The sequence below is a fragment of the Leisingera caerulea DSM 24564 genome (assembly GCF_000473325.1).
Lineage (GTDB): Bacteria > Pseudomonadota > Alphaproteobacteria > Rhodobacterales > Rhodobacteraceae > Leisingera > Leisingera caerulea.
The window spans coordinates 3387530-3444773 of the sequence record NZ_KI421513.1; the positions used below are offsets into that span (position 1 = coordinate 3387530).

At 64.4% G+C, this 57244-nt stretch carries 51 protein-coding genes (2 of these 51 cut by a window edge); 27 read left to right on the top strand and 24 right to left on the bottom strand.

The window, feature by feature from the left end:
- From murI to CAER_RS0123730, 3 genes are all read right to left on the bottom strand, one after another.
- Positions 1-79, bottom strand: partial view of a glutamate racemase gene (gene murI / locus CAER_RS0123720; protein WP_027237708.1) — the 5' portion only. 731 nt of this gene lie to the left of the window's left edge; 79 of the gene's 810 nt are visible here — the first part of the coding sequence; the start codon lies at positions 77-79; the stop codon falls past the left edge of the window.
- Positions 80-88: 9 nt separating this feature from the next.
- Positions 89-967, bottom strand: a complete 879-nt coding sequence (locus tag CAER_RS0123725) for a lysophospholipid acyltransferase family protein (RefSeq protein WP_027237709.1) — start codon at positions 965-967, stop codon at positions 89-91.
- A 283-nt stretch (positions 968-1250) separates the two neighbouring features.
- The gene (locus CAER_RS0123730) at positions 1251-4670 is read right to left on the bottom strand and encodes an indolepyruvate ferredoxin oxidoreductase family protein (protein WP_027237710.1); all 3420 of its coding nucleotides are present in this window, start codon (positions 4668-4670) and stop codon (positions 1251-1253) included.
- A gap of 169 nt (positions 4671-4839) precedes the next feature.
- Between CAER_RS0123730 and CAER_RS0123735 the strand changes: the two genes are divergently transcribed.
- The 6 genes from CAER_RS0123735 to grxD all read left to right on the top strand — a co-directional run bounded on the left by CAER_RS0123735 (position 4840) and on the right by grxD (position 10173).
- On the top strand, positions 4840-5745 hold the full coding sequence (locus CAER_RS0123735; RefSeq protein WP_027237711.1) for a LysR family transcriptional regulator: 906 nt from the start codon (positions 4840-4842) through the stop codon (positions 5743-5745).
- Positions 5746-6386: 641 nt separating this feature from the next.
- Complete coding sequence (gene purL / locus CAER_RS0123745) at positions 6387-8552, top strand: phosphoribosylformylglycinamidine synthase subunit PurL (protein ID WP_027237712.1); 2166 nt, start codon at positions 6387-6389, stop codon at positions 8550-8552.
- Positions 8553-8643: 91 nt separating this feature from the next.
- Positions 8644-9162, top strand: coding sequence for a hypothetical protein (locus CAER_RS28405; RefSeq protein WP_036797562.1), 519 nt, complete (start codon positions 8644-8646; stop codon positions 9160-9162).
- Positions 9163-9227: 65 nt separating this feature from the next.
- Positions 9228-9464, top strand: coding sequence for a BolA family protein (locus tag CAER_RS0123755; protein WP_027237713.1), 237 nt, complete (start codon positions 9228-9230; stop codon positions 9462-9464).
- Positions 9465-9469: 5 nt separating this feature from the next.
- The gene (locus CAER_RS0123760) at positions 9470-9703 is read left to right on the top strand and encodes a hypothetical protein (protein ID WP_027237714.1); all 234 of its coding nucleotides are present in this window, start codon (positions 9470-9472) and stop codon (positions 9701-9703) included.
- 107 nt (positions 9704-9810) lie between these two features.
- Positions 9811-10173 (top strand): Grx4 family monothiol glutaredoxin, encoded by a 363-nt coding sequence (gene grxD, locus CAER_RS0123765; RefSeq protein WP_027237715.1) that lies wholly within the window; start codon positions 9811-9813, stop codon positions 10171-10173.
- A gap of 81 nt (positions 10174-10254) precedes the next feature.
- Here grxD and CAER_RS0123770 read toward each other — a convergent pair whose 3' ends face one another.
- Together CAER_RS0123770 and CAER_RS0123775 are read right to left on the bottom strand one after the other, a co-directional pair.
- A complete protein-coding gene (locus CAER_RS0123770; protein ID WP_027237716.1) occupies positions 10255-10650 on the bottom strand; it encodes a cell division protein ZapA in 396 nt (131 codons plus the stop codon).
- On the bottom strand, positions 10650-11486 hold the full coding sequence (locus CAER_RS0123775) for a coiled-coil domain-containing protein (RefSeq protein ID WP_027237717.1): 837 nt from the start codon (positions 11484-11486) through the stop codon (positions 10650-10652). Before CAER_RS0123775 ends, CAER_RS0123770 begins: the two co-directional genes overlap by 1 nt.
- Before the next feature lie 244 nt (positions 11487-11730).
- On the opposite strand from CAER_RS0123775, the gene tkt reads away from it, so the two are divergent.
- Positions 11731-13752, top strand: a complete 2022-nt coding sequence (gene tkt, locus CAER_RS0123780; RefSeq protein ID WP_027237718.1) for a transketolase — start codon at positions 11731-11733, stop codon at positions 13750-13752.
- A gap of 85 nt (positions 13753-13837) precedes the next feature.
- Here tkt and CAER_RS29395 read toward each other — a convergent pair whose 3' ends face one another.
- Both CAER_RS29395 and CAER_RS0123795 read right to left on the bottom strand, forming a co-directional pair.
- Positions 13838-14470, bottom strand: a complete 633-nt coding sequence (locus CAER_RS29395) for a DUF3885 domain-containing protein (protein ID WP_161631103.1) — start codon at positions 14468-14470, stop codon at positions 13838-13840.
- Between the two features lie 13 nt (positions 14471-14483).
- A complete protein-coding gene (locus CAER_RS0123795) occupies positions 14484-15458 on the bottom strand; it encodes a DUF808 domain-containing protein (protein ID WP_027237721.1) in 975 nt (324 codons plus the stop codon).
- Between the two features lie 246 nt (positions 15459-15704).
- Between CAER_RS0123795 and gap the strand changes: the two genes are divergently transcribed.
- On the top strand, positions 15705-16706 hold the full coding sequence (gene gap, locus CAER_RS0123800) for a type I glyceraldehyde-3-phosphate dehydrogenase (RefSeq protein WP_027237722.1): 1002 nt from the start codon (positions 15705-15707) through the stop codon (positions 16704-16706).
- Between the two features lie 75 nt (positions 16707-16781).
- Positions 16782-16925, top strand: coding sequence for a hypothetical protein (locus tag CAER_RS30240; RefSeq protein ID WP_027237723.1), 144 nt, complete (start codon positions 16782-16784; stop codon positions 16923-16925).
- Positions 16926-17067: 142 nt separating this feature from the next.
- On the opposite strand, the gene coaD is transcribed toward CAER_RS30240, so the two are convergent.
- The 3 genes from coaD to CAER_RS0123820 all read right to left on the bottom strand — a co-directional run bounded on the left by coaD (position 17068) and on the right by CAER_RS0123820 (position 19075).
- A complete protein-coding gene (coaD, locus tag CAER_RS0123810) occupies positions 17068-17568 on the bottom strand; it encodes a pantetheine-phosphate adenylyltransferase (RefSeq protein WP_027237724.1) in 501 nt (166 codons plus the stop codon).
- Positions 17569-17688: 120 nt separating this feature from the next.
- A complete protein-coding gene (locus tag CAER_RS0123815) occupies positions 17689-18123 on the bottom strand; it encodes a CBS domain-containing protein (RefSeq protein ID WP_027237725.1) in 435 nt (144 codons plus the stop codon).
- 55 nt (positions 18124-18178) lie between these two features.
- Positions 18179-19075 (bottom strand): LysR family transcriptional regulator, encoded by an 897-nt coding sequence (locus CAER_RS0123820; protein WP_027237726.1) that lies wholly within the window; start codon positions 19073-19075, stop codon positions 18179-18181.
- Between the two features lie 137 nt (positions 19076-19212).
- Here CAER_RS0123820 and CAER_RS0123825 point away from each other — a divergent pair, with 137 nt between their 5' ends.
- The gene (locus tag CAER_RS0123825) at positions 19213-20712 is read left to right on the top strand and encodes a CoA-acylating methylmalonate-semialdehyde dehydrogenase (RefSeq protein WP_027237727.1); all 1500 of its coding nucleotides are present in this window, start codon (positions 19213-19215) and stop codon (positions 20710-20712) included.
- 64 nt (positions 20713-20776) lie between these two features.
- Here CAER_RS0123825 and CAER_RS0123830 read toward each other — a convergent pair whose 3' ends face one another.
- On the bottom strand, positions 20777-22414 hold the full coding sequence (locus CAER_RS0123830) for a winged helix-turn-helix domain-containing protein (RefSeq protein WP_027237728.1): 1638 nt from the start codon (positions 22412-22414) through the stop codon (positions 20777-20779).
- Positions 22415-22563: 149 nt separating this feature from the next.
- Here CAER_RS0123830 and CAER_RS0123835 point away from each other — a divergent pair, with 149 nt between their 5' ends.
- The 3 genes from CAER_RS0123835 to CAER_RS0123845 all read left to right on the top strand — a co-directional run bounded on the left by CAER_RS0123835 (position 22564) and on the right by CAER_RS0123845 (position 24935).
- The gene (locus CAER_RS0123835; RefSeq protein ID WP_154667827.1) at positions 22564-22980 is read left to right on the top strand and encodes a hypothetical protein; all 417 of its coding nucleotides are present in this window, start codon (positions 22564-22566) and stop codon (positions 22978-22980) included.
- Between the two features lie 169 nt (positions 22981-23149).
- Entirely contained in the window at positions 23150-24184 is a 1035-nt protein-coding gene (locus CAER_RS0123840; RefSeq protein ID WP_027237730.1) for a fatty acid desaturase, read from the top strand.
- Positions 24185-24332: 148 nt separating this feature from the next.
- Positions 24333-24935, top strand: a complete 603-nt coding sequence (locus CAER_RS0123845) for a L,D-transpeptidase (RefSeq protein ID WP_027237731.1) — start codon at positions 24333-24335, stop codon at positions 24933-24935.
- 87 nt (positions 24936-25022) lie between these two features.
- Here CAER_RS0123845 and CAER_RS0123850 read toward each other — a convergent pair whose 3' ends face one another.
- On the bottom strand, positions 25023-26852 hold the full coding sequence (locus tag CAER_RS0123850) for an O-linked N-acetylglucosamine transferase, SPINDLY family protein (RefSeq protein ID WP_027237732.1): 1830 nt from the start codon (positions 26850-26852) through the stop codon (positions 25023-25025).
- A gap of 232 nt (positions 26853-27084) precedes the next feature.
- Between CAER_RS0123850 and CAER_RS0123855 the strand changes: the two genes are divergently transcribed.
- From CAER_RS0123855 to CAER_RS28410, 5 genes are all read left to right on the top strand, one after another.
- Positions 27085-28224, top strand: a complete 1140-nt coding sequence (locus CAER_RS0123855; RefSeq protein WP_027237733.1) for an acyl-CoA dehydrogenase family protein — start codon at positions 27085-27087, stop codon at positions 28222-28224.
- A gap of 51 nt (positions 28225-28275) precedes the next feature.
- Positions 28276-29322, top strand: coding sequence for an enoyl-CoA hydratase/isomerase family protein (locus tag CAER_RS0123860; RefSeq protein ID WP_027237734.1), 1047 nt, complete (start codon positions 28276-28278; stop codon positions 29320-29322).
- Positions 29319-30194, top strand: coding sequence for a 3-hydroxyisobutyrate dehydrogenase (mmsB, locus tag CAER_RS0123865; RefSeq protein ID WP_027237735.1), 876 nt, complete (start codon positions 29319-29321; stop codon positions 30192-30194). Before CAER_RS0123860 ends, mmsB begins: the two co-directional genes overlap by 4 nt.
- Before the next feature lie 228 nt (positions 30195-30422).
- On the top strand, positions 30423-31997 hold the full coding sequence (locus tag CAER_RS0123870) for a choice-of-anchor L domain-containing protein (protein ID WP_027237736.1): 1575 nt from the start codon (positions 30423-30425) through the stop codon (positions 31995-31997).
- Positions 31998-32095: 98 nt separating this feature from the next.
- Positions 32096-32443 carry an excinuclease ABC subunit A gene (locus CAER_RS28410; RefSeq protein WP_245597401.1) on the top strand — a complete coding sequence of 116 codons (348 nt, stop codon included), beginning with the start codon at positions 32096-32098 and terminating at the stop codon, positions 32441-32443.
- Here CAER_RS28410 and CAER_RS0123880 read toward each other — a convergent pair.
- A complete protein-coding gene (locus tag CAER_RS0123880) occupies positions 32440-33234 on the bottom strand; it encodes a helix-turn-helix domain-containing protein (protein ID WP_027237737.1) in 795 nt (264 codons plus the stop codon). The two genes, CAER_RS28410 and CAER_RS0123880, sit on opposite strands and share 4 nt — an antisense overlap.
- 122 nt (positions 33235-33356) lie before the next feature.
- Between CAER_RS0123880 and CAER_RS0123885 the strand changes: the two genes are divergently transcribed.
- A complete protein-coding gene (locus CAER_RS0123885) occupies positions 33357-33791 on the top strand; it encodes a hypothetical protein (RefSeq protein ID WP_027237738.1) in 435 nt (144 codons plus the stop codon).
- A gap of 90 nt (positions 33792-33881) precedes the next feature.
- Here CAER_RS0123885 and uvrA read toward each other — a convergent pair whose 3' ends face one another.
- From uvrA to lpdA, 3 genes are all read right to left on the bottom strand, one after another.
- The gene (uvrA, locus tag CAER_RS0123890) at positions 33882-36740 is read right to left on the bottom strand and encodes an excinuclease ABC subunit UvrA (protein WP_027237739.1); all 2859 of its coding nucleotides are present in this window, start codon (positions 36738-36740) and stop codon (positions 33882-33884) included.
- A 238-nt stretch (positions 36741-36978) separates the two neighbouring features.
- Positions 36979-38148 carry an MFS transporter gene (locus tag CAER_RS0123895; protein ID WP_036797566.1) on the bottom strand — a complete coding sequence of 390 codons (1170 nt, stop codon included), beginning with the start codon at positions 38146-38148 and terminating at the stop codon, positions 36979-36981.
- 105 nt (positions 38149-38253) lie between these two features.
- Positions 38254-39648, bottom strand: coding sequence for a dihydrolipoyl dehydrogenase (lpdA, locus tag CAER_RS0123900; RefSeq protein WP_027237741.1), 1395 nt, complete (start codon positions 39646-39648; stop codon positions 38254-38256).
- Positions 39649-39842: 194 nt separating this feature from the next.
- Between lpdA and CAER_RS0123905 the strand changes: the two genes are divergently transcribed.
- A complete protein-coding gene (locus CAER_RS0123905) occupies positions 39843-40256 on the top strand; it encodes a hypothetical protein (RefSeq protein WP_027237742.1) in 414 nt (137 codons plus the stop codon).
- Between the two features lie 40 nt (positions 40257-40296).
- Here CAER_RS0123905 and CAER_RS0123910 read toward each other — a convergent pair whose 3' ends face one another.
- The 4 genes from CAER_RS0123910 to CAER_RS0123925 all read right to left on the bottom strand — a co-directional run bounded on the left by CAER_RS0123910 (position 40297) and on the right by CAER_RS0123925 (position 47069).
- Positions 40297-40875, bottom strand: coding sequence for a DUF924 family protein (locus CAER_RS0123910; RefSeq protein ID WP_027237743.1), 579 nt, complete (start codon positions 40873-40875; stop codon positions 40297-40299).
- Positions 40876-41013: 138 nt separating this feature from the next.
- A complete protein-coding gene (locus CAER_RS0123915; protein ID WP_027237744.1) occupies positions 41014-42288 on the bottom strand; it encodes an MFS transporter in 1275 nt (424 codons plus the stop codon).
- A 188-nt stretch (positions 42289-42476) separates the two neighbouring features.
- Complete coding sequence (gene queA / locus CAER_RS0123920; RefSeq protein ID WP_027237745.1) at positions 42477-43541, bottom strand: tRNA preQ1(34) S-adenosylmethionine ribosyltransferase-isomerase QueA; 1065 nt, start codon at positions 43539-43541, stop codon at positions 42477-42479.
- A 60-nt stretch (positions 43542-43601) separates the two neighbouring features.
- Positions 43602-47069, bottom strand: coding sequence for a YhdP family protein (locus CAER_RS0123925; protein WP_027237746.1), 3468 nt, complete (start codon positions 47067-47069; stop codon positions 43602-43604).
- 50 nt (positions 47070-47119) lie between these two features.
- On the opposite strand from CAER_RS0123925, the gene CAER_RS0123930 reads away from it, so the two are divergent.
- The 6 genes from CAER_RS0123930 (at position 47120) to CAER_RS0123955 (ending at position 52879) form a co-directional block, all read left to right on the top strand.
- The gene (locus tag CAER_RS0123930) at positions 47120-47581 is read left to right on the top strand and encodes a peroxiredoxin (protein WP_027237747.1); all 462 of its coding nucleotides are present in this window, start codon (positions 47120-47122) and stop codon (positions 47579-47581) included.
- Between the two features lie 260 nt (positions 47582-47841).
- Positions 47842-48684, top strand: a complete 843-nt coding sequence (locus CAER_RS0123935) for a ferritin-like domain-containing protein (RefSeq protein ID WP_027237748.1) — start codon at positions 47842-47844, stop codon at positions 48682-48684.
- Positions 48685-48762: 78 nt separating this feature from the next.
- On the top strand, positions 48763-49299 hold the full coding sequence (locus tag CAER_RS0123940; RefSeq protein ID WP_027237749.1) for a ribosome modulation factor: 537 nt from the start codon (positions 48763-48765) through the stop codon (positions 49297-49299).
- Positions 49300-49578: 279 nt separating this feature from the next.
- Positions 49579-50910, top strand: a complete 1332-nt coding sequence (locus tag CAER_RS0123945; protein WP_027237750.1) for a M23 family metallopeptidase — start codon at positions 49579-49581, stop codon at positions 50908-50910.
- Positions 50900-51448, top strand: a complete 549-nt coding sequence (locus tag CAER_RS0123950; protein WP_027237751.1) for a bactofilin family protein — start codon at positions 50900-50902, stop codon at positions 51446-51448. The genes CAER_RS0123945 and CAER_RS0123950 overlap by 11 nt, the downstream gene beginning before the upstream one ends.
- Positions 51449-51649: 201 nt before the next feature.
- Positions 51650-52879, top strand: a complete 1230-nt coding sequence (locus CAER_RS0123955; protein WP_036797568.1) for a calcium-binding protein — start codon at positions 51650-51652, stop codon at positions 52877-52879.
- A 52-nt stretch (positions 52880-52931) separates the two neighbouring features.
- On the opposite strand, the gene CAER_RS0123960 is transcribed toward CAER_RS0123955, so the two are convergent.
- From CAER_RS0123960 to CAER_RS0123970, 3 genes are all read right to left on the bottom strand, one after another.
- Positions 52932-53894 (bottom strand): DUF3179 domain-containing protein, encoded by a 963-nt coding sequence (locus CAER_RS0123960; RefSeq protein WP_027237753.1) that lies wholly within the window; start codon positions 53892-53894, stop codon positions 52932-52934.
- Positions 53895-54047: 153 nt separating this feature from the next.
- On the bottom strand, positions 54048-54596 hold the full coding sequence (locus CAER_RS0123965; RefSeq protein WP_027237754.1) for a peptidylprolyl isomerase: 549 nt from the start codon (positions 54594-54596) through the stop codon (positions 54048-54050).
- Entirely contained in the window at positions 54589-55095 is a 507-nt protein-coding gene (locus tag CAER_RS0123970) for a peptidylprolyl isomerase (RefSeq protein WP_027237755.1), read from the bottom strand. Before CAER_RS0123970 ends, CAER_RS0123965 begins: the two co-directional genes overlap by 8 nt.
- A gap of 141 nt (positions 55096-55236) precedes the next feature.
- Here CAER_RS0123970 and CAER_RS0123975 point away from each other — a divergent pair, with 141 nt between their 5' ends.
- The gene (locus CAER_RS0123975; RefSeq protein WP_027237756.1) at positions 55237-56427 is read left to right on the top strand and encodes a phosphoglycerate kinase; all 1191 of its coding nucleotides are present in this window, start codon (positions 55237-55239) and stop codon (positions 56425-56427) included.
- 66 nt (positions 56428-56493) lie between these two features.
- On the opposite strand, the gene CAER_RS0123980 is transcribed toward CAER_RS0123975, so the two are convergent.
- A protein-coding gene (locus CAER_RS0123980; protein ID WP_027237757.1) for an acyl-CoA dehydrogenase family protein crosses the window boundary here: on the bottom strand, positions 56494-57244 show its final stretch. It continues 884 nt past the right edge of the window; the window shows 751 of its 1635 coding nt (coding positions 885-1635); its start codon lies off the right edge, out of view; it ends in the stop codon at positions 56494-56496.

The window sequence follows — 57244 nt, forward strand, 5'->3', positions numbered from 1 at the left end:
TCACGTCCGGCAGCCGTTGCTGCGCAGCGTTCAGGACAGTCAGCCCGCCCAGGCCCGAATCAAAGATGCCTACAGCCATTCCGTTTTCTCACGCGCGGTGTTTCTCCTCGAACTCAAACCCATGCGCATAGGATTTGAGCGGTACCGGAGACAGGTCATACGTCGCTTTGCGCAGGAAATCCATCATTGCTTTTGCGTCTTTGGCCAGCGGCGCCAACGTGCCGCGGCCGATGGGCTCGCCGATCACCACCCGGACCGGGGTATCGACCCGCTTGCGGAACTCCTGGATCAAGAGCCCCATGCGCAGGGTGGCGTGCAGGTGGCTGGCAATCTGGAACAGGCGCGAGGTGCGGCCGTCGAAAAATACCGGCACGACCACGGCGTCGGATTTGGCAATCATCCGGGCGGTAAAGCCGCGCCAGCCGGGGTCCATAGGGTGCCCCAGAGGGTGTGCCGCAGTGGAGACCGTTCCGCCGGGAAAGATGCCGATGGCGCCGCCCTGCCCCAGATAGTCCAGCGCCGCCTTGCGAGTCGCCAGATTGGTGCGCAGGGCGTCTTTGGTCCCGGCAAAATCCACCGGCAATATCACCTTGTTCAGGTCCTCGGCCTTGCGGAACACGTGGTTGGCCAGAATGCGGAAATCGCCGCGGGTTTCCGCCAGAATATGCCCCATCATCAGCCCGTCGAGGATGCCGTAAGGGTGGTTCGCGATCAGGATGACCGGCTTGTCCTTGGGGATGTCCGCCAGCGATCCGCCCGCCACGTCCAGCGACAGCCCATAGCGTTCAGCCATCACCGACCAGAAGCTTCGGCCCGCCGCCACCTCCTGTTCGTACCCCGCGGCCCGGCGGATCAATGCCAGCCGTCCGGTCGAATTCTCCAGCAGCCGGATCACCGCCCGGCCCGGGCGGGTGGCAGCGGAATGGGCATAGGAAATATCGCGGGCGGTATGGCGGCGCGCGTGCATCGTTTTTGGCTCTCCGTCAGGCATCACCGGTCAGATATGGCCGGGAGCGCAGTATGCAAAGGGAGCGTAACAGCGCTGTGACGGTTCGCAGCAGCCCGCATCAGGGGCGCTGCCGCGGAAAGCAAGGGATTTCCAACCAGGATCAGGCTGCCTGGCGCCCGGGATCAGGGCCTGCGCAACAGCGCCGCGCGTCAGCGCGGCGCCGGGCCCAACCGGGAGGGGCCATCCCGAGGATGGTCCGGAGCGGGCGGGAGCGCCCCGCCCTGCCCCGTGGCGTCCGGCGTTACTCAGCCGCCTGTTTGACGGTCGTGCCTCCCTGGCGCAGAGCGGCCAGCAGTTCCTCGCGGCGTTTGGCAGCCTTTTGCTCGTTCGCCAGTTTCACCGGGCCGAAGCCGCGGATCTGCAGCGGAAGCTCGGCCAGCGCGATCAGCGGCTCCTGGATCTCAGGCGCGGCTTTTGGCAGCCACTCCCGCATGTCGGCCTCATACTGCTTGATCAGCGCCCGCTCCATCTTGCGCTCTTCGGTATAGCCGAAGATGTCGAGCGGTGTGCCGCGCAAGGGTTTGAGCTTCGCCAGAATGCGGAACCCGCGCTCCATGCCTGCGCCGAACTTGCGCTTTTGCGGGCGGCCGTTCGGGTCGGTGCCGCCCAGCATCGGCGGCGCCAGGTGGTAGGACAGCTTAAGGTCGCCCTCGAACTCCGCCTCCGCCTTGGCGCGGCTGTCCAGCAGCAGGCGGGCCACTTCGTATTCGTCCTTGTAGGACAACAGCTTGTGATAGCCCTTTGCCACCGCCTCCTTCAGCGCGGGGTCACTGATGCCGTCCAAGAGCTTGGCATAGCGCTTGGCCAGGCCCTTGCCTTGATAGGCCACCAGGTGATCGGCACGGAAGGCGATTTTCTCGTCCAGCGTCTTGGGCTTTTTCACCACCTTGGGCTGGATCAGCCTTGCGGCGTCTTCCGGGTGCAGCACCGCCCAGCGGCCGATGTCGAAGGCGCGCTTGTTGCGCTCCACCGCGGCGCCGTTCATCTCGATCGCCTGTTCGATTGCCTCATGGCTGACGGGCACCAGCCCCTTCTGCCAGGCGCCGCCGAACACCATCATGTTGGAGAAGATCGAGTCGCCCATGGTTACGCGCGCCAGTTCGGAGGCATCGAACAGGTCCAGCCGCTCGCGCAGGCGCGCCTGCAGCGCCACCTCCAGCCGGTCGGTTGGGATGGCGAACTCGGTGTTACGGGTGAAATCGCCGGTGATGATCTCGTGGCTGTTCACCACCGCGCCGGTCTGACCGGAGGTGGTCAGGCCCAGGGTCTTGGCGCCGGCACTCACCACCAGGTCGCCGCCGATCAACGCATGGGCTTCGCCGGTGGCGACGCGGATGGCAGAGATGTCCTCGGGGTTGTTGGCAATCCGGCAATGGATGTGTACCGCGCCGCCCTTCTGGGCGAGACCGGCCATTTCCATCAGCCCGGCGCCCTTGCCGTCGATCTGGGCCGCCTGCGCCAGCACCGCGCCGATGGTCACCACGCCGGTGCCGCCGACGCCGGTGATCACCACGTTATGGGTGCCGTCGATTGCCGGCAGTTCAGGCTTGGGCAGATGCGGCAGGTCGATGTCGGCGGTGGCCTCCTTGCGGATCTTGGCGCCTTCGACGGTTACGAAGGACGGGCAGAAGCCGTTGACGCAGGAGAAATCCTTGTTGCAGGAGGACTGGTCGATGGCGCGTTTGCGGCCCAGTTCGGTGTCCTTGGGCACGATGGAGACGCAGTTGGACTGCACGCCGCAATCGCCGCAGCCTTCGCAGACGTCGGAGTTGATGAACACCCGCTGGTCCGGATCCGGGAACTGGCCCCGCTTGCGGCGGCGGCGCTTCTCGGCGGCGCAGGTCTGGATGTAGATGATGGCGGACACGCCCTCGATCTGCTCGAACTCGCGCTGGATTTTCATCATCTCGGCGCGTTCGTGCATCCGCATGCCGGCCGGGAACAGGGAGGCGTCGACGTCCTCCTTCTCGTCATAGACCACCGCAATGGTCTTGACGCCCATCGCCTTCAGCTCATGCGCGATCTGCTGCGCGGTGAGCCCACCCTCGGCCTGCTGGCCGCCGGTCATCGCCACCGCGTCGTTGTAGAGGATCTTGTAGGTGATGTTGGTGCCCTCGGCGAGCGCGGCACGGATCGCCTGCACGCCGGAGTGGTTATAGGTGCCGTCGCCCAGGTTCTGGAACACATGCTTGCGCTTGGAGAACGGTGCCTCGCCCACCCAGTTGACGCCCTCGCCGCCCATATGGGTGAAGCCGGTGGTCTCGCGGTCCATCCACTGGACCATGAAGTGGCAGCCGATGCCCGCATAAGCGCGGGAGCCGTCGGGCAGCTTGGTGGAGCTGTTGTGCGGGCAGCCGGAGCAGAAATAGGGCAGCCGGGTTGCGATTTCCTCGGCGTTGTCGGCACGGCGGGCCTCGGCGAGGCTGTCCAGCCCGGCACGGAGCGCCTCGGTGTCGCGGCCCTCCTCGATCAGGATGTTGCCCAGCTTTTCGGCGATCATGATCGGGTCCAGCGCATAGCGGGTCGGGAACAGCTCATCCCGGTGCATGGTGCCGGCGCCGCCCTTGTACCAGCCATAGACGCGGCGGCCCTGGCGGTTGTCAAAGATCGCTTCCTTGATCTGGATCTCGATCAGCTTGCGCTTTTCCTCGACCACGACAATCAGGTCCAGCCCTTCGGCCCAGTCGTTGAAGCCCTTCATATCCATCGGCCAGGTCTGGCCCACCTTATAGGTGGTGATGCCCAGGCGTTCGGCCATGTTCTCGTCGATGTTCAACAGCTTCAGCGCATGCACCAGGTCGAGCCAGTTCTTGCCCGCGGCGACAAAACCGATCTTGGCGCCCGGCTTGCCCCAGACGCGCTTGTCCATCTTGTTGGCATGGCTGAACGCCTCTGCCGCAAAGCGTTTGTAGTCGATGATGCGGTTTTCCTGCCGGAACCGGTCGTCGTCCAGGCGGATGTTCAGCCCGTCGGCGGGCATGTCGAACTTCGGCGTCACCAGCTGCATCCGGTCGGGGCGGGCGTCGACGACCGAGGTCACCTCGATGGTGTCCTTCATGGTCTTGAGACCGACCCACAGGCCCGAGAAGCGGCTGAGCGCATAACCGTAAATGCCGTAGTCCAGGATCTCCTGCACACCCGCGGGGCTGACGATCGGCAGGTAGCAGTCCAAGAGCGACCATTCCGACTGGTGCAGCACGGTGGAGCTTTCGCCGGTGTGGTCATCGCCCATGGCCAGCAACACGCCGCCGTGTTCGGAGGTGCCGGCCATATTGGCATGGCGCAGCGCGTCGCCGGAGCGGTCAACGCCCGGGCCCTTGCCGTACCACAGGCCGAAGACGCCGTCGTACTTGCCTTCGCCGCGCACCTCGGCCTGCTGCGCGCCCCACAGGGCGGTCACCGCCAGGTCCTCGTTCAGGCCGTATTGAAAGGTGACATCCGCCGCCTTCAGGTGCTTTTCCGCGCGGCTCATCTGAAGGTCCACCGCGCCCAGCGGCGAGCCGCGGTAGCCGGTGACCAGACCGGCCGTGTTCAGGCCGGCCGCCGTGTCGCGCTGCTTCTGCATCAGCATCAGCCGCACCAGCGCCTGAGTGCCGTTCAGCAGAACCGGCGATTTGGTCAGATCGTATTTATCATTGAGTGAGATCTTTTGCGTGCTCATCGTGGCCTCCTCAACCGGGATTAGCTTGCACATTCTGACGCGCAGAATAGGTCATAATTGCTGACCTGAATAGCCGCTTTTTTTTACATTTCGCTCGCTTGCGTCATGGAAACTGATACATAACTAAGATTTCATACAGTCGGCCCCATACGCACAGAAAGTAACAGATATGGATTGGGACAAGCTCAGAATATTTCACGCGGTGGCGGATGCGGGCAGCCTGACCCATGCCGGCGACAAGCTGAACCTGTCGCAATCGGCGGTCAGCCGCCAGATCCGCGCGCTGGAAGAGAGCCTGAACGCCACTCTGTTTCACCGGCATGCGCGCGGGCTGATTCTCACCGAACAGGGTGAGCTGCTGTTTGACGCCACCCAATCCATGTCGGCGCGGCTTGAGGCTGCCTCTGCCCGCATCCGCGACAGCGAGGAGGAGGTGTTCGGCGAATTGCGCGTCACCACCACCGTGGGGTTCGGGACCCTGTGGCTGGCGCCGCGTCTGACCAAGCTGTATGAGCAGTACCCCAACCTCAAGGTCGACCTGATGCTGGAGGAACGGGTGCTGGACCTGCCCATGCGCGAGGCCGATGTGGCAATCCGCATGAAGGAGCCCAGCCAGGCTGATCTGGTGCGCAAACGGCTGATGACCGTGCGCATGGGGCTGTATGCGACGCCGGAGTATCTGGATAAGCACGGCAACCTGGAAACATCCGCCGACATTTCCCAGCACCGGCTGATCTGCCAGAACCAGCGCTCGGCCCAGGTGGGCTCAGCCGCTGTTCTGGGCAAGAAGCTGATGGCGCTGGATCCGGCATCCCTGCTGACCGTCAACAACTATTTCGGCGTGTTGCAGGGGGTGCTGCACAATCTGGGCATCGGCATTCTGCCCGACTATGTGACAGAAGAATTCCCGCGGCTGGTCGAGGTGCTGCCGGACGAGGACCAGAACGAGGTTCCGGTCTACCTCGCCTACCCCGAAGAACTGCGCCATTCGCAGCGGGTTGGCGCCTTCCGCGACTTTGTGCAGTCCGAGATCATGGAACACCGCAAACACATGAAAGCGCTGGGCAAGCTGTAATCCTGGCCGCCACCGGAGCAGGGCGTTCTGGCTGCTTGACGGCCGGCTGACCGGTTTCCGGATTGACGGTCCAAGCACCGCCGCCTCAGCCATGCAAAAACCGCATAGCAGCATTGACACCCAATTGTTGTTAATCCCCTTGAAGGGGCAGGCCCGGAGCCCTAAATGATCCTCATGAAGGCGGCGGCAACGCCCTCCTTCATACCTCCCTGTTGGACTTCGGCCGAGCTTAGTGCTCGGCCTTTTTTTTGCGTGCAAGCCACTGACATTCAAGCACTCTTCAGCCGCTGCAAACGCCACCCCTTCGGCTTTTGACTGCAGCTGCGCCTGTCCGGCACGGGCCGCGGCCTGCCTCTGCTGCTTAGCACCGGAGCGGGAAAAGACGCCTGTGTAAAATATTCTTTTGTACCGCCTGCTTTCGCAATGCTTGTATTTTCAGCAGTTTGCCTGCCCTCAGCCGCAATTTCCGCCGCTTGCAAAAGCCCGCACCGCCGCCAGCGGCGGCCAGGTGCGGCAGCGGGCCCGCTGCGGCGCAAAGACGCCTCCTGCGGCATCTGGCGGGGATTCGCTTAATTCCACTTCCCCCGCGCCCCTCCTTGCCCTAAAAGGCGCGCAATCGCAGCCATTGGGGACGTTTACGGATGCAGGAACCCGCCATCACGCCTGAATTGATTGCCAATCACGGGCTGAAGCCCGAGGAATACGATCTGATCCTCGAAATCATCGGGCGGGAGCCGACCTTCACCGAGCTGGGCATTTTCTCGGCGATGTGGAACGAGCACTGCTCCTATAAATCCTCCAAGAAATGGCTGCGCACCCTGCCGACCGACGGCCCGCAGGTGATCTGCGGCCCCGGCGAAAACGCGGGCATCGTGGACATCGGCGACGGCGATGCCGTTGTTTTCAAAATGGAAAGCCACAACCACCCCTCCTACATCGAGCCCTACCAGGGCGCGGCAACCGGGGTTGGCGGCATTTTGCGTGACGTCTTCACCATGGGCGCCCGCCCCATTGCCTCGATGAACTCGCTGTCGTTTGGCGAGCCGTCCCACCACAAGACCCGCCAGCTGGTCAACGGCGTGGTTGAGGGCATCGGCGGCTACGGCAACTGCTTTGGCGTGCCTTGCGTTGGCGGCGAGGTCCGGTTTCACCCCGCCTATAACGGCAACTGCCTGGTGAATGCCTTTGCCGCAGGCCTGGCGCGCACCGACTCGATCTTCTATTCCGCCGCCTCGGGCGTTGGCATGCCGGTTGTGTACTTGGGCGCCAAAACCGGCCGCGACGGCGTTGGCGGCGCTACCATGGCGTCGGCAGAGTTTGACGACACCATCGAGGAAAAGCGCCCCACCGTTCAGGTCGGCGACCCCTTCACCGAAAAACGCCTGATGGAAGCCACGCTGGAGCTGATGCAGACCGGCGCAGTGATTTCGATTCAGGACATGGGTGCCGCGGGCCTCACCTGCTCTGCCGTGGAAATGGGCGACAAGGGCAAGCTGGGCGTGCGCCTGGACCTGGAAAAGGTCCCGCAGCGCGAAGAGAACATGACCGCCTACGAGATGATGCTGTCGGAATCCCAGGAGCGGATGCTGATGGTGCTGAAGCCGGAGCTGGAAGCCGAGGCGCGCGCGGTGTTCGAGAAATGGGATCTGGACTTTGCCATCGTCGGCGAGACCATTGCCGAAGACCGCTTCCTGATCATGCACAACGGAGAAGTGAAAGCCGATCTGGTGCTGTCCAAGCTGTCCTCCACCGCGCCGGAATACGACCGCCCGTGGCAGGAAACCCCGGCAGCCGAACCGCTGACCGACGCGGATGTGCCGACCATCGACCCGATCGACGGCCTCAAGGCGCTGCTGTCCTCGCCGAACTATGCGGGCAAGCAGTGGGTCTATGAGCAGTACGACACCACCGTGATGGGCGACACCCAGCGCCGTCCGGGCGCTGGCTCCGGCATCGTCCGGGTGCATGGCACGGACAAGAAACTGGCCTTCACCTCCGACGTGACCCCGCGCTACGTCAAGGCAAACCCGTTCGAGGGCGGCAAGCAGGCAGTGGCCGAGGCCTACCGCAATCTGACCGCTGTGGGCGCCAAGCCGCTGGCAACCACCGACAACCTGAACTTCGGCAACCCCGAAAAGCCGGAGATCATGGGCCAGTTCGTCGGCGCCATCAAGGGCATCGGCGAAGCGGTTGCAGCGCTCGACATGCCGATCGTGTCCGGCAACGTGTCGCTGTATAACGAAACCGACGGCAAGGGCATCCTGCCGACCCCGACCATTGGCGCCGTGGGCCTGATTGCGGCCGGCGAAGAGCCGATCACCGGCGAGGCCCGCGACGGCCATGTTGCCCTGCTGGTGGGTGAAACCGTGGGCCATCTGGGCCAGTCGGCGCTGCTGGCCGAAGTCTTCAACCGCGAGGACGGCGATGCCCCGGCGGTGGATCTGGAGGCGGAGAAGCGCAACGGTGAGTTCATCCGCGCCAACCGCGAGCTGATCAAGGCCTGCACCGACCTCGGCGACGGCGGCCTGGCACTGGCGGCGTTCGAGATGGCCCAAGAGGCCGGAGTCGGCGTGCAGATCGACGCAGGCGACACCCAGACCGTGTTCGGCGAGGACCAGGCGCGCTATCTGATCGCCTGCAACTTCGACCAGGCCGAGGCGCTGATGCTGGCGGCGGGCCAGGCCGGTGTCACCGTCACCACCGTTGGCAAGTTCGGCGGCGACTTGGTGCGGATCGGCGGTTCCGAGGCGCCGCTGGCCGAGCTGACGGAGGTCTTCCGCTCCAGCTTTGCCGCTGCTGTCGCCTGATCGCTCGCCCCGCCGGGCGGCGCGCGCTAAAATACAAAAGGCGGGATGGCACAGCCGTCCCGCCTTTTCCTTTGACCCCGGGACCCGTTCCATGACCCTTCCTGAGCTGACAGAGGATTGCAGCCGCTGCGCGGGCCTGTGCTGCGTGGCCTATCCGTTTGAGGCGCATGAGGATTTTGGCCTTCTGAAGGACGCGGACACGCCCTGTCCCAACCTCGCCCCCGATTTCCGCTGCAAAATTCACGCCGATCTGGAAAAATGCGGATTTGGCGGCTGCGTCGCCTATTCCTGCGCCGGCGCGGGCCAGCGGGTGACACAAGGCCTGTTTGATGGCGAAACCTGGCGGGATGACCCCGACCTGCTGCCGCATATGACCCGCGCCCTACGGGTGCTGCGCCCGATCCATGAGGCGCTTCTGGTGCTGCAGGAGGCCGCCGCGCTGCCGCTGCCGGAGGACCTCAGCGCCCGCTGCGCCGCTTTGACCCAGGCGCTGTGCCCGGAAAACCCCGCGTCGGTCTGGGACTTCGAGGAGGACAGCGTTCAGGAGGCGCTGGCCAGCCTGCCGGACTTTGTCGAAAGCGTCGCCCCCTTTGCCCGGGACGGCTGCTAATCCTGCTTGCACAGCCCCCGGCGCGCCCCTACATTTTTACCAAACAAGACAAAGGACTTCTCCGGATGCCCATGCAAGCCCACGAAATCGAAGAACTGCTGCGCGAAGCTTTCCCGGATGCCGAAATCCAGGTTGGCGGCACCGATGGCGTTCACATGTCGGCGATGGTCGTCGACGAAAGCTTCCGCGGCAAGAACCGCGTGCAGCAGCAGCGCGCCGTTTATGCCGCGCTGAAAGGCAAGATGGACGGCCCCGACGGCGAGCTGCACGCCCTGGCGCTGACCACCAAGGCACCGGAGTAAGCTCCATGTCGCTGTTCGCCTCCATCCTGGTGCTCGGCATTGTGGTGATGACCGCCGTTGTTGCGGTCGTCTCCCAGCGCCGCCGCCCGCTGGAGGAGGACGATACAGACCCGGACTATCACACCCTGCGATCCGATTATCAGTCGGGCATGGGCGGCGGGTCCGTTCGCACTTGGAAGGTCCCGAAAGACCCGCAGGAATACGCCCGCTTTTTCGTTCCCAAGAACAAGTTGAAATAGCGTTGACCCGCTCGGGGCGCGCTTCACCGGGCGGATTGGCAAAACCCGCGAAACTGCCTATATGACGGCCAACGCAAACGGCGCAGCAGCCGAAAGGAAATCACTAAATGACCGACGTAAAAACCCGCATCGACGAAACCGTCAAAGCCAGCGACGTTGTACTGTTCATGAAAGGCACCAAGGAAATGCCGCAGTGCGGCTTCTCCTCGCGCGTGGCGGCGGTGCTGAACTACATCGGCGTGGACTACACCGACGTGAACGTGCTGGCGGATGAGGACATCCGCTCGGGCATCAAGGAATATTCCGACTGGCCGACCATCCCGCAGCTGTACGTGAAGGGTGAGTTCGTCGGCGGCTGCGACATCATCACCGAGATGGCCCTGTCGTCGGAGCTGGACACCCTGTTTGAGGACAACGGCATTTCCTTCAACAAGGAAGCCGCCGACAAGATCCGCGAAGCCAACGCCTGATTACAGGCACAATCCGCGGCATTAAAAAAGGCGCCCACGCGGCGCCTTTTCCTTATCCTGCAACGGGTTGAAGCAAAGCCCTCAGCCTGCCGCCTGTTCTTCGATCTGCTGGGCCAGCGCCTCGGTGCGGGCGGCCAGTTCGGCCAGGCTTTCGTTCACCTGCGGCGGCACCACCGGGATCTCGACCCGCTCGGGCTCCGGCGCGGGGGCGTTTTTCAGCGCTTCCAGCTCTTGCGTGCGCTCAGCCAGCTCCGCCTCAACCTCCTTGATCCGGTCCTCGACCGCGGCGGTTTTGTCGGCCAGCATCAGACCGGCCATCAACAGCATCCGCGCCTCGGGCATCCGGCCGATCTGGTCGGACAGCACCTGAGCCTCGTCGTCCAGCATCTTGGCGGCAGAGTGCAGATAGCTTTCCTCGCCCTCCTGGCAGGAGACCTCAAAGCCGCGGCCGCCGATATGAATGGTCACTTCAGGCATCAGACTTCCTCTCCTTCGGGCAGGTTGCGGGCCGTGGCCAGCAGCGGTTCCAGCTTGGCCAGCACCGCGTTGACCTGGGCCTGGTCGCTGGCCTGGGCCGCGCGCAGGCCTTCGATTTCAGCCTCCATCGAGGCGTTGATCAGCCCGGCATCGCCCAGGCCCTGGGCGTTGGCCTCGCGCAGCGCCGCGTTCGACGCGCGCAGCTCCTCATTCGCCCGCCGCAGCTGCTGCAGCTCGGCATCCAGCCGCAGCAGGGCCTCGTTCTGGCGGTCGATTTCCGCGCTCATGTCCGGCGCCGCGGACGGCTCCGCCGCTGCCTGCCCGGCAGAGGCGCCAGTCTCTTCCAGGCGGGCCTTCAGGCTGTCGTTGGCGGCCTGGGCTTCGGCCAGCTGGTCCTCCAGCGTTTCCTTCTCGCTGGCGGCCGTGTTGGCCGCAGCCTCCAACTGGCTTTTGAGGCGCGCAACCTCTGCCCGCAGCGCTTCTTTCTCGGCCGGGTCGCCCGCCTCGTTGCGCAGCAGCTGCAGTTCCGCCTGCATGGCCGCCATATCACCGCCGTCTGAAGGCGCCTTGCTTTCAGCCTCCTGCAAACGGGCGTGCAGCACCTTCACCCGCTCTTCCAGCTGGGCGTTGGCGGTTTTCTCTTCGTCAAGAGCCTGCTCCAGCGCCGCATTTGCGGCACTCGCGGCGGCCTCTTCGGCTGCCTGGGCAGCTGCGGCCGCGGCTTCCGCTGCCTTCACCTGATCCGCCGCCCGGGCCTCCTGCAGCGCTGCGGTGCCTGCACTGATGCGCTCCAGCGCGGCCTGGATGCGGCCTTGCAATTCTTCAATCTGGTTCATGCCTGTCCCTCACCCGTCCACATCAGTCCAATCTTTTTTCCGGCGCATGCGCGAATCGCGCAGGTGCCGCTGACATGGGGCCAGTTATTCCCTATCAGGGATAAAACACCCCCCCTTGTCTTTCAACCACTTGCCGCGCCAACTTCGCGCAGGCCAGCAGACATGCGCGCAACCGTGCTTGATCTTTGCGGCATCGCTGTTATTGAGCGCAGCAATTGCCTGTAACGCCAAAGGAACAATCCCAGTGGACCTGACAGCCCTGCGCACCGCCAATCCCGAGCATTGGAACAAGGCCGCCGCGATCCGCGCGCTGGCTCTGGACGCCGTCGCCGCCGCCAACTCCGGCCACACCGGTATGCCTATCGGCATGGCCGATGTGGCGACCGTGCTGTTCGAAAAGCACCTCAAATTTGATGCATCCAACCCGTCCTGGCCGGACCGCGACCGGTTCATCCTGTCGGCGGGCCACGGCTCGATGCTGATCTATGCGCTGCTATATCTGGCCGGCGACAAGCAGGTCACCTTGGATCAGATCAAGAACTTCCGCCAGATGGGCGCGATCACCGCGGGCCACCCGGAGAACTTTCTGGTTGATGCCGTCGAAGTGACCACCGGCCCGCTGGGCCAGGGCATCTCCAACGCTGTCGGCTTTGCCATGGCAGAGGAAATGCAGCGCGCCCACTACGGCAAGAAGGTCGTGGATCACCACACCTATGTGATCGCCGGCGACGGCTGCCTGATGGAAGGCATCAGCCAGGAGGCCATCGGCCTGGCCGGCCGCCATTCCCTGGGCAAGCTGATCGTGTTCTGGGACAACAACAACATCACCATCGACGGCACCGTCGAACTGTCCGACCGCACCAACCAGGTGCAGCGCTTCAAGGCGTCGGGCTGGCAGGTGCTGGAAATCGACGGCCACGACCCCAAGGCCATCGACGAAGCGATCGAGGCGGCCAAGAAGTCCAAGAAACCGTCGATGATCGCCTGCAAGACCCACATCGCCCTGGGCCACGCCGCGCAGGACACCTCCAAAGGCCACGGCGCACTGACCGATCCCGAGCAGCTGCAAGCGGCCAAGGACGCCTATGGCTGGACCGGCGGCCCGTTCGAGGTTCCCGCTGACATCAAGTCCCAGTGGGAGGAAATCGGCGCCCGCGGCAAGACTGAGCGCGAAGCCTGGGAAGCCCGCTTTGCCGAGCTGTCGCAGCAGAAGCAGGACCGGTTCAACCGCGCCTATGCGCTGGACGCGCCCAAGAAGCTGTCCGCCGCCATCAAGGCGCTGAAAAAGCAGGTGAGCGAAGAGCAGCCCAAGGTTGCCACCCGCAAATCCTCGGAAATGGCGTTGGCCGTGATCAACCCCTTGATGCCGGAAACCGTGGGCGGCTCCGCTGACCTCACCGGCTCCAACAACACCAAGACCGGCGACCTGGGTGTGTTCGACACCGACAACCGCAAGGGCCGCTACGTCTACTGGGGCATCCGCGAGCACGGCATGGCCGCGGCGATGAACGGCATGGCCCTGCACGGCGGCATGCGCCCCTACGGCGGCACCTTCTTCTGTTTCACCGACTATGCCCGCCCGGCGATGCGCCTGGCCGCGCTGTCGAAGATCCCGACCGTGTTCGTAATGACCCACGACTCGATCGGCGTCGGCGAGGACGGCCCGACCCACCAGCCGGTGGAACACCTGGCAATCTGCCGCGCGACGCCGAACACCTATGTGTTCCGCCCGGCCGACACTGTTGAGACCGCTGAAGCCTGGGAAATCGCCATCACTGCCAAGGAAACTCCTTCGGTGCTGGCCCTGACCCGTCAGAACCTGCCCACCGTGCGGACTGAGCACAAGCTGACCAACATGGTGGAAAAAGGCGCCTACGTTTTGGCTGAGGCCGAGAACAAGCGCCAGGTGATCCTGATCGCCACCGGCTCCGAGGTTGCCGTCGCGATGGAAGCAAAGGCCAAGCTGGAAGCCGAGGGCATCGGCACCCGCGTCGTCTCCATGCCCTGCATGGAGCTGTTTGCCGAGCAGGACGAAGCCTACCGCCGCAAGGTCCTGCCTGCAGGCCCGGTCCGCGTCGGCATCGAGGCCGCTGTCCGCGCCGGCGGCTGGGACCGCTGGCTGCTGGGCGAGCGCGGCCAAGAGAAGAAAGCCGGTTTCGTCGGCATGGACCGCTTCGGTGCCTCCGCACCGGCAGGCGAGCTGTTCGAGCGCTTCGGCATCACCGCTGAGGGCACGGTGGCGAAAGTGAAAGAGCTGCTGGGCTGAGCACAGCTGGCAGAAGAACAACAAAGGGGCACCCAAGCGGGTGCCCCTTTTTTACGGGGCACAAAGCCGCCGACCGTTCAGAATATCAGACCTCGAATAGGGCCTGCATCCTTTCCATATTGTATTCAAGCAACCAGTCCCTGCGAGCGTAATACAAGGAAGACAGATCTTCTTTACACACTGCAGCCACATCCATACCGCGATCGTCATATGGATGAAGGACAAGCCCCCTCGAAAAATCGACGAAGTAAATGTTTGAGGAGCTTGCAGGTTGAATTCCCAGTTCCGCCCCAAGAGAAAGCCACAGTAATTCGTTCAACTGCGCTTGATCTGCAAGTTCCACCGCATCCCAATGCCTGAAAACTTCCCCATCCTCATCATCAACATGCGGGTTTTCCCTTTGCGAAATCGCGCCGAGATACTGGAAATCTTTGCGTTTCAGACCGCAACACTTGTACGGTTTCAACCGTTTCCTGCGTGGTTCCGCGCCGCAATAATCCGACGTAAGCATCCATACGGCTTGGCTTCCATCGAACAGCTCCGCAGCGACAGATTTCCCACGGTCAAAAGCCTGAATAAACCGTTTGACCGGACGCGCCGTGGAAACGCCTTCACCGCCAAGTTCAAATCTCAGCGCATACTCGAACTGATAGAATACATCATGCGGGAATTCAGGACAGTTAAACGAATGTTCGACGGGATCTAAAACGTCAGTCAAGAGACGCATCTCCTTATTGATGTCCCGATTGTTTCTTCTTCAAAATCCCCAAAAGCGGCCCGATCACCTTGGTCGCCAGCGGGATCAGCACGAGCCCCCACGCCAGGCCGAACACCCCGTCCATCGCCGCCTTGGCAGCCCATTCCACAGCGCCGGTCCAGCCCTCCGGCACCGCATGGCCCACGGCATAGGCCCAGTCGTGGATCAGATGGCCCAGCCAGCCAAAGCCCAGCACTTCCAGCCCGTGGATGATGATGGAGCCGCCCACCCACAGCATCGCCGCGGTGCCGACCACCGACAGGATCTTCATCAGCACCGGCATGAATTTCACCAGCCCGCGCCCCAGGCCCCGGCCCGGTGTGGTCAGCGCGTTCTGCGCCAGGAACAGCCCCACGTCATCCATCTTCACGATCAGCGCGACAGAGCCGTAGACCGCCAGCGTCACGCCGATTGCCACCACTGCCAGCGTCGCCGCCTGCATCCAGACCGTCGGCGCCTCGATCGCGGCCAGCGCGATGGTCATGATCTCCGCCGATAGGATGAAATCTGTCTTGATCGCGCCCTTGATCTTCTGCTCTTCCAGGTGGCCGGGATCCTTGATGCTCATGTCCTCGTCGATGGCATGGCTGGCATGGGGGAACAGCACGTGAAAGATCTTCTCTGCCCCCTCGAAACACAAATAGGAGCCCCCGAGCATCAGCAGGGGCGTGATTGCCCAGGGTGCGAAATTCGCCAGCAGCATCGCCACCGGCAGCAGCAGGATCAGCTTGTTGAACAAAGAGCCGCGTGTGATGCGCCAGATGATCGGCAGCTCGCGCGCAGGCGCAAACCCCTGCAGGTACTTGGGCGTCACCGCCGCGTCGTCGATGATCACCCCCGCGGTCTTGGCGCCGGCCTTGCCAGCCGCCGCCGCCACATCATCGACCGAGGCCGCCGCCACCTTGGCGATCCCCGCCACGTCATCCAAAAGTGCCAGCAAACCGCTCATGCCAAATCCCTCAAATCCTATCCGTCTTTGACAGGCAATCTGCCTGCTTCCGCCGCGCGGCACAAGCGTTAGCGCCACCGCCATCGCGCAGCAATTTTCCGTTAACGCCACCGGCTCAAACCGTTACCGCCACCATCATGATTTTGCGCTAACAGTTTCATTTAATGACGCTTTTACCCCTTTAGACCACATCCGCCCCGGTCTATATGGCGGCCAAAGGTTTTTGCTCGCTTGGAGACGTAACTCATGACCATCAAAGTCGGGATCAACGGTTTTGGCCGCATCGGCCGCTGCACCCTGTCGCACATCGCCGCTTCGGGCCGCGACGACATCGAAGTGATCAAGGTGAACGCCACCGGCCCGCTGGAAACCGCAGCGCATCTGATCAAATACGACTCCGTGCATGGACGTTTCCCGGGTGAAGTGACCATCGGCGACGGCACCATGAACCTGGGCCGCGGCGACATGCAGATGTTCTCCACCTACGACATGGGTGAGCTGGACTGGGACGGCTGCGACGTCGTTCTGGAGTGCACCGGCAAGTTCAACGACGGCGAAAAGGCCAAGGCGCACCTGGAGCGCGGGGCAAAGAAAGTGCTGCTGTCCGCCCCCGGCAAGAACGTCGACAAAACCATCGTGTTCGGCGTCAACGACGACCAGCTGGAAGCCGGCGACAAAATGATCTCCAACGGCTCCTGCACCACCAACTGCCTGGCGCCGCTGGCCAAGGTCCTGGACGAGGCGTTCGGCATCGAGCATGGCATCATGACCACCATCCACGCCTACACCGGCGACCAGCCGACCCTGGACCGCCGCCACAAGGACCTGTACCGCGCCCGCGCTGCCGCCATGTCGATGATCCCGACCTCGACCGGCGCCGCAAAAGCGCTGGGTGAAGTGCTGCCGAACCTGAAAGGCCGTCTGGACGGCTCCGCCATCCGCGTGCCGACCCCGAATGTCTCCGCCGTGGACCTGACCTTCCGCGCCGGCCGCGACGTGACCGCAGAGCAGATCAACGCCGCAGTCAAGGAAGCGGCTGAGGGCCCGATGAAGGGCGTTCTGGGCTTTGAGCCGGCGCCGCTGGTCTCCACCGACTTCAACCACACCCCGGAAAGCTCGATCTTCGCGCCGGACCAGACCCGCGTGGTCGAGGACCGCATGGTGCGCGTCCTGGCCTGGTATGACAACGAGTGGGGCTTCTCGGTGCGCATGGCCGACGTCGCCGTCGCGATGGGCAAACTGGGCTAAACGTCCCTGGACCCTTGAGAATTCACGCCCGCTCAGGTTATCTGGGCGGGCGTTTTCCTTTGCGGCGGAGCTTTCATGACCAACCGGATTGCCATTTCCCTGGGGCTGATCCTGATCGCCGCCGCCGTTATTGATATCGCCCTGTTCGGGGATCAGCACATGATCTTCCTGGGCAAGAAACTGTTTGCCCTGATCGACTGGGTCGCCTTCTGGCGCTGAGCCGCCTTACCGCCGCCGCAGCTTCAGACCCCTTGTTTTCACTTGGCGGCGGCGCCAGCCGCTGCCCGCGCGCAGCGCGCCGCCGAACGCACAAAGCCGGGCGTCAGCCCGGCTTTGCCTGTATCTTATACTGGGACCGGGGTCAGGCGGTCTTGCCCAGACGCTCCAGCAGCTTGTCGTTGACCAGCGGGCTGACGAACTTGGACACGTCGCCGTCCAGCCGGGCGATTTCCTTGACCAGCTTGGAGGCAATCGCCTGATGCCGTGCCTCGGCCATCAAGAACACCGTCTCGATCGAGCTGTCGAGCGCCCGGTTCATGCCGACCATCTGGAATTCATACTCGAAATCGGCCACCGCCCGCAGGCCGCGCACGATGATCTGGGCGCCGACGTCGCGGGCGCAGTCGATCAGGAGGTTCTCAAACGGATGCGCGACGATCTCGGTGCCGGTCTCTTCGCTGAGCTTGGCGCATTCCGCTTCGATCATGCCAACCCGCTCCTCCAGACCGAATAGCGGGCCCTTGTCGCGGTTGATCGCCACGCCGATGACCAGCTTGTCCACCAGGGCGCTGGCGCGTCGGATGATGTCGATGTGCCCGATGGTGATCGGGTCGAAGGTGCCGGGATACAGACCTACACGCATGGGCGGCCTCCTGCCTTGTCAGAATTTCTGCGCACGCAAACACATTTGCGGCTGGCAATGCAAGGGGGCAGAAATACGGACACCCCGCCCGCGGCAAGGCCCCCAATGCCCGCCTGCGGCTCAGTGCCCCATGATCATGTCCTGCAGCGCGTCCTTCTCCATCGCCACCTGCGCCAGCTGCGCCTTCACCGCATCGCCAAGAGTCACGATTCCCACAAGTTTTCCGTCCTCGACCACCGGCATGTGGCGGAACCGCCCCTCTGTCATCTGCTGCAGCAGCTCGCCCACATTGGACTGGGTGGTGCAGGTCACCAGCTCGCGCGTCATATAGCCGCTGACCGGCTGATCCAGGCAGCTGGCGCCTTCTTTCGACAGCTCCCGCACAATGTCGCGCTCTGACAGGATGCCCTCCGGCGTTTCGCCATCCGCGGAAACCACCACGGTGCCGAACCGGTTGTCCGACATCACTTTTGCCGCCTCGGCCACGCTTGCGTCCGGCTTCACTGTCACGACGCCGGTGCTGGCTTTGGATTTCAAAATGACCTGAACAAGCATACGGCAAACCTCCGAAATATTATTGCGTTACAGCAAGGTTTGCCGCAACGCAGCTTCAAGTCAAGGATTCCAGCCGGGCCACCTCGTCGCGGATGCCCTTGGACAAGGCCTGGGCAAACCGGTTCAGCCGCTCGCTGCGCTGGTCGCCCTGGTGGCGCACCAAATGGAAGCTGCGGGTCAGGCTCACCTTGTCGGTCAGGATTTTGCGCAGCATCCGGTGGGCTGGCAGGCTGAAGTCATGCGCCACGCAGACCGCCGTTCCCTGCGCCGCCATCTTGATCTGCACGGAAACCGAATTGGAGGCCAGCGCCACCCGCTCCACCCCGATGTCGTTCAGGTAATCCAGTTCCTTGTCGAAGATCATGTCCGGAATATAGCCGATCATCTTGTGGCCCTTCAGGTCCTCCAGCTTTTCGATCGGCGTATGCTCCTTCAGGTAATGGCGCGAGGCCACCAGATGCAGCCGGTAGTCGCAGATCTTCTGCACCAGCAGCTTGCCCGCGGTCGGGGCGCTGACAGTCACCGCCATATCCGCCTCGCGGCGGCTGAGGTTGATGACCCGCGGCAGGGCCACGATCTGAATGTCCAGGTCCGGATTTTCCTCTGATATCTGCGCGCAGACCTGCGGCAGAAGGTAATTGGCGGCGCCATCAGGCGCGCCGATGCGGATCTGGCCGGACATTGTGTCGCTCGGCCCGCTCAGCGCCTCGGTGCCGGCCCGCATCGCCTGCTCGGCCGCTTCCGCATGGACCAGCAGCCGGTCGCCGGCGGCGCTGAGCGCATAGCCCTGCGGCGATTTCACGAACAGCGGGGTCTCCAAGGCGGCCTCGAACCGGGCGATGCGTCGGCCGACGGTGGCAGGGTCCATCTTGAGGATACGGCCGGCGCCCGACAGGCTTGCCTCCCGTGCCACTGCCAAAAACACTTTCATATCATCCCACTGCGGATCCATTGGCCCCGGGTCCTCCGTTCTCCTGTTAACGCTGCGTTAACCTTTTGCGTTCCTGCAAAGCCTCTTTGAAATGTTTCCCCTTTTCCGATGTTTTTTGCAAGCCTACGATGAGGGCAACATGAACAGAGGAGGATCCGATGCAAGAACTCGGCCACTTTATCAACGGCAAGATCGTCTCCGGCACCTCGGGCCGCTTTGACGATGTCTTCAACCCGGCAACCGGTGAAGTGCAGTACAAATGCCCGATGGCAAGCGCTGACGAAACCACCGATGCCATCGAAAAAGCCGCGGCGGCGCAGCCCGCCTGGGGCGCCACCAACCCGCAGAAGCGCGCCCGCGTGATGATGGCGATGGTTGGCCTGATGAACCGCGACATGGACAAGCTGGCCGAGGCGCTGAGCCGCGAGCACGGCAAGACCATTCCGGACGCCAAGGGCGACCTGCAGCGCGGCCTGGAAGTGATCGAATACTGCGTCGGCGCGCCGCAGATGCTGAAGGGTGAATTCACCGACAGCGCAGGCCCCGGCATCGACATGTACTCCATGCGCCAGCCGCTGGGCGTTGTCGGCTCGATCATGCCGTTCAACTTCCCGGCCATGATGCCGCTGTGGCACGTCGGCCCGGCGCTGGCCTGCGGCAACGCCGTGGTGCTGAAACCCTCCGAACGCGACCCCTCCGTGCCGCTGATGCTGGCGGAACTGTTCGTCGAGGCCGGTCTGCCCGAAGGCGTGTTCCAGGTGGTGAACGGCGACCGCGAGGCGGTTGACACCATTCTGGACAGCGAAATCATCCAGGGCGTGTCCTTTGTGGGGTCCACCCCGATTGCGCAGTACATCTATTCCCGCGCCACCGCCAACGGCAAGCGCGCCCAGTGCTTCGGCGGCGCCAAGAACCACATGATCGTGATGCCCGACGCCGATCTGGACCAGGCCGCTGACGCGCTGGTCGGCGCAGGCTTCGGCGCGGCAGGCGAACGCTGCATGGCAATCTCGGTTGCGGTTCCGGTCGGCGAGGAAACCGCCGACAAGCTGATCGAGAAGCTGATCCCGCGCATCGAAAAGCTGAAAGTCGGCCCCTACACTGCAGGCGACGATGTTGACCTGGGCCCGGTCGTGACCGCGGCTGCCAAGGACCGCATCCTGGGCCTGATCCAGTCCGGTGTCGATCAGGGCGCCAAGCTGGTGGTCGACAACCGCGACTTCAAACTGCAGGGCTACGAAGACGGCTTCTTTGTCGGCGCCCACCTGTTCGACCACGTCACCCCCGACATGGACATCTACAAGCAGGAAATCTTCGGCCCGGTGCTTTCCACTGTGCGTGCGAGCACTTACGAGGAAGCGTTGAAGCTGGCGATGGATCACGAGTACGGCAACGGCACTGCGATCTTCACCCGCGACGGTGACACCGCGCGCGACTTTGCCTCTCGTGTGAACATCGGCATGGTGGGCATCAACGTGCCGATCCCGGTGCCGCTGGCCTACCACACCTTCGGCGGCTGGAAGAAGTCGATGTTCGGCGACCTGAACCAGCACGGCCCGGACAGCTTCAAGTTCTACACCCGCACCAAAACCGTGACCTCCCGCTGGCCCTCGGGCATCAAGGAAGGCGGCGAGTTCAACTTCAAGGCAATGGACTAACCTCCTGCCCCTGAACAGTAAAGGCCCCGGAAATCCCGGGGCCTTTTTCGTCTTCCGCCACCGTTCACTCCACCGGCAGTCCCGCCGTCTGCAAGCTTTCCAGCCAGATCCGGCGGTTCTCCGGATGGTTCTTGCTGCCCTCGAATTGCTTGCGCATCGCTGCGACCGACAGCTTCGGATTGATCGCCAGTGCCGCCTCGACCGCCGCCTGCGCCTCTTGGCTGCGCTCCAAACGCGCGAGATTGGCCGCCCGCAGCAGCTGGGCATAGACCTGCCACACCGGGCCTTTTGCCACCGCCCGCATCTGCCGCGCGGCCTCCAGCGCTTCTTCGTAGCGCCCGAGGTGGAACAGGATATGGCCCTTATAGAAATACATCGCATGCAGCAGCGGATCGCGCGGGCTGAGCCGGATTGCCATTTCGATCTCAGGCAGCGCGCGCTCTTGCAGGCGGAACCAGTCCAGCGTGTGAGCCAGCTCCAGCCGGATACGGGCGTCATTGGGGTTAAGCTCCGCCGCGCGCTCCAGATTGGCGATTGCGGGCTCAGCCTCGCCTGTGAACCGGTAGATATAGCCAAGCGCTGCATGGGCCTGCGGGTCGCTGCCGTCCAGGCGGATCGCGGCCTGCGCGGCAGCAATCGCCTGATCCAGCACCGCGCGCCCCTCCGCCGCCCAGCCGTGGAAGAACAGCGTTCCCAGCGCCCGCGCTTCGAGGCTGCGGGCAGCGGCAAAGCCCGGATCCTCGGCTGCAGCCAGCCGCGCCAGCCGCACCGCCTCCGTTTGCGCCTCGGCAGTCAGGATGCCCTGCTGAAACCGGCCCCGCAGGAACAGATCCCAGGCCCCCGGATCATCCGTCGGCCGGGCGGTCAGCGCCGCTGCCTGCGACAGCACGATCTCCGGCAACAGCCGGCCTGCGATGGCGCGGGTGATCTCATCCTGGATGGCAAATACCCCGGCCGGCTCCCGCTCGAATTGTTCGGACCAGACAGTGCGCCCCTCCGGCAGGCTGGCCAGCTCTGCCGTGATCCGTATCCGTCCCTCGTCCCGGCGGACACTGCCGCGCAGCGCATGAGAAACCCCCAGATCGCGCGCGGCCCGCAGCTGGGCCGCCGGATCATCCGGGTAAGACCGCATTGTCGCCGCTGAAATCACGAACAATTCCCTGAACCGGGCAAGATGGGTTGTCAGATCCTCGGTCAGACCGTCGGCGAAATACGGCTCCACGCCCTGCCCGTCCAGGATTTCAAACCGAAGAACCGCGAGCGAAGGCCTTGAATCGATAGCGGAATTCTGCGCTGGCCACAGCCAGAACAAGGCCGCAACCAGCAGAACAGCCATGGCCGCAAACGCAGCCGCCAGCCCCGGGCGCTTACGGCCCCTGGCGGCGGCAGGCGGCATACAACTCTTCACATCGGCAACAAAGCGGTAGCCGCGTTTGGGAAATGTTTTGACATAGCGCTGCCGGGCGCCGTCATCCCCCAATGCGCGCCGCACCGAGCGGATCCGGGTGTTGAGCGCGGCATCGGTGATCGCCCGCCCCTGCCAGACGTCTGCGATCAGTTCATCCTTGCTGACAACCCGCGCCCGGTTGCGGATCAAGACCTCCAGCAGCTGCAGCGCCTGCGGCTCCAGCGCAATCGGCCTTCCCCGCTTGCGCAGTCCGGCACCGGCTGGGTCGAACTCGAACTCATTAAACCTGTACATCGCGGTCCAAAGCCCCTCCAGACCGCGATTGTCATCTAAAAATCAGAAAAAGTCATCCGGTTATCAAGCTTATACAGCAGCGCCCCTCCAGGCTGGAACGGCAGACACGCACCGTCTCAGACACCAGATCCCAACGGGGGGAGGACACTATGACAGCCCGAACTTTGATGATTGCAGCCGCCGCAGCCGCAGCCCTGGCCGGCGCCGCCACGGCCGAAACCGAGCTTCAGGCAGCACTGAACAGCGGCGGCAGCGCGCTAAGCAGTGACGAGATCGCAGAGCTGTTGGTCGGCAAGGCTGTCACCGCAAGGGCCGGCAGCAAGACCTTCCGCTTCTACTATGACGCCGGCAACCAGCTCTTCGGGGAGCTGCAGGGCGGCGGCTGGTCCGGGGCCGGCGCCTATGCCATCACCGATGGCAACCAGATCTGCGTCTCGATGCCCAAGGACGGCGGGCGCTACCGCTGCCTGACCTTGGTCCGCACCGGCGGCACGGTCCGTAAATACAGCGCCGAGGGCAAGGCCTCCTTCGAAATCCTGGCGGCAGAGGACGCGCGGGGGCTGTGAACCGGCAGGCCTGATCGCGCGGGAGACTGTTGCGCGGCGCCTCAAAATGACGGCAATCCGGCCCTGACGCCACAAAATGCCGTGAAAATAGGGGTTCCGGCCCGTTTTTGCTTGTTCCGCGACGTAAGTCGTCTATCCGGTCAGCAACGGACAAACAGACGGCAGGCGCATGAGCAAGACACCCGACCCCATCCAGCCGCAGGCGGCTGCAAGAACCGCCCGCGACTGGGTTAAGATCCTGGCCCAATACCGCGAACCGGACCACCTGCGCAGCGCCTTCGAACTGGCGGTGACGGTTGTGCCGTTCCTGCTGCTCTGGGCCCTGGCCTGGTGGTCGCTGTCGGTCAGCTACTGGCTGACGCTTGTTCTGTCCGTCTGTATCGCCGCCTTCCTGCTGCGCCTGTTCACTATCCAGCACGACTGCGGCCACGGCTCCTTTTTCACCAACCGCCATCTGAGCGACTGGGTGGGCCGTGTCATCGGGGTGCTGACCCTGACGCCCTATGACGTCTGGCGCCGCACCCATTCGATCCACCACAGCACCCACGGCAACCTGGGCAAACGCGGTATGGGCGACATTCACACGATGACCGTGGCGGAATACCGTGCCGCAAGCCGCTGGGAGCGGCTGGTCTACCGGCTCTACCGCCACCCGGTGACCCTGTTCGGCATCGGCCCCGGATACCTGTTCTTCCTGCAGAACCGCATCCCCTACGGCCTGACCGGCCAGGCCCGCTACTGGATCAGCGCCATGGGCACCAATGCAGCGATCCTCGCGGCGCTGGGGCTGATCTGGTATTTCGGCGGGCTGATGCCGCTCTTGCTGATCTTCCTGCCCGCCACTCTGATTGCGGCAACAGCCGGCCTGTGGCTGTTCTATGTGCAGCATCAGTTCGAAACCACGCAATGGACCCACGACGAGGACTGGCAGCTGCATGATGCCGCCCTGCACGGCAGCTCGCATTATGTGCTGCCGCCGGTGCTGCAATGGCTCAGCGCCAATATCGGCATCCACCACGTGCACCATCTCTACAGCCGGATCCCGTTCTACCGCCTGACCGAGGTTCTGCGCGACCACGCTGAACTCGCCGAGGGCAACCGGATGACCATCCGCGAAAGCCTGGCCAACGCCCGGCTGCACCTGTGGGACGAAGACAGCTGCCGGCTGCTGTCCTTTGCCCAGGCCCGCCGGCTTTACGCCTGACGCCCTGACCCGCTGCGGGCGGCAGAAAATTGCCGCCCGGGGCTACACAAACCCGTGAGGCGCTGCCGCAGCGCTTTGACACCTCTGGAAATTCCCGTGCCGGTGATTATCTTCGCCGGAGTTTTTGAGCAGCACGGTAGAGGAAACAATGACAAAACCCCGTATCACCCGCCGCGCCACCCTGATGGGCCTGGGCGTCACCCTGGCCACCCCCGCCATCCTGCGCGCGCAATCGACCGACGCCTTCCCGCAGAACGAGCCGGCCATCCGTGAAGAGGTTCCGGTGCAGCGCAATGTCTCCGCCTTCTCGCAGCAGAACTGGCAGGATCATTTCGACACGCTGGGCAAGGGCTGCCTGCTGGCCGACATCAGCTCCCGGGCGCTGCATTACTGGGGCCCGGACGGCGAAACCTACCGCCTGTTCCCCTCCTCTGTGCCGATGACCGAAGAGCTGACCAAGCGCGGTTACTCCAAGATTGTGCGCAAGGCGGAAAACCCCAGCTGGACCCCGACCCAGTCGATGCGCGAGCGTGACCCCACGCTGCCGGCGCGCGTCGAAGGCGGCGCCCCGGGCAACCCGCTGGGCACCCGTGCGATGTATCTGGACTGGCCTGCCTACCTGGTGCACGGCACCCACGACACCCGCAAGATCGGCCGCCAAAGCTCCTCCGGCTGCATCGGTCTCTATAACCAGCACGTTGAGGAACTGTACGAGCTGGTGCAGGTCGGCACGCAGGTCCGGCTGCTGTAATCCAGGCCGCAACCCGACAAAGCCGAAAAAGAAAGAGGGAGCGCCGTCCTTACGGCGCTCCCTTTGCATTTCCCGGCAGCAGCGGCTTCAGGCGAGACTAAGGTGGTCGGGTTTCAGGCCCGCGTTGTAACGCTGCACCGCTTTCTCCATCAGCGCCTCGAAGTTGCGGGTGAATTTTTCCGTGTCATACAGCGGGCCTTGGGCGATCCCCTCTTTAATGCGCGCCTTGATGGCGGCCAGATACTCCGGATCGCGCGCCAGTTTAAGCGCCAGCGCCTGGTATTGCTGCGGTGTAGCGGCCGCAAGTTCAGGCACCCCGGCGCAATGCACCAGGCTGGTCGCCACCCGCGCGGCGAATTGCTTGCCGGTCTTGGTGACAACCGGCACTCCCGCCCAAAGCGCGTCACTGGCGGTGGTGTGCGCATTCACCGCAAAGGTATCAAGGAATACATCCGCCAGCTGCAGGCGGGCAAGATGCTCTTTCTGACCCGCAAATCCCGCAAAAACGATGCGCTCCGGCCCGATGCCGCGTTTCTTAGCTTCCTTCAGGATGTACTCGCAGGTCTTGTCCCGGGGTGCATAGAACCACAGCACGCTGTCCGGAACGCGGTCCAGCAATTTCATCCAGACGTCGAATTCGTCCGGGGACACCTTGTAAGGGCTGTTGAAGGAACAGAAAACAAAGGCGTCCTCGGGCAGCCCCACTTCAGCCCGCGACGGAACAGTGTCCGCGGCAGCGCGCTGATCATCGTTGGGCTGATAGCAGTCCGGCATGTAAAGAATTTTTTCCGTGTAGTACTTGCGCAGCTTTCCGGGGATAGTGACGGGATCGGCGATCATGTAGTCCATTTGGTCCACCCCGGTCGTCCCCGGATACCCCAGATATGTCACATGCACCGGCGCCAGACGGTCGTTGAAGATGTTCACCCGGTTGCCCTTGGTATAGCCCTTGAGGTCAATGGCAATATCCAGGCCATCCTCACGCGCGACGGCAGCGATTTCGTCGTTTTCCAGACTTGCCACTTGCTTATAGACATCCGCGGCATTTTCCGCCCGCAGGCGGCCTTCATGGTTATTCACCTCGCCGTAGTCGTAGATATAGATTTCAAACCGGTCGCGGTCATGCAGTTCCAGCTGCCGCCCGATCAGGTACATGGTGGCGTGGTCGAAGAAGTCGTTTGAGAAATACCCCAGCCGGATCTTGCGGCCTTCCGCCCGCGGACGTTCGAATTCGATCCCGGAAGTATCTACTTTGGCAAGTTCCGCAGCCTTGACCGAGAACTTCATTTGCAGTCCTGGATCATCAACCATCGACAAGAAGGCAAACGGGTCAATGCCGACATCCGTCTTGCGGAACACCTGAACCCGCTTCTCCCGGTTCCCCAGATCTGTCCAATCGCAGATCCGGCGGCGCAGGTAGACAAGCCTGGCCAGCGCCGTCGCATTGTTCGGATCGAATTTCACCGCAGCATCGAAATAGTTGATCGCCTCTTCATCCTGGTTCAGCCGCATCAGGTAAGTTCCGATGTAAGACAGGCATTTGGAGTTAGAGGGATCCAGCCGCAGCGCATCAATATGGGCCAGGATCGCCTTTTCAGGGCGGTTCATCATTTCCAGCACTTCGCCGAGCGAGGCATAAATCATCCGGTTCTTGTCATCCAGCTTCAGCGCTTGGCGCAAAAGGTATTCGGCATCGCTGAATTGACGTTTCAACGCCAGCTTGCGGGCCTTTGCGTGCAACGCCACGGCCTGCTCCTGCGGCGTGCCGTTAGATTGCTTGATCATCCCGTGCCGCATCGCCATCGCAAAATCGGCGCGGCCGTTGCTGCTGACCGCGCCGGCAAATTCCTGTTTCGAGCGGTCCGGATTTTCGGGTCCCGAGGATGCCAGAAAATGCTGCGCCTGAGAGTTCGCCACTGCGTTTGCTCCTTTTGGAATGCCTCTGCAGGATTCACCTGCGAGTGATCTGTTTGGGACAGAGTTTCCGCGAAGTTTGTTAATTTTTTCCTCACCGGGCAGGCTCCGTGCCCGCGCCGCCCTGCGGCATTGCTGCACGGCGGCTTTGCATTTGCGCAGCTTGCCTCAGCGTCCGCCGCCCGTTATTAAATAAACAACTGTTCAATTCATTGCGCCACGGGAGGAGCCGAACATGGATTTCGCACTCACAGAGGAACAGCAAGCCATCTTCGACATGGCCCAAGCCTTTGGCCAGGAAAACATCGCGCCGCACGCCCGCCAGTGGGAAAAAGACGGCACCATCCCCAAATCGCTGTGGCCGCAGCTGGCGGAATTGGGCTTTGGCGGGCTCTATGTCTCCGAGGAATACGGCGGCTCCGGCCTCAGCCGGCTTGACGCCACCCTGGTGTTCGAAGCGCTGGCGATGGCCGACCCTGCCGTCGGCTCCTTCCTGTCGATCCACAACATGTGCGGTGGCATGATCGACAAGTTCGGCTCGGAAGAGACCAAGCAGAAATGGCTGCCCAGCCTGTGCTCGATGGAGAAGATCTTCTCCTACTGCCTGACCGAACCGGGCTCCGGCTCCGATGCGGCGGCGCTGAAAACCCGCGCCGAGCGCACCAATGAAGGCTACACGCTGAACGGGACCAAGGCGTTCATCTCCGGCGGCTCCTACTCCGACGCCTATGTCGTGATGTGCCGCACCGGCGAGGACGGCCCCAAGGGCATTTCCACCGTGGTGGTCGAGGACGGCAACCCGGGCCTGTCTTTCGGCGCGCTGGAGGACAAGATGGGCTGGAAGGCGCAGCCCACCTCGCAGGTGCAGTTCGACGATTGCGCGATCCCCGCGGACAACCTGATCGGCGAGGAAGGCAAAGGCTTCTCCTATGCCATGGCCGGCCTCGACGGCGGCCGTCTGAACATTTCAGCCGGCGCTCTGGGCGGTGCCCAGGCGGCGCTGGATCAAACCGTGCAGTACATGTCCGAGCGCAAGGCCTTTGGCAAATCCATCAACCAGTTCCAGGCGCTGCAGTTCCGGCTGGCGGAATATGAAACCCGCCTGCAGGCCGCCCGCACCTTCCTGCGCCAGGCGGCGTGGAAACTGGACAACGGCGCCCATGACGCCACCAAGTTCTGCGCCATGGCCAAGCTGATGGTCACCGACACTGCGTTTGACGTCGCCAACGGCTGCCTGCAGTTGCACGGCGGTTACGGCTATCTTGCCGACTACGGGGTGGAGAAGATCGTGCGCGACCTGCGTGTCCACCAGATTCTGGAAGGCACCAACGAAATCATGCGCCTGATCGTCGCGCGCCAGCTGATTGCAGAGTAACCTGCAATCAGCACATTGCCCGCGGCAAGACATACTGACGGAGCACGCCCGATGAGTGATATCCATATCCGCAAGTCCGGCCACGCCGGCCGCATCACCTTCACCCGCCCCAAGGCGCTGAATGCGATGAGCTATGACATGTGCATGGCAATCGACGCCGCCATGCGCGACTGGGCCAATGATGACAGCGTCAAACTGGTGGTGATCGACGCCGAGGGCGACAAGGCCTTCTGCGCCGGCGGCGATATTGCCGAGCTCTATGACACCGGCACCAAGGGCGACTACAGCTATGGCCGCACCTTCTGGCGGGATGAGTACCGCCTGAACGCGCGGATCTTTGAATACAAGAAGCCGGTGATCAGCTTCATGCAGGGCTTCACCATGGGCGGCGGCGTTGGCATCGGCTGCCACGGCACCCACCGGGTGGTCGGCGAAAGCAGCCAGATCGCCATGCCAGAGGTCGGCATCGGTCTGGTGCCGGACGTGGGCGGCTCGCTGATGCTGACGCTGGCACCGGATCACCTGGGTGAATACCTCGGCATGACGGCGGCGCGGATGGGCGCGGATGACGCCATCCTCGCAGGTTTTGCCGACTGTTTCATTCCGCAGGACCAATGGCCCGCGCTGATTGCCGCGCTGGAAGAAACCGGCAGTGCCAAGCTGGTCGAGGATGCCGCCCAGCCCGCCCCCGAAGGCAAGCTGCGCGCGGTCCGCGAGGACACTGCCAGACACTTCGGCAAGGACAGCCTTGAGGCCATCCTGCAAAGCCTGCAGGCGGAGGAAAGCGATTTTTCCGTCGCTGCGCTGAAGTCGCTGAACCGCAACTCGCCGCTGTCAATGGCCTGCACGCTGGAGATGCTGCGCCGCTTGCGCGCCGATGGCCCCGCGATCCGCCGCGCGCTGGACCTGGAATACCGCTTTACCTACCGCGCGATGGAAAAAGGCGATTTCCTCGAGGGCATCCGGGCCCAGATCATTGACAAGGACCGCAATCCGCAGTGGCAATTTGCCGGCCAGGCGGTCCCCGCGTCTGCGGTCGAGGACATGCTGGCGCCGCTCGGCGCGGATGCGCTGACATTTGAGGAGGAACTCGTATGAAGATCGGATTTATCGGACTTGGCAACATGGGCGGCCCGATGGCCGCCAACCTGGCCAAGGCGGGCCATGAGGTCACCGGATTTGACATGGCCGATGTCAGCATCGAGGGCGTGACCATGGCGGCCTCCGGCCCCGAGGCCGCGGCAGGCGCCGATGCCGTCATTACCATGCTGCCCAACGGCGCCATCCTGCGCCTGGTCGCGGCTGAGGTGATCCCGGCCATGACCAAGGGTGCGGCTTTCATCGACTGCTCCACCGTCGATGTGGACTCCGCCCGCGCCGTGGCGGAACAGGCTGCGGATGCGGGCCTGATGTTCGTCGACGCGCCGGTCTCCGGCGGCATCGGCGGCGCCGCAGGCGGCACGCTGACCTTCATGGCCGGCGGCTCGGCTGAGGCGTTTGCGGCGGCGGAACCTCTCTTTGACATCATGGGCCAGAAGGCCGTGCATTGCGGCGAGGCCGGCGCGGGCCAGGCCGCCAAGATCTGCAACAACATGATCCTGGGCGTCACCATGATCGCCACCTGCGAGGCCTTTGCCCTGGCTGACAAGCTGGGTCTCGACCGGCAGAAGATGTTCGATGTGGTCTCCACCTCCTCCGGCTACAGCTGGACCATGAACGCCTATTGCCCGGCCCCCGGCGTTGGCCCGCAGTCGCCCGCCGACAACAACTACCAGCCGGGCTTTGCAGCGGAACTGATGCTCAAGGATCTGGGCCTCAGCCAGCAGGCCGCCGAAAGCGCTGATGCCGACACGCCGATGGGCGAACTGGCGATGGCGCTCTACAAGAAGTTCGTCGAGGAGGAAGATGGAAAAGGCATGGATTTCTCCGCCATGCTGCCCCGTTTTGAAAAGCGCGGCCGCGAGGGCTGACACGCCCGGCCGGTTCTTTTCGGATCCGGCAGCGTCAGCACCGCCAAAGGCCGGCCCCGCACAGGGCCGGCCTTTGCTATTCATCCGACTGCCCCCGCCAGCAATCACACGTAAAGTTTTATTAAACATCCGGTTTTAGACGCCGCGCTGCCACAGTTCTGTCCAACTTCTCCACCATTCCGGTAAGCAACCGTAAAACCTTGCACACCCGGAGGCAGGCTGCACGACATGGCCACCGCAACGGAACTGAACGTCGACACAAACGCCACCGCTCAGCAGATGGCAGAGGAAATCTTTGGCGACGGCGTCACAGTGACCACCGCCACTTACAGCGGCGATGCGCTGTCCTCGGGCATCTATTCCGGCGCCGATACCACAACCCCGGGCGTGGCCCCTGCGGATTCCGGTGTGATCCTGTCAACCGGCTACGCCCGCGACTTCACAAACAGCGACGGCACCACCAACACCAACCAGCGGGCCGATACCACCACCAACACCAGCGGTGTGGACGGGGATGCGGACTTCAACACGCTGGCAGGCACTCAGACCTATGACGCCTCCATACTCGAGTTCGAATTCGTTCCCGACGGCGACACGCTGACCATCGACTTTGTGCTGTCCTCCGAGGAATACCCGGAGTTCGTGAACTCCCAGTACAACGACGTGGTCGGCGTCTGGGTGAACGGGGTCGAGGCACAGGTCTCCATCGGAGACGGCACCGCCTCGATCGGCAATATCAACGATGGCACCGAAAACATCTACGTCGACAACACCGGCGACAATTTCAACACCGAGATGGACGGCTTCACCATCACGCTGACGTTTGTCGCACCGGTGAATGCGGGTGAAGTCAACACCTTGAAAATCGGCGTCGCGGACACCTCCGACGTTGCCTATGACACCAACCTGCTGATTGCAGGCGGTTCGGTGCAGACAGCCGTTGTTGCCCAAGATGATCAGGAAGACATCGCCATCGGCAAAACCAGGGTGATTGATGTCCTGGAAAACGACAGCACCGCCGCCGGCGGCACGCTGAGCATCACCCATATCAACGACCAGCAGGTCGCTGCCGGCGACACCGTCACGCTGACCACCGGGCAGCAGATCACCCTGAACGCCGATGGCACCCTTACCGTGGTCACCGACGGCGACCTGGAAACCGTCTATTTCAACTACACCGCCGATAACGGCGAGGGCAATTCCGACACCGGCCTGGTGGAGATCAATCAGACCGTGCCATGCTTCCTGCGCGGCACCATGATCCGGGTGCCGGGCGGCGAAATCGCGGTTGAGGACCTGCGCCCCGGCATGGAGGTCCTGACCTGCGACAACGGCCCCCAGGTGCTGCTATGGACCGGCAGCCGCCGCACCGCCTGCACACCGGACACGGCCCCGATCCGCTTTGCCCCGGACAGCTGCGGCAATGACCGCGACCTCTATGTCTCGCCGCAGCACCGGATGGTGGTGTCCGGCGCGATGGCAGAACTGCTGTTCGGGGAAACCGAAGTGCTGGTCAAGGCCAAGGACCTGGTCAACGACAGGACCGTCCGCCCGGCGCTTGAGCTGGAAGAGGCGGAGTACTACCACCTGCTGTTCGGCAGCCACCAGATTCTCTGGGCCAACGGTGCTCTCAGCGAAAGCTATCAGCCCGGCCCGGAAACCGCGGCCGGCTTCGACGCCGGAACGCAAGCGGAAATCCGCGACTTGTTCCCGGACCTTTGCGCAGAAACCGGCCGCGGCTGCGGAAATGCCGCCCGGCTGTCCCTGCGCAGCTACGAAGCGCGGGTTATTGCCGCTGCGTAACCGGCAACTGGCGGCCTGCCGCCGCCCCTTTCTCCGCTCCCTTGGATTTGCCGGACAGGCGGTTATGTGAGGGGCAGCGAAGAAAGGACCCGCTGTAAATGGTACGCCGTCACATTGTTCCCTTCACCGTTCTTGCCGCGGCCTGCGCGCTGGCGATACCGCTGGCGGCCGGCAGTGGATACGACGAACCGGACCAGGCCGGATTCCAATGCCCGCCCGGGCTGGACAGGAAAGCCGCGCATTGCGTTCCTCCGTCCCAGGCCAAGAAGTTCTACCGCCGCGGCGATCATATTCTGGAAGACTATATCTGGATCGGCCAGCCCGGCGGCTGGGCGCCGGATCCCTATGGCAGCTATGTTCAGGCGGGCGGCTATGTGTATCAGGTCAACCGGGAAACCCACAAGGTGCTGCGCCTGATCGGCGCTGAGGCTGTGCTGGACAACTAGCCGCCGGCGCTGTCTGCAGCACCCTGCCCGGCCATCGCCTCCAGCACCTCCCGGGTGGCCCCGTCGGCGGGGAACAGCATTTCAATGCGCAGTTCAGACATCGCCAGATCCCCGGTGCCGCCGAATTGCGTGATGGTGGAAAAGAACGACAGCACCTGCCCGCCCATCCGGTAACGCGCCGGAATCACCGCGGGCAGCAGCCCCTGCCGCAAAGCCTCCGAAGCTGCAACATTGGCCTGCAGCCGCGCCACCGCCTGTTCCAGCACCGGATCAGCGCCGAAATGCGCCAGTTCGGTCCGCAGCCGCGCCAGGCTGTGCCGCTCAACCTCTTCCAGATTGTCCAGCGCCGCCCGCAGCGCCGCATTGCCCAGCAGCGCGTCGAGCAGGCTGCTGCCTTTGCTGATCCCGGCACTGCCCAGCATCGCCGCGGCTGCCCGGTTCAGATCCAGCAGCCGCCAGTGCCGGTCGATCATCATCGCCGGATAGGGCGCGTGCGCCGCCAGCATCTGCTCCGCCGCCTGCCACAGCGGCGCCAGTTCCGCATCGTTCAGGTCCCGGCTCACATGGGCCGGCGCCAGCCCGGCTGCCGTCAGCAGCTGGTTGCGCGCCCCGCCCGGCATCTGCAACTCATCGCTGAGGCGCAGCACCATGCCGCGGCTGGGACGTGAACGGCCGCTTTCCAGAAATGACAAATGCCGCGCCGAGACGCCGGCCTGCAGCGCCAGCTCCATCTGACTCATCCGCCGCAGCCCGCGCCACTTCTTCAGAACCGCGCCAAAGCCTTCCGCCATCGTCTGCCTCCGTTTTTGCGCAGCATAGACGCCTCCGCGCCGGATAACACTTACCTCCCAGGTAATTGTTTTGCGTCCGGTTCGCGCGGCATCCTGCAGCGGACACAATACAGGAGCATCCCATGACACACGCCGCCGCAATCCGCATGCTCAAGACCGTTTCGGTGCTCTCTGCCGCCTTCGGCCTCGCCATGGTGCTGGCGCTGGCCACACCGCTTTCACAAGCCCTCGGATTCTTTCTGGATCTGGCCTTCCTGCCGCTGGACGGCGGACAGCGGCTGCAACCCGGCCCGGCCTCCCTGATGACCGCCATCAGCGGCGGCCTGCTGTGCGGTTTCTGCGTCCTGATCTATCTGGTGACAAAGCATGTCTACAGCACCGATCCCGTTCTGGGCCGCGGCCTGCTGATCCCTGCGCTGCTGGCCTGGTACGTGCCTGACAGTCTCGGCTCCCTTGCCGCAGGCGCCTGGTTCAACGTTGTGATGAACTCAGCCTTCCTGGCCCTGTTTCTGGTGCCGCTGCTGCTGACCCGCCCCGCCGCCGCCCGAACGGCATAAGAAAAGGGGGCGCCAACGCCCCCTGTTCACCTTTGCAGAAATACTCCGGGGTGAATTGGCCAAAGGCCAAGAGGGGCAGCGCCCCTCACCCTACTCCGCCGCCACTTTCCGCGCCGCCAGTATGTCTTTCAGATAGCGCCCGGTGTGGCTGCGCGGCTCATCCGCCACAGCCTCCGGCGTTCCGGCTGCAACGATCTCGCCGCCGCCGTCGCCTCCCTCAGGACCGATGTCGATGATCCAGTCGGCGGTCTTGATCACATCCAGATTGTGCTCAATCACCACCACCGAATTGCCCTGCTCCACCAGCTCGTGCAGCACTTCCAGGAGCTTCTTCACATCCTCGAAATGCAGGCCGGTGGTCGGCTCATCCAGAATATACAGCGTCCGGCCCGTCGAGCGTTTCGACAACTCCTTTGACAGCTTCACCCGCTGCGCCTCGCCGCCTGACAGCGTCGTCGCCTGCTGGCCAACCTTGATATAGCCAAGGCCCACCCGCATCAGCGCGTCCATCTTGTCGCGGATCGCCGGCACCGCCTGGAAGAACTCCTGCGCGTCCTCTACCGTCATATCCAGCACGTCGGCAATGCTCTTGCCCTTGAACTTGATCTCCAGCGTCTCACGGTTATAGCGCGCGCCCTTGCAGGTCTCGCAGGTGACATAGACGTCCGGCAGAAAGTGCATCTCGATCTTGATCACACCATCGCCCTGACACGCCTCGCAGCGCCCGCCCTTCACATTGAAGGAGAACCGACCCGGTTTGTATCCGCGCGTCTTGGCCTCCGGCAAACCCGCGAACCAGTCGCGGATCGGGGTGAAGGCACCGGTATAGGTGGCCGGGTTCGACCGGGGCGTCCGGCCAATCGGGCGCTGGTCAATGTCGATCACCTTGTCCAGATGCTCCAGCCCCTTAATGCTCTCGCAGGGTGCAGGCGTCTGGCGCGCGCCATTGAGGCGCATGGAGGCGGTCTTGAACAGCGTCTCAATGGTCAGCGTCGACTTGCCGCCGCCCGACACGCCGGTGACGCACACGAACTTGCCCAGCGGGAACTCCGCCGTCACCTCTTTCAGGTTGTTGCCGGTGGCCTTCACCACCTTGACCTTCTTCTTGTTGCCCTTGCGCCGCTTGCCCGGCACCGCGATCTCCCGCGTGCCTGCCAGATACTGACCGGTGACCGAACCCGCGTCGGAGGCAATCTGCTGCGGCGTGCCGTGGCTCACCACCTCGCCGCCATGCACCCCGGCGCCGGGGCCGATGTCGAACACGTAATCCGATTGCCTGATCATGTCCTCGTCATGCTCCACCACGATCACCGTGTTGCCCTGGTCGCGCAGATTCTTCAGCGTGCCGATCAGCCGGTCATTGTCGCGCTGGTGCAGGCCGATGGAGGGCTCATCCAGCACGTACAAGACGCCCGTCAGGCCGGAGCCGATCTGCGACGCCAGCCGGATCCGCTGGCTCTCACCGCCGGACAGCGTGCCGGAATTACGGCTCAGGGTCAGGTACTCCAGCCCGACATTGTTCAGGAATCCCAGCCGCTCGCGGATCTCCTTGACAATGGCCCGCGCAATTTCCTGCTTCTGCTGGCTCAGATGGTTCGGCACATCCTCGATCCAGGCCAGCGCCTCGCGGATAGACTTCTGCACCACCTGCCCCACATGGACACCGGCGATCTTCACCGCCAGCGCCTCATCCCGCAGCCGGTAGCCGTCGCAGTGGTGGCAGGGCCGGTTGTTCTGATAGCGCTCGAACTCTTCGCGGATCCAGTTGGAGTCGGTCTCGCGGTAGCGGCGCTCCATATTCGGAATCACGCCCTCGAACGTCCGCTCCACCTGGTAAACCCGGCCGCCCTCATCATAGCGGAACAGGATTTCCTCCTCGCCGGAGCCGTACAGGAACACCTTCTGCACCTTCTCGGGCAGGTCCTTCCACGCGGTGTTCTTGTCGAACTGGAAATGCCGGGCAATCGCCTCGATGGTCTGCAGGAAATACGGCGATTTTCCCTTGCGCCAGGGCGCCAGCGCGCCGTCATAGACCTTCAGGGACTGGTCAGGCACCACAAGACGCTCGTCAAAGAACAGCTCGACGCCAAGGCCGTCGCATTTCGGACAGGCGCCAAACGGCGCGTTAAAGGAGAACAGCCGCGGCTCGATCTCCGGGATGGTGAAGCCGCTGACCGGGCAGGCAAAATTTTCGCTGAAGGTGATCCGCTCCGGATCGCCCTCCTTGGGCGCGGTCTCCAGAATGGCGATGCCGTCGGCCAGGTCCAGCGCGGTGCGAAGGGAGTCCGCCAGACGCGTCTCCATGCCTTCGCGCACCACCAGCCGGTCCACCACCACGTCGATGTCATGGCGGAACTTCTTGTCCAGCGTTGGCGGCTCGTCCAGTTCATAGAACTCCCCGTCGACCTTCACCCGCTGGAAGCCCTGCTTGCGCAGCTCCAGGAATTCCTTCCTGTACTCACCCTTGCGGTCACGGACGATCGGCGCCAGCAGATAGCCGCGGGTGCCCTCCTCCATCTCCATGATCCGGTCGACCATGTCCTGCACCTGCTGCGCCTCGATCGGCAGCCCGGTGGCCGGCGAATAGGGCGTGCCCGCGCGGGCAAACAGCAGACGCAGGTAGTCATAGATTTCCGTCACCGTGCCCACGGTGGAGCGCGGGTTTTTAGACGTCGTCTTCTGCTCAATCGAAATCGCCGGGCTCAGGCCGCTGATGTGGTCCACATCCGGCTTTTCCATCATGTCGAGGAACTGGCGCGCATAAGCACTCAGCGACTCGACGTACCGGCGCTGGCCCTCGGCATAGATGGTGTCAAACGCGAGGCTGGACTTGCCCGAGCCCGAAAGGCCGGTGATCACCACCAGCTCATCGCGCGGGATATCCACGTCGATGCTCTTCAGATTATGCTCGCGCGCGCCGCGCACTTCGATGGATTTCAGCTCAGCCATAATGCCCCCGTAGACGCGTCCGCCGAACCCTTGGCGGACGCCAGCCCTACAGATAGGGAATGCGATTGGAAACGCCAAGCCCCCATAAAGAACATATCACGAACAGGTGGAAGTTTGCTGACAGCAGCTGGCAGCAGCCGGGCCAACCGCGTTTCCCGCTCCGGATTTCCCGGAATCCGGCACGCCCAACGGGCGGCGGACCCCGCAGGGGGCCGGCGGCGGGCCGGAGCCCTTGCTGTCAGGCCATAACGCGGCGCCGGGCCGCCAGCAGCAGATGCACCGCGGCACCGCCCAGAAACAGCACCAGCAGCGCCGCCATCATGCCGCTGAACCCCGCCGCCGACAGCGACACCACCATCAGCGGCGTGCCGATGGTGTTGCCCAGATTGCCCGTCTGCGCCATTGCCCCGCTGGCCTGCGCCCGCGACGCGGCGGTGGCGTTCAGCTGCGGCACCGCCGCGAATGAGCCGCCCTGCACCAGCCCCATCGCCCCGGCCATGGCGATACAGGCCAGCGGCGCGCCGGGCACGGCCCACAGCCACAGCGCCGCTGCGGCGCAGGCCAGGAACCCCAGCTGCGCCAGCCGCACCGCCGGCAAAAACCGCAGCAGGTAAACGCCCAGGGTCATCGACACCGCGATGCTGGCCAGCGGCATCATTCCCAGGACAAACCCGCGCGCCTCTTCCGCGATGTAGGGCGGGATCACCGTCAGCACCGCCACAAAGCAGCAGGTGTAAAACAGCCAGCCCGCAGCCGGCGCCGATATCCAAGGGGAGCGGTAGATGGGCAGATGCTGCCCCGGCAGGTCCGCCAGCCGCGGCAAAGGCGCCCGCTCAGGCACCGGAACAGCGCGCAAGGCAAAACCCAGCAGCACCGCCAGCCCCGCCATCACCGCCGCATGGGCGCCAAACAGCGCCAGCAGCCCCCAGGCCCGCACCAGCGGCAGGCCGCCCCAGGCCAGCAGGGTAAAGGCCACGGCAAAAAAAGTGCTCCACAGGGTCATCGCCAGCCCCCGGCCGCGGTCAGAGCTCAGCTGCGCAATCAGAACCGGGCCCGCGACCACAATGCCCAGATGCGACAGCCCCTCAGCCACCCTTGTGGCCAGGAACAGCCCGAACGGCAGATGCAGCGCCTGCAGCGCAGACACCGCCGCCCCGGCCCACAGCGCCCAGACCAGCGTGCGCCGGTAGCCAAAGGCGGCCGCATACAGGCCTGCCACCGCCCCCAGCAGGATGCCCAGCGTGCCCACCAGCGACACCGAAAAGCTCAGCGCGGTGCCCGCCTGCGGATACAGTTCGCCCATGCGGCCGAAGATCACCGAAATCTTGCCGTATTGCGCGGCGGCCCCCAGCCCCGCGGCCCAAACCGCCAGGATCAGCCCCCAGCGGGAATCTCCGCCATCCGTCAAATTATCTGCCCTCAAATAGCAAAAGCAGGCACGCGCAGTGCCTGCTTTCCCTGTCCTGCCCGCTAATCCCGGCCGCGGCAAGAGCTGCGGCGCGGGAATGCTGCGTCAGATGTGGATCACCCGGTCAAAGGCGTCGAGCACCGATTCATGCATCATCTCGCTCAGCGTCGGATGCGGGAAGACGGTGTTCATCAGGTCTTCCTCGGTGGTCTCCAGCTGGCGGCCGACCACATAGCCCTGGATCAGTTCGGTCACCTCAGCGCCGACCATATGCGCGCCCAGCAGCTCGCCGGTCTTGGCGTCAAAGATGGTCTTCACCATGCCCTCGGCCTCTCCCAGTGCAATCGCCTTGCCGTTGCCGATGAAGGGGAAGCGGCCGACCTTGATGTCATAGCCCAGCTCCTTCGCCTTCGCCTCGGTATACCCGACAGAGGCGACCTGCGGCTGGCAGTAGGTGCAGCCGGCGATGCTCTCGGGCTTGACCGGATGCGCGTGCTTGCCTGCGATCAGCTCCGCCACCATGACGCCCTCGTGCGATGCCTTATGCGCCAGCCAGGGCGCGCCGGCGATATCGCCAATGGCGTAAAGGCCATCAACACCGGTGCGGCAGTACTCGTCGGTCACCACATGGGTCCGGTCCACCTTGACGCCCAGTTCTTCCAGCCCCAGGCCTTCGACATTGCCTACGATGCCCACGGCAGAAATCACGGTGTCAAAGTCATGCTTCTCTACCTTGCCGCCAACCTCGATATGGGCGGTCACCTTGCCCTTGCCCTTGTCCAGCTTCTTGACCATGGCTTTTTCCATGATCTTCATGCCCTGTTTGACAAAGGACTTCTTGGCAAAGGCAGAGATTTCCGCGTCTTCCACCGGCAGCACCCGGTCCATCACCTCAACCACCGTGGTTTCAGCGCCCAGGGTGTTGTAGAAGCTGGCAAATTCGATGCCGATCGCGCCGGAGCCGATGACCAGCAGCTTCTTCGGCATCCGCACCGGATCCAGCGCGTGCTTATAGGTCCAGACCAGATCGCCGTCCGCCTCCAGCCCCGGCAGTTCACGGGCGCGGGCGCCGGTGGCCAGCACGATGTGCTTGGCGGTCAGATCCTGCGTGCCCTTTTCGGTTTTCACCGAGACCTTGCCCTTGGCCGGAATGGACGCCTCGCCCATCACCACGTCAATCTTGTTCTTCTTCATCAGGTGGCCAATTCCAGACGACAGCTGTTTTGCCACCCCGCGTGAGCGTTTCACCACCGCATCCAGGTCATAGCCGATGTTTTCAGCCTTCAGGCCGAAATCCTTGGCCCGCTCCATCAGGTGGAACACCTCGGAGGAGCGCAGCAGCGCCTTGGTCGGGATGCAGCCCCAGTTCAGGCAGATACCGCCCAGATGCTCGCGCTCGACCACGCAGGTCTTCAGCCCCAGCTGCGCTGCGCGGATGGCGGCAACATAGCCCCCCGGCCCGGCGCCGATTACGATCACGTCATAGGATTGTGCGGCCATGCTGTCCCCTCGCCTTGAACAGGATCAATAAAACTAGTTTACCGTTAAACTATTTCTTTCTGCACTGCAATCATCCTCTGCTGCGGCATTGCGGCCCTGCGAACTGCGGCAGGTTTCCGCTTGGCAGCGAGGCTGGTTCCGGGCCAGCATAAGCTGAAACAGGCGCTGCAATCCACAGCCGGGAGCGGAAGAATATGACACGAACTGTCGCGGATCTTGCCAAGGCCCTTCTGAACGCCACCCTGATCCTGCTGGCGCTCTGCCTGTTCCTGGGGTGGAAGCTGATGGCGGCTGCCTCTGCCGTCACCGCCAATGCGGCAGAGATCACCAGCCGCGTTGAACCGCTGCACACCGCCGTAACCGGGCTGCAGGGGGAGATTGCCAGTCTTCGCGCTGCCGTTCAGAACGGGACAGCCACCGTGTCTCCAACCCGCCTTGCCCCTTTGGAGGAACGCCTGGACCAGCTGCAGGCGAGCCTATCCGAAATGCGGGATCTGCCCCAGCAGGCCGCGGCAGGGGCAGCCCGCGCAGGGGCGGCGGAGTTTGCCGCCCGCTTGACCGGCCTGCTCCGCTGCAGCGGACAGAAAAACGCTGCGCCTCCGGGTTAGAAGCGCAGCGCATCTGAGTAAGCTTGCCTAGCGTAGCGGCTCAGCCGGCCGCTTGCACCTGCCGCACGGTCTCGCCGTAGCCGCCCGCCATAACATAGTCGAGCTCCGGCCCGGTGCTGGCGCGGTGCAGCGCCTCATTGCGGTAGGGGAAGCGGCCGAACTGGCGGATCACTTCGCGATGGGCGCGGGCGTGCAGCAGGTTGCTGGTGCCGGTCTGCGGCATCCGCTCCATCATCAGCCGGATGCAGCGTTCCTGGTCGCACAGGTTCTCTGAATGCATCAGCGGCAGATAGAAGAACTGCCGCGCCGGCTCGTCGATCTTCATGTCCCACTTCTTGTTGATCGCGACCTTGGCCGCCGACAGCGCCGCCTGGTCGGAGGCAAACGCCTTGCCCTCGCCGCGGAACATGTTGCGCGGGAACTGGTCCATCAGGATGATGTACGCCAGCGTCCCGCTGGGGTAGGTCAGCCAGAAGGAGAACCTGCCCTCGCAAGCCTCCTGCCAGGTTTTCTGGAACTTCGTGCGGATCTCTTGATCCAGCGCATCATCCTGCAGATACCATCCCTTCTCCCCGACCTCGTCGAGCCAGAATTCAAGTATCTCTTCGGGACCAGCCATCGGTCTTAACTCCAAGTTTTTCCTGACCCTGATTTCAGGCCATTTTACGTTGCCATTACAAGTAACCTTGGGTCACAAATTGCGACAGGCAAGACCTGCGAGTGAAATAATCCTCACGAAAACGGCTGGTTAGCGCAATCAGTTCTCCGCAGCGGCGGTTTCCTGCTCCTCAAGCTCGGTATCAATGGCGTATTCCTGGGCAAACTCCACCGCCACCGGCGTTGCGGTCGGCGACATCGCGGCGTAGCTACCGGTCTCCTCGACCGGGATCGAGGCGCGCTGGGTCGCGCGGTAGAGCGCATAGGCCGCCATCACGAACATCAGCGCAGCGATGAAGGTGAAAAAGCCCGGAGGCCCGAACACCGCGTCCCCCATCAGCCAGCCGGTGATCACCGGGCCGGCAATTGCGCCCAGCCCGTTGATGAACACCAGCCCGCCCGACGCTGCCGCCATGTCGTCATGCTCCAGGTAGTCGTTGGTATAGGCGATCAGCAGCGAGTAAAGCGGGTTCGAAAGGCCGCCGATAAAGAAGGCCGCCACCAGCAGCATCTTGAAATCGCCGCCCAGCAGGAAGCCCGCCACAGCCGCGGCGCCGCCAATCAGCGAGACAAACAGGATCAGCACCCGGCGGTCCATCCGGTCGGAAATCCAGCCCAGCGGATACTGCAGCACCGTCGCGCCGACATAGAAAGTCGCGATAAAGACCGACAGCTGGGTCAGGCTCATGCCTGCGGCAGAGCCGTACACCGCGCTCATCCCGAACTGCGCCGAGAAGACACCGCCCAGCAGGAACATGCCCACGCAGCCCAGCGGCGAGATCTTCATCAGCTCTTTCAGCGTCATTGGCTTGGTGGTGTCAAAGGCCGGGGTCGGCTGGATCGACAGCAGAATCGGCGCAAAGGAAATCGAAACCAGGATCGAGGCGATGATGAACGCCTCATAACCGCCCGGGTCACCGATCTGGATCAGGCCCTGCGCGGTGATGATGCCGATCATCTGCACGATCATGTACAGCGACAGCGCCTTGCCGCGGTTGGTGTTGTCGGCGGCGTTGTTCAGCCAGCTTTCCGCGGTCACATACACGCCGGAGAAGCAGAAGCCGATGATCATTCGCCCCAGCGCCCAGGCGATGGTGTTGGGCAGCAGCGGGTACAGGATCATCACCGCCGAGATGAACGACGCCAGCGCAGCAAAGACGCGCACGTGGCCAACCCGGCGGATCATCTCCGGCGCCAGCCGCGAGCCGCCCAGGAAGCCGACGAAATAGGCCGCCATCACCAGGGACATCTCGAAGGAGGAGAACCCCTCCAGATCGCCCCGCACCCCCAGCATGGTGCCCTGCAGGCCGTTGCCCACCATCAGCAAGCAAACCCCCAACAGCAGCGCCCACGCGCTCGACAGCACCTGCAGCATTTCCATGCCTCCTTTGAAAGCAAAGCAGCCCTCCACAGGGGACGGGCTGCCATCACATTTGATTGTTATGTCCGGGCGATCAAGGCTCGCGTGGCCGGTGTCGCTGATTCTGATTTCAGTTTCATGACCGGGCTTTCGCGATCAGGGGCCATGGTTGCGGCGCTTGTCTCTGGATTCGCGCCGCTTTTCTAAGGTGTATCCGTCTTCGCCGGGATCAAAAGCGACGCATCGCCATAAGAAAAGAACCGGTAGCCGCTGCTGACCGCATGATCGTAGATGCGCCGGATCTCCTCCTGCCCCATCAGGGCGGAAACCAGCATCAGCAGGGTCGATTTCGGCAGGTGGAAATTGGTCATCAGCGCATCCGCCACCTGGAACTCGAACCCGGGGTAGATAAAGATGTCGGTGTCGCCTTCCCAAGGGTGGATCTGCCCGTCCTTGGCGGCGCTTTCGATCAGCCGCAGTGCCGTGGTGCCGACCGGAATCACCCGGCCGCCCGCCGCCTTGGTCGCAGCAATGTCCGCCGCAACCTCTGCGCCCACCTTGCCCCATTCCGCGTGCATCCGGTGGGTGGTCACATCCTCCACCTTGACCGGCAGGAAGGTGCCCGCGCCCACATGCAGGGTGACATAGGATATATCCACCCCGCGCGCCTGCAGCGCCGCCAGCAGCGGTTCATCGAAATGCAAGGAGGCTGTCGGCGCCGCAACCGCGCCCGAATTCCTGGCCCACACGGTCTGATAGTCGGTCTTGTCCTGCTCATCCGCGGCCCGCTTGGCCGCGATATAGGGCGGCAGCGGCATCGCGCCGGCCTCTGCCAGTGCCGCGTCGAAATCAGTGCCGCTGAGGTTAAAGCGCAACTGCCCCTGGCCGTCCTCGATGGCTTCCAGCGTCGCGCTCAGATCCTCAGAGAAGACGATCTCCTCGCCTTCACGGATCTTTTTCAGTGGCCTCAGCAGCGCCGCCCAGCTGCCGTCGGCGCGCGGCTCCAGCAGGGTGGCCTCGATTTTCGCCGATACCGGCCCCTGCGCGCTGTCGCGGTGGCGCTGCCCGCTGAGGCGTGCCGGGATCACCCTGGTGTCGTTCAGCACCAGCCGGTCGCCGGGCTGCAGCCAATTGACCAGGTCGGTCACCCGCCCGTCATGCAGGGTTCCGCCCTCAGCCACCAGCAGCCGGGCAGAGCTGCGCGGACTGGCAGGCCGGGTGGCAATCAGATCGTCGGGCAGGTCAAAGTCGAAATCGCTGAGTTTCATGGCGCGCGCTATAGGATGTGCTGCAGGGAAAATCTATGGCGATTTTCGCCCCCAGCCAGTTTACTTGTTGGCCCCAAGCGGGGTTTGGACTTGCTCTTCACCTTCCTCCAGAAGCTCCCCGTCAACGGAGAAGGCCCTGTCGTCCCCCGGCACCTTCGGCGGAGGACCGCGGAAGATCTCACGCAGGAACCCCGGCGCCAGCCCGGCCAGCGGGTTGACCGACACCGAGGGATCATCCGCGGTGCCGCGCAGGGTGAAGGTGAAGCCGAACAGCCCCTCGCCGTCCCGGGGCGACAGCACCCGCCCGATAGCGTTAAGCAGATACACCGGCGAGATCACCCCGCGCATGTTCAGGCGGCTGCTGTTCAGATCAAAGTTGCCGTCCAGCGACAGCCCCATCGACGGCCCGACCGCGCTGCTCTGGTGCAGAATCAGATGCGAACCGCCCAGCCGGAACCGCCCGTCCATGCTGGTGAACAGGATGCCCTGGCCGGTCATCTCGTCCAGCAGCCCGACCAGGCTGATCGCGTTCAGAATCGCCGCCATCGACGGCGCATTGCGCACCCGGATGTTGCGCACGCTGACCCGCCCGTCGTATTCGCCCGGCCTCTCTGCCGGGACCAGCGTCATGTCGAAACTGCCGCCGCGGCCATGCTCGAACACCCCGGCAGACCGGAACACGCCGCCGGCATCATTGGCGCGGATGCGCGCCGCGGTGCCGTTGTTCTGCGGCACCACGGTGCCTGCCACGGGCGTCTGCCCGTTCAGGCGGGCGGTGAACTCCCCATTCATGCCGCCCTGGGTCGAAAACCGGCCCTGAAAGCTTTGCAGCCCGATGCTGTCCGTGACCTGCAAATTCTGCAAACGCAAGGAGATCGGAACCGACCCTCCGCCGCTGCTGCCGCCGCCGCCGCTGCCGGAGCTTTCCGAGAACGGCGAGCGGTTCAGGTCCAGCCTGCCGCCGGTGACCTCAATCGCTGGCGGTGCGCTGCCGCGCCCGCGGAAGGTCACCGCGCCCTGAAACCAATTGCCCACCCGCGCAGAGGAAAACACCGCCTGATCCAGCCCGCCGCCCTCGCGCGTTGTGACCCGGCCGGTGGCCGCCAGCCCGGGCGCCTGCAGTTCCAGCCGCTCCACCGTCGCGGTCTGCGCCAGCTCTGCCGACAGCGACAGCTTGCCTGCCGCCGCCATGCTCTTGCGCCAGCCGATCTCCGCAATCCTCAGGCCGACCCCGGCAAGGTCCGAGTCCAGCTGCAGCCGCGGCGGCGCGCCGGGCTGCAGATCCACCGTGTAACGGCCCTGCCCTTGGCCGAAGACGGACCCGCGCGGCAGGCCCAGGTTAAAGGCGGACACGGCCTCTGCCGACAGTTCGATGGTGCCCTCGGCCCGGCTGTCGCGGGGGGCGTCCTTGCCGATCTTCTGCCCCCAGCTGACGGTCAGCGGCACACCCGACAGGCTGCCGCTGCCGCTGATGCGCACCTCACCCTGGTTGCCTTCGATCTTCAGCAGCGGCGCCACAGCGGTATGACCCGGCACCAGCTTGCTGGTCTCCACCGCCCGCGCCTCACCGCTGTAGTGATAGAGGATCTCTTCCGGCTGCACGCCTTTGCGCAGCGGCAGCGACAGCGTGCCCGCGGCCTCCACCTGCCCCTCGGCCAGATCGACCGGCAGCGACGCCTTGTCCATGATCTCAAGCGGCTCGCGGTTCAGCAGCGACAGCGCCGCAGTCACCGAACCGCGCGCAGCAATCCGGGCAATGCCGGGGGTGCCGTCGCGCACCGTGGTGTCCGGGATGATGAAGGAGGTTCCTGTAACATCCACGTCACCGCCCTGGTCCGCCGTGACCACCCCCTGGGACGCGGTGACCACAAAGCGGTTGCCGTAAAGGCTAAGCTGGCCCGCCGCCTGCCGCACCGGCGGCATGAACTTCTGAAACAGCACCTCGGCCTGTTCAAAGGCCAGATCCAGGCTGACGAACGGCTTGCCGCTGCCGCGCCCGCGCATGTGGAAGCCCACATCGCGCACCAGCCCCGCATGCAGGTTCTCCCGCACCCAGGCGCGCGGCTTGGACGCCAGCGCCTCCGGCCACAGCTGCTTGACCCGCTCGACCCCGACCTGATCGACCCGCCCGTTCAAGTCATAATCCCAGCCTTCGGGCCCGGCCCCGATCACACCGTCGAAATGGATCCGGCTGCCGCCGTCGCGCACCAGCATCTCGCCCAGCCGCAGACGGAAGGGTTTCAGCCGCAGATCGAAATCCGCATCCACCGCCGGGAATTTCACCGGCGTCTCGAACAGGCGGCGCGGGTTCAGCTCCAGATCGGCAAAGCGCAGCTGGCCGGTCAGCCCGGTCAGCTGCCCGTTCTGGATCCCCGCCAGGCTGGCCTGCCCCTGCATCACCCCGGAGCCCCAGCCGCTCTGCACACTCAGCTCGGCGAATTCCAGCTTCTGCGCCGCCGGGTCATAGGTGAAATAGCTGCGCGCCCCGGTGATCGGCACCGGCCGGGTCTGCGCCTCCGGCTGGATCACCCCCTCGCCGATCCGCAGGCTGGCCTGCACCGGCTCCAGCGTGCCGTCGCGGCGCACACCGCCGCGCAGGGAGCCGGAAATCGGCGCCCGCAGGACCCCCAGCCAGCCAAGCGCCGGGCTTTGCAGGGCGATGTCCTCACTAGCGATCTCCGAGACAAGAACCCCGAATTCCGCCTCCGGGCTGCCGATCTCCGAGGTATAACTGGCCTCGACCGAGCCCACGTCGCCGCGTCCGCTCAGCACGGAAAACACCGCCGAGGCCGACACCGCGCTGCCGCTCTTCTGCAGCCGGACCCGGCCGCCGTCCAGGGTCCAGGCGCGGCCCAGGCGGTCATCGGTATAAGACAGCGTCAGCTCGCTGGTCTCGACCCCCCGCAGTGCCGCCAGAACGGGCTTGTCCAGCTGGCTGTCCCATTGCTTGATCAGCTCCACCAAATTGCCCGCCTGCCGGGTTGGCAGTCCGCCGCTGGCAAAACTCAGCGCCAGCGTTCCATCCTGATTGCGCCGCAAGACTGCGAACAGACCGCTGAGCGAGATTTGCTTGGGCTGGACCTGGCCGCGCAGCAGCGGCCGCATCGCCAGGCTCGCTTGGGCATCTGCCAGCTGGGCAAACACCGCGCCGTCCGGGTGGCGCAGCACCACGTCCTTGAGGCTGACCCGCGGCCGCCAGCCCTTGTTCACAACCACATGGATGGCGCCGAAGTCGATCTGCAACCCGTTCAGGTGCCGCTCGATCCGGGTCTCCACCCGCTGGCGCAGCCACTCCGGCGCATCCAGCCGGGTGCCAAGGCCGAAATAGATCGCGCCAGCACCCAGGAAGCTCAGCAATGCAAGCAGCCAGACAGCACCGCGCAGCAGCCGCCAGCGCCAGCGCCGCCGCACCGGTGCCGCAACGCTGGCCTCCGGGCCGGGCACGGGCCCGCGCACAGGCACGGCCTCGGCCGCAGCGCCGTTATTCTCGCCGGCTTGTTTGATCTCAGCTTTCCCTTTGCTGCTCATGGGTTATGGTTGCCGCGCAATGAGTTGCGCAAATTACCGGAGACAGGCCGATGCCCGACGTTTCAGATCCCGCCCCTTCCTTTACCCTGCCCCGCAGCGGCGGCGGAGAGGTCACTTTGTCCAGCCTCAAGGGCGCGCCCGTGGTGCTGTTCTTCTATCCCCGTGATGATACTCCCGGCTGCACCAAAGAATCCATCGCCTTTTCAGAGGCTTTGCAGGCCTTTGCCGACGCCGGGGCGCAGGTTTTCGGGATCTCCAAGGATACCGTCGCCAAGCACGACAAATTCACCGACAAACACGGGCTGACAACGCCGCTTCTGTCCGATGCGGAGGGCACGGTGTGCGAAGATTACGGCGTCTGGAAAGAAAAGAGCATGTACGGCAAGAAGTTCTGGGGGATCGAACGCTCAACCTTCCTGATCGACGCCGAAGGCCGCATCGCGCGGGTCTGGCGCAAGGTCAAGGTCGACGGCCACGCCGCCGAGGTGCTGGAAGCCGTCCGCGCGCTTTGAGGCGTGGCGGCGCTGAAGGCACGGCGGGGGGGCTCCCGCCAGTTCTGCCCGCGACCTGCCGGGCGCAGGCCGCGCTGTTGGGCCCGGCGCCGCCCCTGCGGGCGGCGCGCACCGCGCGTCCCGCGCGGTGCCAGGCCCAAGGCCGCCAGGGCGATCAGCCCGCTGATCGCCCGCGGACGCGGGAGCGCTGCCGTTTCCGCACTGGACTCCGCCGCCCAAATCAGGTGAACCCGGGCCAGCCGCTGCAACAGGAGACCCGCATGACCGATCAGCCCCTAACGCTCGCCGGACGCGCCGCAGAGGTGCTGAACACCGCAGACGGGCGGCAGAAGACCGCGCTGTCGCGCCGCCACGCCGCCGCGTGGTTTGCCTTCCGCAACGGCTCCGGCCCGGACATCGCCATCGGCACCGCCTCCCCGCCGATGCACCCGGCCCGGCCGGACAAGCCTGAGCTGCTGCACCCCCGCGACGTGCCCAAGCGCAAGCCGGGGTCCGAGGCCGGCCGCCTCGCGCTGCTGCATGCCGTCGCCCATATCGAGCTGAACGCCGTTGACCTGCACTGGGACATCATCGCCCGTTTTTCCCACGTGCCGATGCCGGTGGGCTTCTTCGACGACTGGGTCAAGGCCGCGGATGAAGAATCAAAGCATTTCAACCTGATGTGCGACTGTCTTGAAGCGCTGGGCAGCCATTACGGCGCCCTGCCGGCCCACGCCGGCATGTGGCGCGCCGCCGAGGACACGGCAGAGGACCTGATGGGCCGCCTGGCGGTGGTGCCAATGGTGCTGGAGGCGCGCGGGCTGGACGTCACTCCCGGCATGATCGAAATCTTCCGCAAGGCACAGCTCACCCAGGCCATCGACGCGCTGGAGGTGATATATGCCGAGGAGGTCGGGCATGTCGCCTATGGCTCCAAATGGTTCAACTTCCTGTGCGGGCGGGACAACCTGGACCCCAAGGAGGTGTTTCACGCGCTGGTGCGGAAATACTTCCACGGCGCCCTGAAGCCGCCCTTCAACGAGGAAAAGCGCGCCGATGCCGGGCTGCCGCCGGATTTCTACTGGCCCTTGGCCGATCAGGCGCGGGACCTGCCGGGCCGCTGAGGCCTGGCGGCCCACAGCCTTCTTTACCAAACCGCCTCAGCCGCCTAGACTGGGAAACCTCGGCAGCCGGGTGATCCCATGTTCGAAAACGACTTTCCTTTGCTCAGCACAGCAAGCCTCGTGGCCCTGATCCTGCACACGGCAAAGTCCGGCCCGGTAACGCTGGACAGCTGTGAAAAGGCGCTGGGCGGTCTTTTCCGCCAAGCCAACGAAACCCCGGGCCTGCCGCCGGAAGCCCTGCGCGAACGCCTGGCCGGGCACCTGTCCGACCTGGAGATCGCCGGCATCCTGGTCCCGGCAGAGCCGGTGCCGGGAGAGGCGGCCAGCTGGCGGCTGACCAGCCGCGGCCACCAGGCCCTCACGCGGCATCCCGAAGGGCTCGACCAAACCGACCTTGCCAAATACCCCGAATTTGCCGCCCACCTGCGCGACACCGCGCATCACGCCTGCGGCATGGACCCGCGGGGCGCGCAGTTTGACGAGGGCTACCGCGCCGGCATGAACGGCCAGCCCTTCACCGGAAATCCATATGGCTTCGACACTGCCGATCACCAGGCCTGGGAAAGCGGCTGGACCGAAGCGCAGGAGGAACGGCGCAAAGGCCAGCCGGGCTGATCTGCCCGGCCCTCCTTCGGCGCGGCACACGTCCTGGCCGGTCAGGCGGTGCTACCGGCGTCCCGGAGCCGAGCCATTCTCCGGCGCAGTTCTTGCCATTGCTGCTGCCTGCCCGCCGCTCCTTTCGGCAAAATCCCGCCGATACACCTCACCTTACCGCCGGCATCCGTCCCAATGGGTCAACAGGCTTGCCCAATCGGCCCGCCCTGTCTATTCACTTCGCCCAAGGCACCGGATCCGCCTTGCGGCGCCGGTAGGGAACGGGACAGGGAACGGACTTTGCGCACACGGCTCGCGATCAGAATTCACGCGTTTCTGGAGCGCCGCTTTCCTGAGCGGCGGGTGTTCCTCAAATCCGACAGCGACACGCGTTTCATCCGGCTGCGGTCGGAAACCCAGCTGGTTGCGGTGGCAGGCATCACCCTGTTTGTCGCCTGGACCATTGTCGCCACCGCCATCGTGCTGATGGACAGCATCGGCGCCGGCAATTTCCGCGAGCTGGCCAAACGCGATCAGCAGACCTACCGCGAACGGCTGAACGCGATCTCCGCCGAGCGCGACGCCCGCGCCGAAGAAGCCCTGGCAGCGCAGGAGCGGTTCAACGCCGTGCTGGCCCAGATTTCGATGATGCAGTCTGAGCTGCTGGCCTCGGAAACCCGCCGCCGCGAGCTGGAAACCGGCATCGAGGTGATTCAGACCACCCTGCGCGACACCATGAGCGACCGCGACGGCGCCCGCAAAGCGCTGGCGCAGCTGGAGGCGGAAACCCAGGACGAAAACGCCGCCCCCGCGGTCATGGCCAGCGCCACGGAGCAGATGGACATGCTGGCCGGCGCCCTGACCGACACCGCGGCGGAACGCGACCGGATCATGGCCGACGCGCTGGACGCCATCGGCCAGCGCCAGGAGCTGGAGCTGGAACTGCAGCTGATGGAAGAGCGCAACGGCCAGATCTTCCGCCAGCTGGAAGAGGCTGTCGCGGTCTCGATCACCCCGCTCGATAAAATGTTCCGCAGCGCCGGCATGCCGCCCGACCGGATCCTGGAGCAGGTGCGGCGCGGCTACAACGGCCAGGGCGGGCCGCTCAGCCCTTTGGCAATGTCGACCCGGGGTGAGGAACCGTCCCCGGAAGAGCTGCGCGCCAACAATATTCTGGCCCGGCTGGACCAGCTGAACCTGTACCGTCTGGCGGCGCAAAAGGCGCCGTTCGCCACCCCGGTCAACCTGGGCCAAGTGCGCCAAAGCTCCGGCTTCGGCTACCGCCGCGACCCTAAGACCGGCGGCCGCCGCCTGCACAAGGGGTCCGATTTCGCCGGCCGCACCGGCACTGACATCTTTGCCACCGCCGACGGCGTCGTGACCCACGCGGGCTGGCAATCCGGCTACGGCCGCCTGGTGACGATCCGCCATGCATTCGGCATCGAAACAAGATACGCCCATAATTCGAAACTCCGCGTTAAGGCCGGCCAAAGGGTCTCGCGCGGGGATCACATTGCTGATATGGGTAACACCGGACGGTCCACCGGGACCCACCTCCACTACGAGGTGCGGGTCAACGGGCAACCTGTAAACCCCATGATCTACATCAAGGCTGCGAGAAATGTTTTCTAAGAGCAAAATCAACGAGCCCGGGCCGAAGCAGGCCGAAGCAACCCCGGCTGCCCCCGCCTCTGCCGCTCCGGCTGCACCGGCGGCCAGCGACTACAAGTCCAGCGCGCCCAAGGCCAAGCCCGCCGCATCGCTGCTCAGCTCGGATCTGCACATCACCGGCAACGTCAAAACCACCGGCGACATCCAGGTCGAAGGCACCGTCGAGGGCGACATCCGCGCGCACCTGCTGACCGTCGGCGAAACCGCCACCATCAAGGGCGAAATCACCGCCGACGACGTGGTGATCAACGGCCGCATCGTCGGCCGCGTGCGAGGCCTGAAGGTGCGCCTGACCTCCACCGCGCGGGTCGAAGGCGACATCATCCACAAGACCATCGCAATCGAAAGCGGCGCCCATTTCGAAGGCTCCGTGCAGCGCCAGGACGATCCGCTGAACCCGGGCGGCCGCAAATCCGCCCCGGCGGCAGCCCCCGCCGCGGCCCCGGCCCCCTCGGCAGCGGTCCAGGCCGCCACCGCGGCGCATAAGGCCGAAGGCTGAGCCTGAACCATTCCGCGACGAACAGCAAACGCCGCAAGCCTCTGCTTGCGGCGTTTCTTTTTTGCCATCATCCCGCAGGGTCAGGATTTCCCGCTCTTTCAAATTCGCGCTAAACGTGAAAATCAATTCTTAGTTAAAGCCGCCTGCGCCGGAGGCCCCTGGCGCCCGGCGGCAGTTCAATAGCAGAAGGCCTTTCGCATCATGAAAGTTGTCATCGACGATCCCAGCGGCGCGTGGACATTGACCGGTTCCGCCTGGAACAACTTCAGCAACCCCACATTGCTCGCCTACACGGACAGCTACATCACGCTTTCTGGCACAAACGGCTCCGTGATGGAGATTCAGGGCAATTTCAGCAGCAGCAGCTATTACAATTGGACCATCTCCTCGATGGCCATCTACCAGAACGGAACCACCAAGGTTTCTATCTCGGAAATGAACATCAGCTACTACCAGCTGGACTACCTTGGCGGCAGCAGCTCGCTCAGCGGCAGTGACACCATCACGTCCAACGTGCAGACCGGCACTTACTGGGCGACCTATGGCGGCAATGATGTGCTCACTCTGGGCACCGGCGACGACACGGTGGACGGCGGCAGCGGCACCGACCGGCTGGTCATCAACGACACATTCGGCAATGCCACCGCCTCTTCCAGCTACAGCGCGCTGGTTCTCAACAGCGCGGACGGCCAGGACCGCATCAGCGGCGTCGAGATCCTGGAATTTGCCAACCGCACGCTGGCCCTGACCGTCGGCAGCTCCAGCAGCAACAGCCTGCAGGGCGACAGCACCGCCGGCATCAGCCACGATCTTATTCTCGGCGGCATCGGCAACGACACCCTGCGCGGTTTGTCGGGCAATGACGTTCTGAAAGGCGAAGACGGTTCCGACAGCCTCGACGGCGGCTCCGGCCTGGATCAGCTGGACGGCGGCACCGGTGCGGACACCCTGACCGGCGGCGGCGACAACGACTTCCTCAGCGGCCAAAGCGGGGACGATCAGCTGGACGGCGGCCAGGGCAGAGACAGGCTGCTCGGCGGCACCGGCAAAGATCATCTCAAGGGCGGCAACGGCAACGACACCCTGTCCGGCGGCGGCGGCAATGACACCCTGTCCGGCGGCACCGGCGGCGACAAGCTCAGCGGCGGCAACGGCCGCGACGTGCTGCTCGGCCACAAGGGCAACGACCAGCTCACCGGCGGCGGCCGCGCCGACACCTTTGTGTTCCACAAGGGCCACGGCAACGACACCATCACCGACTTCACCGCAGGCCAGGACCACATCCAGATCGGGCGCGGCGCCTCCCGGCTGGGACAGCTGGACTTTGAGCAGCAGGGCGATGACGTGCTGGTCTCCTTCGCCGATGTGACCATCCTGGTGGAAGACATCAGCGCGGCGCAGCTGCAGGACGCGGATAACTTCCTGTTCTAAGCCTGCGGGCCGCGGCACGGATCAAGGCGCGCCCCGCCCGGCGCGCCTTTTGTCATTTCAGCATCCACTTGCCATCCGGCCAGAATGCGTGGAAGGCAAAGGCGAACATCACGTCATGGGGCACATCCCGCCCCTGCCCGTCCCGCACCCGGACCGACCCGATGTCGCGCCCCCTGGCAATCGTGCCCGCATCCAGCGCCGAGGCCTGGCCTGCCCGCCAGCTCAGCACCACGCCGGCCTCGCGGATCCCGCCCTCGCGCGCCAGCCGCGACAGCGGCCAGGCCCGGTTGCCGACCCGCACCACCCGCTCCATCGGCGCCAGCCCGTGCGGCGGCGGGGTGCCGTCATACAGGAACGGCCAGTCCGACCTGTCGTAATTCACATATGGGTTCTGCCCGTAACGCCGGTTCCACCCCGGCTGCGCCATCACCAGCCCGTCCGGGTTGCGGGCGGTGAACTCTTCCCAGCTTTCCACCCAGCTCGGCAGCGCCGCCAGCCGGGTGCCGCTCATCCTGCCGACAATGGCGGTGCCGATTGCCTGCTGCCACCAGCTTTGGGTTTCGCGGTCATACATCACCAGATCCGAATGGCGCAGCTTGCCGGTGACCCCAAAGCGCAGAACCCCGGCCCGGGTGCGCCGGTCAAAGGTCATCGCAGAGTTGCACAGCGGGCAATAGGTCACCGCCACCGGCACCCCCGCCACCACGTCATTCACGATTTCATGCCAGGTCAGGTAGCGCAGCGGATAGGCCCGCGGCCGGGCGCCCTCCAGCTCCAGCGTGATCACCGGCTCGCGCGGCTTGATGCGGCGGTCTTTGGCTGCCTCTGTGAACTGCGGTGCATCCAGCGCCGGAATGCCGTCCTTGGGCACCCCGCCCGAGCGGATTTCCTGCCAGTCCTTAACCAGAGTCTGGCTGAAGTCGGTCTTGGGCCATTCCCTCTGCCAGATCTGCGGATCGGCATAAGCGCTGCCCGCCAGCAGCAGCCCGAAACACAACAACACCCCCCTCAGCATGACCAGCACCTCCCGGTCCCAGTAAACGGCGGCAGAGAGGCGCGGAACAGGGGCGGGCACGGGCTTGTGACCGGCTGTCATCACCCCGCACAAGCAAAGGCCCGCCCCCGGGGTGCCGGGCGCGGGCCATTGTCTTTCAAAAGCCGGAAGGCGCTATTCGGTCACGCTCACCTTGGCCATGGTGTCGGGCTGGCCGATCACCGCGCCATTGGGACCGGCACCGCGCTTGATCGCATCGACCACATCCATGCCTTCGGTCACCTTGCCGACAACCGTGTACTGGCCGTCGAGGAACGGGCCCGGGGCAAACATAATGAAGAACTGCGAGTTGGCGCTGTCCGGGCTCTGTGACCGGGCCATGCCGACCACGCCGCGGTCATAGGTGATGTCGGAGAACTCAGCCGCCAGATCGGGCCGGTCAGAGCCGCCCTGCCCGGCCCGGCGCATGTCGCCGCCGGCCTTGCCGAATTCGACGTCGCCGGTCTGCGCCATGAAGCCTTCAATCACCCGGTGGAACACCACACCATCGTATTTGCCTTCTTCGGCCAGTGCGGTGATCTGTTCCACATGCTTGGGCGCCACATCCTCGAACAGGTCGATCTTGATGGTGCCGTTGGCTTCCCCCTCGACCTGGATTTCCAGGCCGGTGGCAAAGGCCGGCCCTGCCGCCAGCAGGGCCAGAGCGGTCAGGCACTTACGCATCCGCAGCAACCTTGACGCTGATCATGCGGTCCGGGTTCGCAGGCGGCTCGCCGCGGGTGATGGCGTCCACGTGCTCCATGCCCTCGATGACACGGCCGTACACGGTGTACTGGCCGTTCAGGAAGTGGTTGTCCTTGAAGTTGATGAAGAACTGCGAGTTTGCAGAATCCGGGTTGGCAGAGCGCGCCGCGCCCAGGGTGCCGCGGTCGTGCGGCAGCTTGGAGAACTCAGCCGGAACATTCGGCAGCGAGGAGCCGCCGGTGCCCGCCATGCGGATGTTAAAGCCGTCTTCCATGTCGCCGTTGGCCACGTCGCCGGTCTGCGCCATGAAACCGTCGATCACCCGGTGGAAGCAGACGTTGTCGTATTCGCCGGCACGGGCCAGTTCCTTCATCCGCTCGGAATGCTTCGGCGCCACGTCGGGCAGCAGCTCAATCACAACATTTCCGTCTTTCAGTTCGATGATGACGGTGTTTTTGGGATCTTTGATCTCGGCCATGTGGCCCTCCTGTCGTCGAAATTTGCAACGATAGTTAAGGCCAGCGCCGGGAAATGCCAAGGGAGCATTGACTGATGCGCAAAAACCCCCGAAACAGCGCGCGGATTTGACTGCACTTTCACCATACAAGGGGTTTCGCAGATGGGCTGGAAAACACTCGACGACATGGATCTGAACGGCAAGCGCGTGCTGGTGCGTGTGGACATCAACGTGCCGATCGTCGACGGCGTGGTGACCGACTCCACCCGCATCCGCCGCATCGCCCCCACCGTGCGCGATATTCTGGCCGCAGGCGGCAAGCCGATCCTGCTGGCCCACTTCGGCCGCCCCGGCGGCGAGCGCCGCGAGAACCTGTCGCTGAACCAGCTGGTGCCGACACTGGAGCGCGCCTTTGAAACCCGCGTGCTGTTTGCCGCCGATTGCGTCGGTGCCGGCGCCGAAGCCGCTGCCGATGCGCTGCAGCCGGGCGAAGTGCTGCTCTTGGAAAACACCCGCTTCCACGCCGCCGAGACCAAGAACGATCCCGACCTCGCCGCCGGCATGGCCCGCCTGGGCGAGGTTTACTGCAACGACGCCTTCTCCGCCGCCCACCGCGCGCATTCCTCGACCGAGGCGATTGCCCGCCTGCTGCCCGCCTGCGCCGGCCGCCTGATGCAGGCCGAACTGGAAGCGCTGGAAAGCGCCCTGGGCCAGCCCCAGCGTCCGGTGACGGCCGTTGTCGGCGGCGCCAAGGTTTCGACCAAGCTGGAACTGCTGGGCAACCTGATTGAGAAAGTCGACCACCTGGTGATCGGCGGCGGCATGGCCAACACTTTCCTGGTCGCCAAAGGCCTGCCGGTCGGCATCTCCCTGGCCGAGCGCATCATGAAGGACACCGCAGCCGAGATCCTGGCCAAGGCCGAGGCCGCGGGCTGCGAGATCATCCTGCCCGTTGACATCGTGGTCGCCAAGAAATTCGAAGCCCACGCCGAGCACGAAACCCTGCCCGCCGATCAATGCCCGGAGGACGGCATGATCCTGGACGCAGGCCCGGAAAGCCTCGCCCGCATCATCGAGGTTTTTGCAAACAGCAAGACGCTGATCTGGAACGGCCCCCTCGGTGCGTTTGAGCTGGAGCCGTTCGACGCCGCCACCAACGCGGCCGCGCTCAAGGCCGCGGCGATGACCCGTTCCGGCCAGCTGATCTCGGTTGCCGGCGGCGGCGACACCGTTGCGGCCCTGAACGCCTCCGGCGCAGCCGGCGACTTCACCTATATCTCCACCGCCGGCGGCGCCTTCCTGGAATGGATGGAAGGCAAAACCCTGCCCGGCGTCGCCGCACTGGAGCAGTAAGCCCCGCGCGGTCAGCGCTGTCCGGCCCAGCTGCAAAGCTGGGCCTTTTTCTTGTCCGGCGCGGCCCTATGCGCCGCGGAACCGCGCCAGGACCGCCGGCACATCCAGCCCGGCCACCGAGCCCGGCAGCGAACCGCGCTCTCCGGCAACCCGGCTTCCCACATAACCCTCTGCCACTGCAGCAGGCGCCGCGTCCATCAGGCAGGCCGCCGTCATCAGCGTGGCCAGGCTTTCGGCGAACCAGCGCGCCTCCGCCTCATCCGGCAGCCCGGGCCAGCGCGCCCGGTGCGCCGCCAGCGCCGCGTCATAGCGCCTGTCCCCGCCCCTGGCCCCGTCCAGCAGCGCGTTCAGCGCCGCACTGGCCCGCGGCTCCCTGGCCAGCGTGCGCAGGATATCCAGGCAGATCACGTTGCCGGAGCCTTCCCAGATCCCGTTCAGCGGTGCCTCGCGGTACAGCATCGGCATCGGCGTTTCCTCGACATAGCCCATGCCGCCCAGCACCTCCATCGCCTCGCCGATCACCGGGATGCAGCGCTTGTTGCCAAGGTATTTCGCCAAAGCGACCCCGATCCGCGCCAGCGCCCGGCTGTCCGCATCCGTCCGGTCAAAGGCCGCCGCCATCGCCATGCCTGCGGCCAGCGCGCCCTCGGCATCCAGCACCAGATCCGCCAGCACCGCGCGCATCAGCGGCTGGTCGATCAGCTTCCTCTGAAAGGCCGCACGCCCCTCGGCCCACCAGAACGCCTCCGCCAGCGCCGCCCGCATCAGCCCGGCAGGCGCCAGCGCGGTGTCCAGCCGTGTGTGATGCACCATTTCG

Coding starts and splice junctions, on each gene's coding strand:
- CAER_RS0123725 (WP_027237709.1), bottom strand. CDS start 967: ATGCACGCGCGCCGCCATACCGCCCGCGATATTTCCTATGCCCATTCC.
- CAER_RS0123730 (WP_027237710.1), bottom strand. CDS start 4,670: ATGAGCACGCAAAAGATCTCACTCAATGATAAATACGATCTGACCAAA.
- CAER_RS0123735 (WP_027237711.1), top strand. CDS start 4,840: ATGGATTGGGACAAGCTCAGAATATTTCACGCGGTGGCGGATGCGGGC.
- purL (WP_027237712.1), top strand. CDS start 6,387: ATGCAGGAACCCGCCATCACGCCTGAATTGATTGCCAATCACGGGCTG.
- CAER_RS28405 (WP_036797562.1), top strand. CDS start 8,644: ATGACCCTTCCTGAGCTGACAGAGGATTGCAGCCGCTGCGCGGGCCTG.
- CAER_RS0123755 (WP_027237713.1), top strand. CDS start 9,228: ATGCCCATGCAAGCCCACGAAATCGAAGAACTGCTGCGCGAAGCTTTC.
- CAER_RS0123760 (WP_027237714.1), top strand. CDS start 9,470: ATGTCGCTGTTCGCCTCCATCCTGGTGCTCGGCATTGTGGTGATGACC.
- grxD (WP_027237715.1), top strand. CDS start 9,811: ATGACCGACGTAAAAACCCGCATCGACGAAACCGTCAAAGCCAGCGAC.
- CAER_RS0123770 (WP_027237716.1), bottom strand. CDS start 10,650: ATGCCTGAAGTGACCATTCATATCGGCGGCCGCGGCTTTGAGGTCTCC.
- CAER_RS0123775 (WP_027237717.1), bottom strand. CDS start 11,486: ATGAACCAGATTGAAGAATTGCAAGGCCGCATCCAGGCCGCGCTGGAG.
- CAER_RS0123795 (WP_027237721.1), bottom strand. CDS start 15,458: ATGAGCGGTTTGCTGGCACTTTTGGATGACGTGGCGGGGATCGCCAAG.
- gap (WP_027237722.1), top strand. CDS start 15,705: ATGACCATCAAAGTCGGGATCAACGGTTTTGGCCGCATCGGCCGCTGC.
- CAER_RS30240 (WP_027237723.1), top strand. CDS start 16,782: ATGACCAACCGGATTGCCATTTCCCTGGGGCTGATCCTGATCGCCGCC.
- coaD (WP_027237724.1), bottom strand. CDS start 17,568: ATGCGTGTAGGTCTGTATCCCGGCACCTTCGACCCGATCACCATCGGG.
- CAER_RS0123815 (WP_027237725.1), bottom strand. CDS start 18,123: ATGCTTGTTCAGGTCATTTTGAAATCCAAAGCCAGCACCGGCGTCGTG.
- CAER_RS0123820 (WP_027237726.1), bottom strand. CDS start 19,075: ATGGATCCGCAGTGGGATGATATGAAAGTGTTTTTGGCAGTGGCACGG.
- CAER_RS0123825 (WP_027237727.1), top strand. CDS start 19,213: ATGCAAGAACTCGGCCACTTTATCAACGGCAAGATCGTCTCCGGCACC.
- CAER_RS0123830 (WP_027237728.1), bottom strand. CDS start 22,414: ATGTACAGGTTTAATGAGTTCGAGTTCGACCCAGCCGGTGCCGGACTG.
- CAER_RS0123835 (WP_154667827.1), top strand. CDS start 22,564: ATGACAGCCCGAACTTTGATGATTGCAGCCGCCGCAGCCGCAGCCCTG.
- CAER_RS0123840 (WP_027237730.1), top strand. CDS start 23,150: ATGAGCAAGACACCCGACCCCATCCAGCCGCAGGCGGCTGCAAGAACC.
- CAER_RS0123845 (WP_027237731.1), top strand. CDS start 24,333: ATGACAAAACCCCGTATCACCCGCCGCGCCACCCTGATGGGCCTGGGC.
- CAER_RS0123855 (WP_027237733.1), top strand. CDS start 27,085: ATGGATTTCGCACTCACAGAGGAACAGCAAGCCATCTTCGACATGGCC.
- CAER_RS0123860 (WP_027237734.1), top strand. CDS start 28,276: ATGAGTGATATCCATATCCGCAAGTCCGGCCACGCCGGCCGCATCACC.
- mmsB (WP_027237735.1), top strand. CDS start 29,319: ATGAAGATCGGATTTATCGGACTTGGCAACATGGGCGGCCCGATGGCC.
- CAER_RS0123870 (WP_027237736.1), top strand. CDS start 30,423: ATGGCCACCGCAACGGAACTGAACGTCGACACAAACGCCACCGCTCAG.
- CAER_RS28410 (WP_245597401.1), top strand. CDS start 32,096: ATGGTACGCCGTCACATTGTTCCCTTCACCGTTCTTGCCGCGGCCTGC.
- CAER_RS0123880 (WP_027237737.1), bottom strand. CDS start 33,234: ATGGCGGAAGGCTTTGGCGCGGTTCTGAAGAAGTGGCGCGGGCTGCGG.
- CAER_RS0123885 (WP_027237738.1), top strand. CDS start 33,357: ATGACACACGCCGCCGCAATCCGCATGCTCAAGACCGTTTCGGTGCTC.
- uvrA (WP_027237739.1), bottom strand. CDS start 36,740: ATGGCTGAGCTGAAATCCATCGAAGTGCGCGGCGCGCGCGAGCATAAT.
- lpdA (WP_027237741.1), bottom strand. CDS start 39,648: ATGGCCGCACAATCCTATGACGTGATCGTAATCGGCGCCGGGCCGGGG.
- CAER_RS0123905 (WP_027237742.1), top strand. CDS start 39,843: ATGACACGAACTGTCGCGGATCTTGCCAAGGCCCTTCTGAACGCCACC.
- CAER_RS0123910 (WP_027237743.1), bottom strand. CDS start 40,875: ATGGCTGGTCCCGAAGAGATACTTGAATTCTGGCTCGACGAGGTCGGG.
- CAER_RS0123915 (WP_027237744.1), bottom strand. CDS start 42,288: ATGCTGCAGGTGCTGTCGAGCGCGTGGGCGCTGCTGTTGGGGGTTTGC.
- queA (WP_027237745.1), bottom strand. CDS start 43,541: ATGAAACTCAGCGATTTCGACTTTGACCTGCCCGACGATCTGATTGCC.
- CAER_RS0123925 (WP_027237746.1), bottom strand. CDS start 47,069: ATGAGCAGCAAAGGGAAAGCTGAGATCAAACAAGCCGGCGAGAATAAC.
- CAER_RS0123930 (WP_027237747.1), top strand. CDS start 47,120: ATGCCCGACGTTTCAGATCCCGCCCCTTCCTTTACCCTGCCCCGCAGC.
- CAER_RS0123935 (WP_027237748.1), top strand. CDS start 47,842: ATGACCGATCAGCCCCTAACGCTCGCCGGACGCGCCGCAGAGGTGCTG.
- CAER_RS0123940 (WP_027237749.1), top strand. CDS start 48,763: ATGTTCGAAAACGACTTTCCTTTGCTCAGCACAGCAAGCCTCGTGGCC.
- CAER_RS0123950 (WP_027237751.1), top strand. CDS start 50,900: ATGTTTTCTAAGAGCAAAATCAACGAGCCCGGGCCGAAGCAGGCCGAA.
- CAER_RS0123955 (WP_036797568.1), top strand. CDS start 51,650: ATGAAAGTTGTCATCGACGATCCCAGCGGCGCGTGGACATTGACCGGT.
- CAER_RS0123960 (WP_027237753.1), bottom strand. CDS start 53,894: ATGCTGAGGGGGGTGTTGTTGTGTTTCGGGCTGCTGCTGGCGGGCAGC.
- CAER_RS0123965 (WP_027237754.1), bottom strand. CDS start 54,596: ATGCGTAAGTGCCTGACCGCTCTGGCCCTGCTGGCGGCAGGGCCGGCC.
- CAER_RS0123970 (WP_027237755.1), bottom strand. CDS start 55,095: ATGGCCGAGATCAAAGATCCCAAAAACACCGTCATCATCGAACTGAAA.
- CAER_RS0123975 (WP_027237756.1), top strand. CDS start 55,237: ATGGGCTGGAAAACACTCGACGACATGGATCTGAACGGCAAGCGCGTG.